The sequence below is a fragment of the Winogradskyella wandonensis genome, from assembly GCF_004346845.1.
Taxonomy (GTDB): Bacteria; Bacteroidota; Bacteroidia; order Flavobacteriales; family Flavobacteriaceae; genus Winogradskyella; species Winogradskyella wandonensis.
The window spans coordinates 941472-999142 of the sequence record NZ_SMGI01000001.1 but is presented as its reverse complement, the minus strand read 5'-3'; the positions used below and the strand labels follow the sequence as shown (position 1 = coordinate 999142).

The window sequence follows — 57671 nt, the reverse complement described above, 5'->3', positions numbered from 1 at the left end:
TGCGGTGTTGCAATGCCAGAAGGTATGCAAGAAAATGATAAATTTCCTGAGCCTATTATAACGCCTGCCACAAAAGCAGAAAAAGGCGACCATGACGAGGATATTTCGAGAGAAAACATTCTTAAGCGAGGCATTGTCCCTGAAGAAGATTACATAGTTCTCGAAGATTATACCCGTAAACTATTTCAACGAGGTACGGAAATTGCTGCTAAGCGTGGTTTAATTTTGGTGGATACCAAGTACGAATTCGGAAAAACTAAAGACGGAAAAATTGTGCTCATTGACGAAATACACACGCCAGACTCATCCCGTTATTTCTATGCCGATGGTTATGAAGAGCGCCAGAGCAGAGGAGAAGCACAAAAACAATTGTCCAAAGAATTTGTTCGTCAGTGGTTGATATCAAATCACTTTCAAGGGTTAGAAGGGCAAACTGTTCCACATATGACAGACGAATACATCGAATCTGTAAGCGAACGTTACATAGAACTTTACGAGAATATTACTGGTGAACCATTTGTAAAAGCAGATGTCTCCAACATTCAGCAACGTATCGAAAAAAACGTACTTAAGTATTTAGAGACATCTAAGTAAAAAACAAACAATATCTTATTAAAAACAATTGATGACACCCAAATAGAGCGGTAATCCAAGAGTGATATTAAACGGAAACGTAATGGCCAAAGCCATTGGTAAATATAAGCTTGGGTTTGCTTTTGGCGCTGCTAAACGCATAGCTGCTGGTACGGCAATATAGGACGCACTTGCCGCAAGTATAGAAAACAAGAGTCGATTTCCCACACTATCTGTAATCCAACCACTAACTATCGCAACGGTAACGCCGTTTATAATTGGAATAATTATTGCAAACAGAAATGCAAACCATCCTTTTTTCAAGAAAGACCCTAATTTTTTTCCACTTGTAATTCCCATATCTAACAGAAAGACCATTAAAAAGCCTTTAAAAATATCTGTGGTAAACGGTTTAATACCGTCGGCTTGTGCATCGCTTGTAAGCATTCCAATAATAAGACTTCCTAAAATTAAAAGCACGCTTCCGTTAGTAAAAGAATGTTTTACTAAACTAGGAATAGAAATATCTGCTTTATTCGTTTTATCGTAAATAGAAATAAGTAAAACACCTACAATAATTGATGGCGCTTCCATCAACGCCATAATGGCTACCATATGTCCACTAAACGGAATGTTTGCTATTTCTAAAAAAGAGACTGCTGTTACAAAGGTTACAGCACTAATAGAACCATAGGTTGCAGCAATTGCGCCAGAATTTACCACATTAAATTTTCGTCTTAAAATAAAATAGGTGTAAAACGGTACTATCACGGCTAGGAGTATTCCCAATAACAATGATAGAATAATTTCGGTATTTAGTGTGCTATGTGCTAACTCATGTCCACCTTTAAAACCAATGGATAATAAAAGATATAATGAGATAAATTTTGAAGAATTTTCCGGTAAAGCTAAGTCACTTTTTACTTGTACGGCAATAATACCTAAAAAGAAAAATAAAAGCGCAGGGTTAGTAAGATTATCAAAGAGTAAATGTAAATCCATTAAATAATCGTTTAGTAGTTCAAGTTCGAAAGACTTGGATTTTAAAATGTTAGTCTGAAAAAATCCCGCTGGTTAAGCGGGATTAAAGTGGTCTGCTATTTTTTTACAAATCGTATCTCTAGAACACCATCAATAAAGACATCATAGCCTTCTTTTCGAGCTTTGTCTATATAGGATTTCGCGATAAGCTTTTCGTTTTCTAATTCTGCAATACGCTTATTGGCATAACGTGTATCGGAGTTTTCATCACCTTCACACAGTCTTAGACGTTGTAGTTTGTGAAAATTTATTTTTTCGTTAATTAATTCGTTAATAACAAACGAAGCTTCGGAGCACGTAAATTGTCCTTCGACTAACTGTACTTCTTGTTTTGTACTTACTAATGGCTTTTCTGAGATTTTAGACATATTGTTTAGTTTTTAATAGATTAAGCTTGTTTTGTTGGTCCACTCATTTTTATCAAGAGGATACATGAAATAATAAATAATGAAATGGCTAAGTGGTCAAAAATAACACCTTGACTTGCAGAGAAAATTGTTATTGAAGCCATTATTATTAAAAAAAGAAATGCAGCGTATATTGCACTACGCTTCTCCTTGATTGCGATAGAATCTTGCTTTTTTGACTTAATATTAGATATAATACTTTCCGATTGCTTAGTGTGCTTTGGTATATAATTGCTATCCATAGTGTTTATTTTACGGTGCAAATTTTAAATAAATAATTCATATATTTTTATATATATTTGTTATGTATCATATAAGAAAAACTTATGAATTATACATTGCATCAACTTCAAATCTTCTTGAAAGTTGCAGAACTAAAGAGTATTACCAAGGCTTCGGAAGAATTATTTTTAAGTCAACCAGCGGTTTCAATGCAGCTAAAAAAATTTCAAGATCAATTCTCAATTCCATTAACAGAAGTTGTAGGTAGGCAACTTTATGTCACCGATTTTGGTAATGAAATAGCCGAAGCAGCCGAAAAAATATTAAACGAGGTTGAAGCTATAAATTATAAAACGTTATCTCGTCAAGGTCAACTAGCCGGAAAACTAAAAATAGCTATTGTATCTACTGCAAAATACGCTATGCCATATTTTTTAACAGGTTTTATGCAAAGGCATAAGGGTATAGATTTAGAGATGGATGTAACCAATAAAGCAGGTGTAATTAGAAGTTTAGAAAATAATGATGTCGATTTTGCAATGGTTTCAGTTTTGCCAGAACATCTGAGTCTTAACCAGGTAGAACTAATGAGTAATAAGTTATATTTAGTGGGCAGTTCTCATACAGAAATGGGCTCTACTCGTGTAACAAAAGCTATATTCGAAAAATATCCACTGCTTTATCGCGAGAAAGGTTCTGCTACACGCTCTGCAATGGAGTCTTTTCTTACCAAGTTAAATGTGCCTAACAAGAAAAAAATTGAATTAACATCTAACGAAGCTTTAAAGCAGTCATTAATTGCTGGTCTAGGAATTTCTATAATGCCATTAATTGGATTGAAAAATGAATTAAAAGATAAAGAACTACATATCATTCCTTTTAAAGGGCTACCCATTAAAACCAATTGGAATCTTATTTGGTTAAAATCCAAGAATTTATCGCCAGTTGCGTCGGCATATCTTAATTATGTGCAAACCGAAAAAGAGAAAATTATTAATGAAACTTTTAATTGGTACGAAGCTTATGATTAAAACCCTATTGTACGTTCCGTCTGACGTTTCGCATTATTAAGTACATCATTATATAAAAAATCTGTGACCTCACTGACACAACGACTCATAGGAATACCAGACCAACTGTGTGTTCCACCGTTAATGGAGAATAAATAATAAGGTTTACCAAGTCCCTTTAATCGGTCTGCAATTGCTCTCGAGCCATAGAGCATCATATAGCCTTTGTCACTAGGGCTACAATAATGGTGTGCGGCAATATGATACGGCACCAAATTATCATTTGTGCCATGGAATAGCTGTGTTGGTATAGCTTTATCCGAATCAATGCGTTCTAGCGTTGTAATGGCACCTGCTAGACCGATTACGCCAGCAAGTTTAAACTTTCTAGGTAATATTCTATTTTCATAGACATAGGCGAGGTGTAAAACGGCTTCAGCTCCAGCACTTGTTCCAGAAATTACCACTTTGTCTTCATCTATATTAAAGATATTATCATTCTTTAAAATGAATTTTATAGCCAGACTTATATCTTCGGCAGCAGTATTAAACGCTTTAATTTTTTCTTTGGTTTTAGTAGCGCAACCAAAGCCTAATTTCTTCATAATGAGTTGGTAGGAAATTGAAGCTACAGCATAACCTTTCTCTGCCATTTTTGTAGCAAATTGTACAGTGTTACTATCATCACGCACACCACCAGAAAAACCACCACCATGCACGTAAAGCAGAAGCGGTAACTTTTTAACGACGCCTATAGGTTTGTAAAAGTCTAGTTGAAGACTATCCTTTTTATTTAGTTTTAGATAAGTATGGGTAGAGGTTTCAACCGTGTAAAGCGAATCTAAAAATTCAGTTTGGGAATATGCACATAGAAAATTTAAAAAAACTATGAGAAGAGTAATTGTGTATTTCATTGTTTATATGTCGTTAACTACGCTTAAGTCCTTTCACCTTAAAAAATAAAGTTCGCAATTTTCCATAGATATAGGCATTTGTTTGTACATAATAGAACGAAATAAAGCAAACTATCGTTAAGAAAAGTGCTGCACCAATAACAGCTTGCCATGGCGTTAACGTTTTTCCTATCAATTGGCTAAGTCCAATACCCGTAAAACTACCATAAATTATTACAAAATGAATGACATAAATAGATAAGGTTTTTTGTCCAATTTTTAGTAATAAGGGCGGTTTTAAATAACGCTCTAAGCCATAAAAAATCGCGAAATAGATAAAGACGTTGCCTAATCTTGAGAATAAATAGTTATAGTTAGCAGAATCTAAAAACAATTGAATACCTGTCCACTTATTTAGGTAGAATAGGGCGTAGGACGACCATTCTATTAAAAAATAGCCCACAATAAAAAATACCGAAAGCGTTACAGGTTTAAAATTAGGTTTCTCTAAATGCCTATAAAATGACGTAGCGATATACGCCCCAAACGCCATATAGCCAAACCACGGAATAATAGTAAACACTGAACCGTTAGATTTAGTTAGATAGTTAGAGAATATTACAGGCACGTTCTGTAATTGTAATGTTCTGTACAGAGGTTCTGAAACAAAAATAAGACAACCCAATAAAAGTGTTACAAAAGAGAAGATAATGTTATTTTTTAGGCAAATAATGTATAGAACTATTACAATAATTAAAGATAACCCAATGATTTGTAGAACATCGGTCACCAAAAAATAGGTATTAAATTGCCCTGATAACCAGCTTAAAAAAGGAGCTCTTAGTAAATACCCAATACCAATAAGCATTAAGCCACGGTTAAGCCCTTTTCTAATACGTTGTTTTTCTGTTCCCTTTTTTTTTGCTTTAAGAAGTAAATAGGTAAATATTAATCCAGAAATTGTAAAGAAGGTTGGCGCAGTAATACCTCTAAAATAAGACCAAACTTTATAGGCTATTTTAGACATATCTTTATACTCTGGGGCTAGCAAAGTATCGATAAAATGCCCTTGAAGCATCATTAAAATAGCAAATGCACGTACGGCATCAATAAAGTAGAGACGTTGGTTAGTACTCAATGGTGTTTACGTTGATAACGTAAATATAATATTTAAGGAATTAATAGGAGTTTTTTTGTGACGCTTATCGGTCATGTATATGAAAAGTAGCGGATTTTATTCACCGACTTTTCGGAAATTAAGATACTCAATTAAACACAAAAACGGTTCAGGTTATTAACTAAACCGCTATTTTTATATACGTTGTTGGCAACAGTTATTTTTTATTCAATTCTGAATGGCTTATAAGTTTAGAAGCAAACGTTACAACATCTCTATATGTTCCTGATGTATTAGATAAGACAACCACAACTGTTTTTGATTTCGGAATTATAAATAACTGACTTGTACATCCTGACTGTCCTCCTTCATGACCAATAACAATATTTTCATTGGGTTTTGGTCCATAAAAAAACCAACCGAAGCCATAAAGACTTCCATCATAAGTTACAGGTTGACTTTCTAACATCAACTTAAAGGTGCTCTCACTAATTAAAGTATTGTTAACAATAGCTTCACCAAATTTAATAACATCATCTAAAGTACTATAAAAACCACCTGCAGGTATTCTATTGCTTAAGTTGTTTTGTTTAGTCTTTTTGGTTTTTCTTTTTTGGTTGTGATATAAACAGGATTTATTATCATATTGCTTGTTAATGTTTTCAATACCAGTATTTTTCATATTTGCAATATCAAAAATATTTTTTTGCATATAATCCTCATAACTCAAGCCAGAAACCTGTTCAATTATTCTTCCTAATAGTACATATCCATAAGATGTATAAAAATATTCACTTCCAGGTTTAAAGAGTAAAGGTCTATCTCTAAATACATCAATAGCTTCTTGTAAAGAATTGAATTGGGTTTTATTTTCTACCTCTTTATTACTTTGATATTGACTAATGCCAGATGTATGTGTTAATAATTGCTTAATGGTTATGTCTCCCTTTTCTTTTCTAGGAAAAGTAGGCAAATAGGTTTGAATTGGTGTATCTAGTTCAATGAGTCCTTTTTCAAAAAGTTGCATTATTGCAACAGCTGTCATAGGTTTAGCAATAGACGCAATTCTAGTTAAGGTAGTAGAAGAAAAAGGAATTTCGCTATCTTGACAACTAAAGCCAGATGATTGCGACCATTCTGTAACTCCGTCTATGGAATAGGCTGCTGCGATACCAATATTTTGCTTTTTTCCTGATAATTCTTTGAGTTGTTGTTCTGGGTTGAATTGTTCTTGAGCAACAATGTTTATTGTTGCAAATGACAAGAGTAATGTTAAGATGTGTATTTTATTCATTTTCGATTTTACTTTACATGTATTGTTGATTCTGATTTTGCTGGATTATCGATAGCAATCCAATGGATAACAAAACCGCTCCAAAAACTGGAATTACTTGATTACCAAATATAAGATGCCCTATGCCAATTAGAAGAGCACCTATATTCAATACGATTACCTGCCATTTGTACTTCTTGAAAAGGCCATAAGTCGAAATACATATTCCCATATAAAAAAGAGTGGGACCAACTATCAGAAATGGAAATTTAATAGTAGGATCGTTCATAACAACTCCCAATAAGCTATCCTTTATAGTAGGATTATCATTCAGCGACCACAACACAAAATCAATGGTACACATTCCGATGATTCCTGCTATACCCAACGACATGATGCCCAAACCATGTGGCTTACTTCCATTTGAGGGTAATGCAAACCAAAGGGAAAAATGTGCTAAAGCAGCTAAGAGCAAGGTCCAGTGGGCAAAGTCGATTGGCTTTTGTGCCATAATAAAGTCATAACCAAAAGACATTAAAAGCTGACTTGTAATTAGTAGGAATAAACCTATTGTTAATATTTTTTTCGGATTCATTTTCTTCCAAATTGTAAATTAATTTTTATGTTTTACATCTAACTACACTGTGTAATAAGCCTAATAAACTTCATACTCTCCCGCATTTAATTCTGGCAATCCTATTTCTTTTCTTGCCTTATTAGTTTCTCTAATATCTTCTATTATTGGCAATCCTTCACTCATTGTTTTTATGTTAAATGATTTATTTGTGCCATATAGCTGCGGTTGTTTTAAAACTTTCTGCCTAATGTTATCAACTAACTGAGCATACAAAATGGGCTCTAAGCGTTTGGACTTTACTTCTGGCATTAATAACTTTTCCATTTTCTTTAGATAGATTTTAGGCTTGATTTCTTTGGGCGGATGTAACAAAATCTCAAATCCTATATCGGTCTTTATTTTTAAACGCTGTTTTGATGGATAACCATATTCTTCAACTAGCTTAACAAATGCTTTATGATTTTTTAAATCTAATTCGTGTTGTAGTTTCCATAATGAGTCTTTTTGAGCTTCACTTATCGTAGATATGATAGTTTTTCTGTAAGCCATATATTCTTCAACTGGCTTTTCTCTCATTTCGTTGTCTTTTTTAAGTATCGCTGAATCTTTAGTGCCTAAAGCAATCATTCTTCTGAAGCTCTGGTCATATTCTACCATTTTAGTTAATGAATCAATTAGCATTAATCTGTTTTCTTCTGTTAATTCTTTAAATTCTGAAATTGTTTTAGATGCCTTTTTTTCTTTACAGTTATAACAAATTGCAAGAACTATGACTAAAACCATGTATTTGATATTTTTCATATTTACTCTAATGATTTTAAAACCTTTCTAGCATTATCATTATTTGGGTTTAATTCTAATGATTTTTTATAGGCTTTTTTTGCTTCTGTTTTGTCTCCTTTTTTTAATAATGCCTCTCCAAGACTATCAAAAGCATTTGCCGAATTTGGAAAACTTTGAGTGTTTAATTCAAATAAAAAAACGGATTCTTCAATTTTTTCTTCATTTAAAAAGATGTATCCTAAAGCATTTATGTTTGCTTCGAGATGTAAACCAAGTTTTACTTTGTCTATATTTTTAAAGTAATCTTTAGCGTCATTTTCTTTACCAGCGTCTAATAATGTTTTAATTACATAGGCGTGGTTTATAGCTTCAAGGCCATACTCTTTTTCGTATTGTCTTGTTACAGTGCCTTCTATAAACCATTCTTGAGCATAATCTGCTATTAAATCTTTGTAGTCACTAATTTTATTAGTCATTACTACAATACCAAAACCATTGTCAGGTCTAATAATTAGTTTAGAGTTTTGCCCATCTATAGCACCTGAATGTCCAATATTGCGATTTCCATTTTTTGAAAATCCTCCTAGTCCTGCATAGTAATACCATAACTCGTCTTTGTTTCTTATACTTATCCTCTTGTGAGGTGACATGATGTAGTTATATGATTCTGGCATTAAAAACGAAGTGTTATTATGTTTACCATCATTTACTAACATTAAAAGCCATTTAGACATATCCTTTGGTGTTGAACTTATTGCACCTGCTGGTGCTATAGCTGTTGTGATTACAGGTGGTTCTGGTGTTAAACCGTCTGCTTTATACCCAATAGATTTGTTTTTATGTGTGATAAACTCATCAAAATAAGTGTAGGTGTCATTCATTCCTAAAGGCGATAATATTTCTGAAGTGATTAGTGATTCCCACGCCTTACCAGTAGCTCTTTCTGCCGCAATACCAGCTACGGTAAACATCAAATTATTATACACATAACTTGAACGAAAATCGGCAACAAAATCAAGATTTTTAAGTGAGGCTAACAGACTATCTCTACTAATATTTTTGTATTTCCATAAAGCATCATTCCTTTCCAATCCTGTTGCGTGAGATAATGCATCTGCAATAGTTACATTATTTTCAATATAGTCTTCTTTAAGGTCTAATTCTGGAACATATTTTTTTAGCGGGTCATCCCATTTCATTTTACCATTGGCAACAAGTTTTGCAATTAATACACCAGTAAACGCTTTGGTGTTTGAGCCTATAGTAAATAGTGTGTTTTTTGTTACAGGTGTTTTAGGGGTTATATTACTGTAACCCAAGCCTTCATTATAGATTACCTTGTTGTCGTTTACAATGACTAACCCAACTCCAGGAATTCCTAAATTTGTGCGCAAGCTATCTGTTAAAGCAATAAAATAATCTAATTTTTCATTGCGTGTAGTTTCATTTTTGTTTTGTGAATTACCGATTAAAGGAATTAATAATAGTAACAGAATTATTCTTTTCATATTTAAAATTTTGATTGATGAATAGGTTTCAATTCAAATTAAAAAAATAGAAAATGAATAGAGGTCTTAAAAAGAGTAATGGTGATTTTTTGAGACTTATTTAATGCTTTTTTTTGTATTGTGCTGGTGAAATGCCTGTGTGTTTTTTAAATATTCGGTAAAAACTAGCTTTAGAATTAAAACCGCATTCTTCAGATATAGCTAATAGAGTTAGTTTATCATAGTCTTCTGATTTTAACTTTTCCTTTACTGCTTCTACGCGATAGAAATTTATGTAATCAGCAAATTTTGTGTTTAAATGAGTGTTTAAAAACATAGAAAGTTTTTTCTCTGATATTTGAAGGTTATCAGACAATTTCTTTAAGGTTAAGTTTTCATCTAAAAACATTTTTTCATTTTCTAGAATTTCTTTAATTTTTTGTTCAATTACTGAAGCTTCATCTTCTGAAAAAACATAATTAGTTTTTTTATCGTCCTCAATTAAAAAAGATGGAATTAAGAACCTAGCTTCATTAATACTGTAATACCCAAAATAAGTTAAGAAAATAATTATTGCGACAAACGTTAACTGCCCACTATAAAGCTCTAAATGAAAACCAAATAATTCTAGAGTACGCATCAATATATCTATAGATGGAAATACTAGAATGCCAATAAGTAATTTTAAAATCCAGTTATAACCTTCTAAAGAAATGTTTAGTTTTTTGTTAAGAGTCTTTTTTAACTTCAAAAATAATTTGATAGAAAAAATTATATATATCGAAAAATACATATCTCTTATAAAAAGAACCAGTAACTGATAGCTTTTAATAAATTTTAAATATTCTGCATCTGCTTCAAACATAAAAAAAAGTAAATCAAAAAGAGGTAAGAAAATACTTGGAAGGAAATGGTATATGTTTTTAAGAACAAGGTTTTTATTATCAAAAAAAATAGATTTAACGTATAAAAACATTAGTGGTCCTAAAACCCAAAACAGGATTCCATCGAATAATGCGCTTATATATAATAATTTTTCTAATCCATGTAGGTCAGAATATACACTTACACAAGTAAAAAAAATAAATGAGAATATTACAATTAAGATATTTTTATCTAGTTCTCTTTTTTTTTCTTTAAACAAAAGAAATATCAGAATAAGAGAAATGGCGACGCCAAATACTGCAAGAAATGTTATTAAATCTTTCATTGGTTAATAGTCCCAAGAATATATATACCTCAATTTAATAATATAAGATTAAGATTGTGTTAAATTTCGGATGGAAATCATTTTTATTGGTTGATGCTCTAATTGTTGCCAACTTTAAGATATGGTTCGTTAATAATGAAATATATCGTATGATAAGCGAAGTTATACTTTTAAAGCATTAAAGTCAATACGTAAGACTATGCGGTTTTGCAAAAATTGTTAACTCTGAGTAGGTTTTGTATTTTTAGCATCCATGGAAAAACTAAATACTATTCTTGCTGAGTTTTCTTCTCTAGCTTGGGGATTACCCTTACTTATTATATTAATTGGTGGTGGTTTATATCTTATTATCCGCTCTCAATTTTTACCGTTTCGTTATCTCGGTCATGCTATACAAGTGCTGCGTGGTAAATACGATGACCCCAACGACCCTGGTCAGATAACACACTTCCAAGCTTTATCCACGGCTTTATCTTCTACTATTGGTATGGGAAATATTTCTGGAGTGGCATTAGCGATTGCTGTTGGTGGCCCAGGAGCCGTTTTCTGGATGTGGGTGAGTGCCGTAATTGGCATGAGTACTAAATATTTTACATCAACTCTAGCCATCCTATATCGAGGCAAAGACAGTGAAGGCGAGCTACAAGGCGGCCCCATGTACTTTATAGTTGAAGGTTTAGGTAAAAACTGGAAATTCCTTGCCCTAATGTTTAGCTTTTTTGGAATGTTGGGTGCTTTACCTGTGGTAAATGTAAACCAGTTAAAGCAAGCCATTAACGATATTATTTTAATACCTAATGGTGTAGAGGTTTCGTTAACATCCAATCTTATTATTGCTGCTATTTTGGTTATTTTTACAAGTATTGTTATTCTTGGTGGTTTAAAGCGCATAAGTAATTGGGCATCTAAACTTGTACCGTCTATGGTACTCTTATATTTTGTTTTGGTGCTTATTATCCTGCTTGTCAATTATACAGAAGTTCCAAAATATCTAGCCATGATTGTTACGGATGCCTTTAGCGCAGACTATTACCCAAAGGATAAACCGTTTCTTGGTGGCGTATTAGGTGCATTAATACTACATGGTATTAAGCGCGGTGCGTTTTCTAACGAAGCTGGTTTAGGTACAGCAGCCATGGCGCATGGTGCTGCAAAAACAGATGAGCCAGTTCGTGAAGGTTTAGTAGCTATGTTAGGTCCAGCAATAGATACTTTAATTGTATGTACATTAACGGCTTTGGCAATTTTAGTTACTGGAGTTTGGGAAACTACAGCGAGTAATGGTGTGAGTTTAACGGCAGAAGCATTTCAAAATGCCATTCCTGGATTCGGGCAGTATTTATTAATGATTTGCGTATTTATCTTTAGTGTGTCGTCCTTGTTTTCGTATGCCTATTACGGAAATAAATGTTTATCCTTCCTTATTGGTGCAAAACGAAAGCACTATTACAATTACCTCTATATTGCGAGCATCGTTTTGGCATCAACAACAGATTTTAAAGCTATGATAAACTTTATCGATGGCGTATTTGCGTTGATGGCTATTCCAACAATGACAGCAACTATTATTTTAGCTCCAAAAGTGATAGCGGCGTCTAAAGTGTATTTTAAAAATCTAAAGCCTTAAAATCTATGTTGTTTAACTTTTTTCAGTTCTTTTTGAAACACAACCTATCAATTTGTGTATATTTTGCTAAATTAATATATTTATGCTAAATTGCTATATATGAAAGTCTCTCACTGTCCAACTTGTAATTCCGAAGACTATGTTAAAAGTGGTGTCATTAAAAATAGGCAGCGTTACAAATGTAAGTCTTGCAATTATTTTTTTACAGTAAATAAAATAGGGAAGAAGATAGACGATTACTACGTTAACAAGGCGCTTCAGCTTTATTTAGAAGGTCTAACTTACCGAGAAATTGAACGTATTTTAGGTATTTCTCATGTTAGTATAATGAACTGGGTTAAGAAGTATCAAATTAAACGTCCTCACAATTCAAAATACCATCCAACTTACAAAATTTTAAATGCTGAAGAGTTATCTTCATTCTTTTCAAATTCAGAAAATCTTAAGGGAGCAGGAACTCTTGTAACAGAGCTTGGAGATAAATTTATGCTTATAAAATGGGAACGTTTTAGAGAGTAATAGCTGTTTTATTCTTTTTTGTTTAACATAAGAGTTTATACTTTACAATTACTCTTTTTAATGTTTGTATATAAATTTAACAGATATATATACTTATTTTTTTTTCATAATTCATTTTTTAGAGTTTAGTAGTGCACACAAAATCATTGTTTAACTAACTAATCTTCAATTTGTATGAAAAAATTAAGCATAGTACTGATAGGTGTTCTCTGCACATTTCAGTTATGTTTTTCCCAAGGTGCTCCAGATTATACTGGTGGCATGAAGGTAAAACTTAATGAAGAAGGTACGAAGTACTTTCGCATTATATCATGGGCTCAGTTCTGGGCACAACACAATTCGGATAGACCATTAGACGTAAATGGCAACGAGCAAAGCGATTTAAACTTTAGTATAAGACGAGCACGTGTTTTAATGTACGCACAGCTTAACAAAAAGTTTATGATTTTAACGCATTTTGGACTTAATAGTCTTAATGGTGATAACCTATCGCCAACTGGTAAGGGCGAAAGCTCTCAATTATTCTTCCATGATGTTTGGGGTGAGTATAGCCTTTCTAAAAATCATGCTATTGGCGGTGGTTTGCACTATTGGAATGGCATATCTAGAGCAAATAATCAAAGTACCTTAAATATTATGATGCTAGATAATACGCGTCAAGCTTGGGCAACTATCGGTTTGTCGGATCAATTTGCACGTCATATGGGTGTATATGTAAAAGGAAAGTTTGATAAACTTCAATACCGTGTATCTATAAACGATGCGGTAACAAACAATTTACAGGCTTCTGCTTCTCCAGTTAATGGAGCTGCTATATACTCTGGTCGCCGTTTATTAGGTTCTAAAGATGCGGGAAGAACATATGCTGGTTATTTTGATTATAATTTTTTAGACCAAGAATCGAACTTCTTGCCTTATAAAGTCGGTACATACCTTGGAACCAAAAAAGTATTTAATGTTGGTGCTGGTTTCTTTTTACACCCAAAAGGCTCGGTTTCTTTAGATAATAATTCAAATATCGAAGGTGAAGACGTTTCTATTTTTGCTGTAGATGCATTTTATGATGCACCTATTGGAGAAAATGGCGCGGCTATTACTGCTTATGGTTTAGCACAATTTAATGATTATGGAAATAACTTTACGTTAGGTCAGACGTATGAAACTGGTACAATGCTTCATGCGCATTTAGGTTATGTTATTCCTTCTTCAAACAGTACAAAGTTTCAGCCTTATGCCCATTTTACAACACGAAGCATTGATGCTTTAGACGATAATGCCAATCAATTTGGCATTGGAGCAAACGCCTATTTTAGTGGGCATCATTCAAAACTAACCTTAGAATATCAAAATACGAAGTATGCTAACAATGATGCTGTTGGCACAATTACGCTTCAGGCTATGATATATCTATAACATCTAAAATTATGTCAGAAAAACAAAAACGTGCAACAGCATATTGGAAAGAGAATGTAAAATACCTTTCTATCCTTTTAGTCATTTGGTTTATAGTATCCTATGGCTGTGGTATCCTTTTTAAGGATGCATTAAATGAAATTAGACTTGGTGGCTTTAAGCTTGGCTTTTGGTTTGCACAACAAGGCTCAATCTATGTATTCGTTATTTTAATTTTCGTTTACGTAAGAATCATGAATAAACTAGATAAAAAATACGGTTTCGACGAATAGTCTGCCACTACTAAAAATAAAATATTATGAGTGTACAAGTATGGACATGGATATTAGTAGGTGTAACATTTGCACTATACTTCGGAATTGCAATATGGGCCAGAGCAGGCTCTACAAAAGAATTTTATGTTGCTGGTGGTGGTGTATCACCCTTAGCAAATGGTATGGCAACAGCAGCCGATTGGATGAGTGCTGCGTCATTTATTTCAATGGCAGGTATTATTTCCTTTACAGGTTATGATGGCTCTGTTTATCTCATGGGATGGACTGGTGGTTATGTGCTTTTAGCTTTATTGCTAGCGCCTTATTTAAGAAAGTTTGGAAAATTCACAGTACCAGATTTTATTGGAGATCGCTATTATTCTAACGTAGCTAGAACTGTTGCCGTGATATGTGCGTTAATAGTTTCTTTCACTTATGTTGCGGGTCAAATGCGAGGTGTTGGTGTTGTTTTCTCACAATTCCTTCAAGTCGATATTACTTTTGGAGTAATAATAGGTATGGCTGTGGTATTAATTTTCGCTTTTCTCGGCGGAATGAAAGGTATTACCTATACACAAGTAGCACAATATTGCGTATTAATTTTCGCCTTTATGGTTCCAGCATTTTTTATCTCTATTCAAATGACTGGAAATGTAATTCCGCAATTAGGAATGGGCGGCACAGTTGAAGATGGTACTTATCTACTTGATAAGTTAGACCAATTACATACACAATTAGGTTTTAAAGAATATACGGACGGAACAAAATCTACTTGGGACGTTTTTGCAATAACACTAGCGCTTATGGTTGGTACAGCAGGTTTACCACATGTTATTGTTCGTTTTTTCACAGTACCAAAGGTAAAAGATGCTCGTAAGTCAGCGGGTTATGCATTATTACTTATTGCTATTCTATATACAACTGCACCTGCAATTGCGGTTTTTGCAAGAACAAACCTTATCGAAACTGTTAGTGAAACTAAGTATGCAGACGTACCAGATTGGTTTAAAAATTGGGAAGATACAGGCTTAATTGCATGGAGCGATAAGAATGGTGATGGTAAAATACAGTATGTTGCTGGAGGCGCAATAGAAGGTAAAAAGCCAGTCTATACTGAAGAGCGTGGTGTTTACGGAGAGCGTTTAATCTCTAATGCTAACGCAAATGCTAACGAATTATATGTGGATAGAGACATTATGGTTTTAGCAAATCCTGAGATAGCTAAACTTCCAAATTGGGTGATTGCTTTAGTTGCGGCAGGTGGCTTAGCAGCGGCGTTATCTACTGCTGCGGGATTACTTTTGGTAATTTCTACATCTATATCTCACGATTTAATTAAAAAGCAGATAAAACCAAATATTTCGGACAAAGGCGAATTAATGTGGGCACGTATTGCTATTGTTGGAGCTGTAATTATTGCAGGGTACTTTGGCATTAATCCACCAGGATTTGTCGCCGCGGTAGTCGCATTAGCCTTTGGTTTGGCTGCAGCATCATTTTTTCCAGCAATCATTTTAGGAATTTTTGATAAGCGGATGAACAAAGAAGGCGCCATTGCTGGTATGATTGTAGGAATTACACTAATGCTTTTTTACATGATGAAATTTAAGCTCGATTTTTTTGGCGGTGGTACAAAAGAAGACTGGTGGTTCGGAACATCACCTGAAGGATTTGGAACTATAGCGATGCTAGTCAATGTAGTTATTTCCTTAGTAGTGTCAAGAGCAACCGCTGCACCACCACAACATGTTCAAGAAATTGTTGAAAATATCAGAATCCCTTCTGGTGCTGGTGAGGCGCAATCTCACTAGGTAATTTTTTAATTAGCTTTAAACAGTGTTGTGAAATATCAACACTGTTTTTTGTATTTTAGTTCATTATGAAAAAACGTCACGAGCAGAAACTTATCATTAATAGCATAGCAGTTTTTATTATTCTAAATATACCTCTGATATTTATTTTTAATAGTGATAAATCAGTTTTTGGAGTTCCTATTTTCTATTTTGCTGTATTCTGTGTTTGGGCAATTTCAATACTTATCTCTTATGTTGTCTTAAAGCGTCATTATGAGTAATTACGTGCTGTTTTTTATTATAATTATTTATCTCTCGCTACTTTTTGGAATTGCTTTTTATGCTGAAAAAAAGTCAAAGAACCGCTGGGTAAATAGTCCAATTATTTATGCCCTTGCAATGGCTGTTTACTGTACGGCCTGGACCTACTATGGCAGTATTGGTATTGCAGCCACTTCTGGCATAGATTTTCTACCCATTTATTTAGGACCTGTAATTGCAGCGCCACTTTGGATACTTTTATTGCGTAAGGTTATAAGAATATCAAAACAACATAAGATAAGTTCTATAGCAGATTTTATTTCTCTGCGCTATGGCAATCATAGGTTTTTAGGGGCTTTGGTCACTATTATTTGTTTATTGGGAATAATACCTTACATAGCTTTGCAACTTCAAGCGGTATCAGAAACGTTTCAGATATTGGCAGATGATACGAGTTATGTTTCCAAATCCATTTATGACGACTCTACACTTTACATTGCCCTTATATTAGCTGTGTTTGCAACATTTTTTGGGACGCAATCTAGCGACGCATCTGTAAAACACAAAGGGATTTTAGTTTCCGTTGCTTTCGAGTCTGTAATAAAGCTAATTTTTTTCTTGTGTATTGGCGTTTATGTAACTTATGTTTTGTTTGATGGTACTGAGGATATCTACACAAAAATGTCTCAATTTTCAAATTTTGAACGTTTAACTATTATTAATGGTTTTGAGAGTGGATTTAATTGGATGTATACAATTTTACTTTCATTTATGGCTATCTTTTTATTACCAAGACAATTTCAAGTTTCAGTTGTAGAAAATGTAAGAGAAAAGCATCTTAAAACCGCAATATGGTTGTTTCCTTTGTACTTATTGCTCTTTAATATTTTTGTGATTTTTATAGCTTGGGGCGGCAACTTAGCTATAGGAAATCCTGAGCAAGCTGAATATTACGCACTCTTGTTGCCTTTGCAAAATGACAATACGTTTTTGGCATCCTTGGTTTTTTTAGGCGGTTTTTCAGCAGTCATTTCAATGGTTGTAGTATCAACTTTGGCGTTGTCTACTATGTTGAGTAATAACTTAATTATTCCTTATGGGTTTTTAGATAGGTTTTTAAAAAATCACCCAGACAGAAATGCAAAATATATTAAGAATATTAGGCGTATATCCATATTCTCGATTATAATATTAGCTTATGCATTTTATGTAAATTTCTCTTATGAGCTATCATTATATTCTATAGGTCTTATGGCTTTTGTAATAATAGCGCAGTTAGCACCAGCTTTTTTTATTGGATTATTTTGGAATCGCGGATCTTCTAAAGCTACGATTATTGGTATTATAGCTGGTTTTTCAGTGGTTTTTTACACACTAATACTACCGTTTTCTATTCAAGCACTCACAGGTTCGGATGACTTTGTAGAATATGGGTTTTACGGTATTTCTTCCTTAAAACCTCATGCCTTATTCGGAATAGATTTTCTTAGTCCACCAGCACACGCATTCTTTTGGAGTATGCTTGTTAACTGTTTATGTTATGCGCTTTTCTCTTTATTGTACAAAGGCAACTATCGTGAGCGTAATTATGCCGAAATGTTTATTGATAGCAAAAATTATAAGGATTTACAAGATGGCGCATTGGTTTGGAAAGGTGAAGCCTACGTCGCAGAAATTAAAAATGTATTGAATAAATTTTTAGGAGAAGAAAGAACAAATCGTGCTTTAAATCTATTCTTTAAGAAATATAATATATCACCAGAAGTGCAAATGGCGGATGCACGACTTATAAATTTTTCGGAGAAGTTATTAACGGGTAGTATAGGCAGCGCCTCAGCAAAAATTTTAATTAGTAGTGTTGTTAAAGAAGAAGAGGTAAGCCTTGTAGAAGTTTTAAAAATTCTTGAAGAGTCTAAAGAAACCATTGCCCGTAATAAATTACTACGCGAAAAATCTGAAGAATTAACTAAACTCACAGATAAGCTAAGTGAAGCTAATGAAGAACTAATTCAAAAAGATTTGCAAAAAGACGAATTTTTAGATACGGTGGCTCACGAACTTAAAACGCCAATAACAGGTATAAGAGCCTCTACCGAGCTACTCATAGAAGACGCAGAAATGCCAAAAGAAATTCAAGCTCAATTCCTTAGTAATATGCTCCAGGATAGCGATAGACTCTCACGATTAATTCAGAATATTCTCGATTTCGAAAAACTATCTAATGGTCGCTCAAGTCTTAATTTTAAGAAAAATAATATCAGAGAGACGATACAAAAAGCCATTGGTGGACTTAGGCAAATAGCTTCAAAAAAGAACATTAAAATTATTAGTTCTAACACAAGTGATGTCTTTGCTGTGTACGATGAGGACAAAATCTGGCAGGTATTAACCAATTTAATATCTAATGCTATAAAGTATTGCAAAGATGGTGATGGCATTATTATTGTCGATTATAAATACGAAAAAGGATTATTAGAGGTTACTGTAAACGATAATGGAACCGGTATTCCTAATGCAGATATGCCATTTATTTTCGACAAATTTTTTCAGTCCAAGAACCAAAATATTATAAAGCCGCATGGCAGCGGATTAGGTCTGGCAATATCTAAACAAATAATAGACAAGCATAAAGGCTCTATTTGGGCTAAAAATAACAAGAAAAACGGGGTAACCTTTGGTTTTTATTTACCATTTAAGTAAATTGTAAAAGCTTTTAAATGAAGAAGAAGATTGTAATTGTCGATGACGAGCCTAATATCGTAATGACGCTAGAATATACCTTTAAAAAGAACAATTTCGAGGTATATATAGCACGAGATGGTAGTGAGGCTTTAGAAATTTTAGAAAGCATCATTCCAGATGTTATTATGCTAGATGTAATGATGCCTAAAGTAGATGGTTATCAAACTCTAAAAGCTATAAAAGAAAATAAAGCGTTAGCAAACACAAAAGTGGTGTTTCTTACAGCAAAAAATAAAGCTTCGGATGTTGAAAAAGGCTTAAAACTTGGAGCAGATAAATATTTAACCAAGCCGTTTTCGATAAAACAAATAGTTTCAGAAATTAATGAGCTCATCGCTTAGTATTTCAAACTTTAATCTACAATGGTTTTGTGTGCAAACAAACAATGTATAATTAAAGTTAAATTAAAATGAAACGACTTCAATTCAATGCTTTAGCATCAGATATATTCATCACTATCTATGTTCTAGTCACCCTATTTTTACGTTTTAAATTAGAGAGTCAAACAGCAACAGGAGCCATAGAATCTGTCGTTATGGGCTTGTGTTTTGTGGTGCTCTTATGGGCTATGATAAAACTAAAATTTTTAAATCCTAATTGGTTTGGACTTTTTAAAACCAAATCTAAAAGTTAAATTAATTAAAAGTAAAACATCATGAGTAATTACCATATAAAACACTTCGAAGAGTATTTTCAAGTCTATCGCAAATCTGTACGCAATCCCGAAGTTTTTTGGGAAGAAATTGCAGAAGAGCATTTTCTTTGGCGAAAAAAATGGGATAATGTATTAAGCTGGGATTTTAAAAAACCAGAAATTAAATGGTTTGAAGGTGCACAACTAAATATTACCGAAAACTGTATTGACAGACATCTGCATACTAGAGGTGAAAAGACCGCTATTTTATTCGAACCCAATAATCCCGAAGAGCCGGCAGAGCATATTACCTACCGCCAATTACACGAGCGTGTATGTAAATTTGCAAATGTTCTTAAATCCAAAGGCATAAAAAAGGGCGACCGTATTTGTATTTATTTGCCTATGATTCCAGAATTAGCTATTTCTGTCTTGGCTTGCGCAAGGATAGGAGCCGTACATTCGGTAGTTTTTGCAGGGTTTTCCGCAACAGCTTTATCCACTAGAATTAATGATTGTGATGCAAAAATGGTAGTAACTTCTGATGGGTCGTATCGTGGGTCTAAAACAATAGATTTAAAAGGTATTGTAGACGAAGCTTTAGAGGACTGTCCAGGAGTAGAATCTGTATTAGTAGCAAAACGTATTAATTCAGAAATTAATATGAAAGCCGCTCGTGACGAGTGGTTACAACCTCTTTTAGATGATGCCTACAGTGATTGCGCCATCGAAGTCATGGACGCTGAAGACCCGCTTTTTATCTTGTATACATCAGGTTCTACTGGCATGCCTAAAGGTATGTTACACACTACTGCTGGTTATATGGTTTATACGGCATATACATTTAAAAATGTGTTTCAGTATCGCGAAAATGATGTGTATTGGTGTACCGCAGATATTGGGTGGATTACAGGTCATAGTTATATTGTTTATGGGCCATTGGCTAATGGTGCAACAACAGTAATGTTCGAAGGTGTACCGAGTTACCCAGACTTTGGCCGTTTTTGGGATATTGTAGATAAACATAAAATCACTCAATTTTACACAGCGCCAACGGCCATTAGAGCATTGGCAAAACATGGCACCGAATTGGTAGAGAAATACGATTTATCGTCACTAAAAGTTCTAGGTTCGGTAGGAGAGCCAATTAACGAGGAAGCTTGGCATTGGTACAACGAAAATGTAGGCAAAAAGAAAAGCCCAATCGTAGATACGTGGTGGCAAACCGAAACAGGCGGAATCATGATAACGCCAATACCGTTTTCTACACCAACCAAACCAACCTATGCCACATTGCCATTTATAGGTATTCAGCCGGCATTAATGGATGAGAATGGTAAAGAAATTAAAGGAAATCAAGTTGATGGTCGTTTGTGTATTAAATTTCCTTGGCCATCTATGGCACGAACCATTTGGGGGAATCACCAACGCTATAAAGAAACTTATTTTTCGGCGTTTGAGAATATGTATTTTACTGGAGATGGTGCGTTAAGAGATGAAGTGGGTTATTACCGTATTACAGGAAGAGTTGATGACGTAATAATAGTTTCTGGTCATAATTTAGGCACTGCGCCAATAGAGGATGCTATTAACGAGCACCAAGCAGTAGCAGAATCGGCGATTGTAGGCTTTCCGCACGATGTAAAAGGCAACGCACTTTATGGCTATGTAACCTTGAAAGATACAGGAGAAGGTCGTGACCATGATAATGTACGTAACGAGATAAACCAACTTATTACAGATAGAATAGGACCTATCGCTAAGCTCGATAAGATTCAGTTTACTAGTGGTTTACCAAAAACTAGAAGCGGAAAAATTATGCGTCGAATTTTAAGAAAAATTGCTTCTAACGACACAGAAAATTTAGGTGACATTAGTACCTTGTTAAATCCAGAAGTAGTTCAAGAAATTAAAGATAACGTCATGTAGAATTGCAACTATCGTGGAATAGCCGCGAACTTAAAACCTCAGACGCCAGTAAATTACGCATATTGGTGTTTGAGGTTTTTTGTTATAATTTCTCACAAAAATAGATTCTTCTTTCCTAATTTCGCTTCAAAATTTAAACTTATGCTAAAAGCCGTACTTTTTGACATGGACGGTGTCATTGTAGATACAGAACCATTACATAGAAAGGCCTATTTTAAAATGTTTTCTGATGTAAATATTAATGTTGATGAGGCTTTATATACCTCTTTTACCGGACAGTCAACCGTTAACATTTGTAAACGTTTGGTTAATCACTTTAATCTTCCATTCGGTTCTGATTATTTAGTAAAATTGAAGCGTCAGCACTTTAAGTATTTATTCGAAAATGATGAAGATTTAATGCTTATCGATGGCGTTTTAGATGTTATAAAAGATTATCATAATAACGGTTTAAAGCTGGTGGTAGCATCTTCTGCTTCAATGCCTAACATTAACCGTATTTTCGATAGGTTTAATTTAAATCAATATTTTATTGGAAAATTTAGTGGAAATGATTTAAAGCAATCTAAACCACATCCTGAAATTTTTATAAAAGCTGCTGCGCATACTGGCTACTCTAGGTCGGAATGTATGGTCATAGAAGATTCTACAAACGGTATTAAAGCCGCACATGACGCAGGTATTTTTTGTGTAGGCTTTAAAAGTCCTCATTCAACTCATCAAGACTACTCCAAGGCAGACATTATAATTTCAAAATTTGAAGAGATAGCATATTCAAAAATCGTTAAGAAAAGTAGGTTTACAGCAAACCAATGCGATTAATTGGTTGTAATAAATCTTTTAGTTTCACTTTGTCTTTTGCGCTAAGTTTAGAGATTAATTTTAAAAATAAAATCGACGTAATGTAAGCATCTCCTGATGCTGTGTGTCTGTCGTGCAGCGGAATATTAAAACGTTGCGATAATTCGTCTAAGCTAAAATGTGCCTTAGAAGTATCTAATTTTGCTTTTTGAAATAAATGTCCAGTATCTAATACTTTATTTTTAAGTCTTGGTAAGTCTAATCTTTTTAATGCTGCATTTATCATAGCAACATCGAAAGCGGCATGATGTGCAATTAAAACGGCATCCTTTACATAATCTAAAAATGCAATTATCGCTTGGGATTCTTCGTATTTTGCGTTTTTCCCTTCTTTTAAGAGACCATGAATTTTAACAGTATTAGTATTAAAGTGGTCTTGTTTTACATAAATTTCAAGTTGGTCTGCAACATTAATTTTTAAGTCGTTAATTGCAATACAACCAATGGATAAAATACGGTCGGTTTTGGAACTAAGCCCAGTAGTTTCGGTATCAAAAACTACAAAACGAATATGATTTAAGTCTTGCTCTTGTTTATGTTTAAAACAAGAGGCGTATGCTTGCCAGAATTGAGGATAAGATTTACGCTTAAACCATTTCATACTAGAGTAATTGAGAGAGTTTAAAGCGTGTTGTAATTAGGTCTTGAATGTTTTTAACGGCTTTAAAACTGCGTTTTAGGCGAAGTCGATTTCTTTTGTCTAAAGATTCTAAATCTATAAAACGCCCAGAATCTTTATTTTCTAAACCTTGTTTTGTTCTAAAATGTAGTAAGTCTTTAAAGGCATCAACACAAAATAGATAAGTATCTTTATTTTGTGGTTCCAATTCCGCTAGTTTTTCGTAACGTTCTATCGTATTATTTACGGACTTAATATTATACGAAAGTATCAGTAATCTAGCAGCATCCACCAATGGCATCATTGCTCTAGCCTTTATGTCAAAAAAATCTTTGTGTGCGCCATCGGCTTCTACTAAAAATTGTCTAAAAAAACTTAGTGGTGGAGGATTTTGAAGGGCATTTCTACCAAGATAAGTCAGAAAGATATCATTAGAATCTATACTCTGAAAAATACGTTCTGATAACTGTTTTACTAATGTTTTGTCTCCATATACATAGTCATAATCAAAAAATATGGTGCAAAGCATTAAATTGTTTTGATCTGGTGTTGTAATCCATTTATGAAACTGATTGCCCCATTCTGTTAAAGATAAACACCATTTTGGATTATTGGCCATCATTTCTGCGGGACATAATTCAAAACCTACGGTTTCTAAATTGGTATTAATTCGCTTGGCTAGCTCAAGAAAATAAAATTTGGTAGCCTCAAGAGCTGTATCATCTACGTCCTCAAAAACAAGAGCATTATCTTGGTCTGTAAGCAACAACTGCTCTTGTCGACCTTGACTGCCTATTGATAACCAGGCAAATTTAGATGGTGGTTTGGTAGGCATCTTTAAAATTGCTATATCTATTATTCGTTGAGTTATAGCATCATTTATTGAAGAAATAATTCTTGCAACAAAATCAATAGGAATATTTTGGTCTAAATATCTTCTTATTAAATCTTGAGCACGATTTCTAATGACCTTTAATTGTTCTGATGACTTACTCCTTCTCACTTCTTTTATTAGTGCAGAGGCATTGTGTTCTCTTAAAACTATAATATCGTGTTCGGATAAAATACCTATAAGTTTAGTATTTGCCGTTCCATCTTCTGTAATACACAAGTGGGTAATTTTATGACGTAGCATGGCAATTTGTGCTGCTGCCACGGTAATGGTTTTTGGATAGGTAATTACCGGAGATGACATAATTGAAGACACTAAATCGTTAATGTTATACTTTCCAGTCGCAATTTTTGTCCGTAAATCCTTATCTGTTATAATACCAATTGGTCTTTCTTGTTCTACAACAACTATAGAGCCTACGTGATTATCGGTCATAATTAAAGATGCTTCTTTAACTGTTGTTGTTATAGAACATGTAATAGGATGTTTTGAATAATCTGCGGACTGTAAATCTGAGTATAAAGCATTACTAGTTAGAATTGCCGAATCCTCTGAATTATTAATCACTTTTGTATTAGCAACAAATGATTGCATTAAAAATTGACTAGCCTCGGCATTTGTAGTGATGTACGTATTTAGTAATTCGGAAGAAATACTGTATAAAATAGATTCTTCAATGGCTTTGGCTTTTAGGGTGTACGTTCCTTTTCGGATTAAGGCCCTAAGCCCAAATATATCTCCGTCGTCACAATGATCAATTAACTTATTGTTTTGGTCAAAAAGTCCGATAGCACCATCCTTAACAACGTAAAAATGCTGTTCTATGCCTTGATTAATATCAAATACAATTGAATCGTTTTCGATATAATGGACATCAACAGCATTAGAAATTGCTAGGAGTTGACTTTTGGTAAGTAAATTAAAAGGCGGAAAATCTTTTAGAAAATCATGTATGCGTAAGGCTATGGTATTCATTTTAGCAAATTAGCTAAAAAACCAAAAACGGCAAATGATAAGTGTCATATAAAAATGGGCTAGTCGTTGTTCTTGCTATCCTCTTTTTCTTCTTTTTTTCGCTTCTTTCTTTTTTTCTTTTTTCGTTCTTCTTTGTCTAATTCTTTTAAATTTTTTCCTTCAATCAAATCGTCAATTTTTTTCATGTCTGACTTAGACATTAAGCTTCTTAAATCGGCAAAGTGTTCATCCTGCATTTTTTTTAGGGCATCATCTTTTCCAATTTGTCTCTCAAAAGTTTTTTGGTTAAATAATATAAGTTTTTCAAAATATTCGGTCAAAGTTATTTTGACAATTTCCTGCTGAAACTCATCTGCATCAAGTTTGAGTAAAAATTTTGATATGAATTCTTGTTGCTTTTCTTTCATATCATTTTTAAATTTTTCTTTCTGAGTATCTGTTGGTTCTGTACTAGTTCGCGGTTGACGATTAAATCTATTTTGACGCTGACCGCCAAATTGAGCTTCGGCAATATTACTAGCCAAAATAAGTGATAATAATAGGATTAATTTTCTCATAATATCGTTTTTATAGCTTCTGCTGGTCGCCCAACAATAGCCTTATCTTTATTAATTACAATTGGACGTTCAATCAATTTTGGATATTTAACCATAGCTGTAATGATGTCTTCATCAGATAGATTTTTTCCTTTGTAATCGCTCTTCCAAATAGCCTCATTTTTTCTTACTAAATCCAAAGGTGAAATCCCCAATTTACTGATAATGGATTTTAATTCCAAAACAGTAAGTGGATGGTCTAGGTATTTAATAACTTCAAATTCACTATTAGCGGCCTCCAAAAGTTGTAGACCTTCTCTAGATTTCCGACATCTCGGATTGTGTAAAATTTGTATCATATTTATTTTCCTTGAAAACGAGAATCTTATTTTGTTAAACTCTTTTAATCAATTACTGTACCGAATCTTTTTGACCCATCATCATCAAATATTCCTTTAAAAACGCTTCGATATCGCCATCCATAACGGCATCGACGTTCCCTGTTTCGTGCCCAGTCCTAACATCTTTAACCAATTTATAAGGATGCATCACATAGTTACGTATCTGGCTTCCCCATTCAATTTTCATCTTTCCAGCTTCAATATCTTCACGTTGTGCCATTCGTTTTTGTAATTCTATTTCATAAAGTTGAGACTTCAACATTTGTAAAGCACGTGCTCGGTTATCGTGTTGCGAACGCGTTTCGGAGCACTGAATTTGAATTCCCGAAGGCTTATGCAATAGCTGCACTTTTGTTTCGACTTTATTGACATTTTGTCCACCAGCACCGCTTGAACGTGCTGTTGTGATTTCGATATCCGCGGGATTTATTTCAATCTCAATAGAATCATCCACCAAAGGATACACATAAACCGAAGCAAAACTCGTATGGCGTTTGGCATTACTATCAAAAGGTGAAATACGTACCAAACGATGTACACCATTTTCACCTTTAAGCCAACCAAAAGCAAACGGACCTTCAATTTCTAGGGTCACAGTCTTAATTCCAGCGACATCACCATCTTGAAGGTTAAGCTCTTTTATTTTAAAACCACTTTTTTCGGCATACATCATGTACATACGCATGAGCATACTTGCCCAATCGCAACTTTCGGTGCCGCCTGCACCAGCAGTAATTTGTAAAACTGCACTTAACGAATCGCCTTCTTCCGAGAGCATATTTTTAAACTCCAACTTTTCAATGGCGTTTACGGCTTTTTCATAACGCTCTTCAACGTTTTCCATTGGTGCCTCATCTTCTTTGAAAAACTCGTAAATAACTTCTAAATCTTCGAAGAGTGTTTTGGCATTTTCAAAATCATTGACCCAACTTTTTTTCTCGCGAAGCGATTTCATTACGGCTTCTGCCTTTTTAGAGTCGTTCCAAAAATTTGGGTCGAAGGTTTGCTCTTCTTCGTTGGTAATTTCTATGCGTTTGGCATCTAAGTCAAAGATACTGTCTCAGTGTGTCGAGACGGGAATTAAGTGCTTTTATTTGGTCTGAAGTAATCATCAATCATCAATTTCTGCAAATATAATAGGATGCTTTAAAGTCTTGCTGATTTTGAAGGAAATTTTTAGAAATTCCGTAGTTTTATGTCGCTTAAAAAAATCAACTATGAAACACCTTATAAAACTCACTTTTCTTTTTTTGTTTTCCACATCTATTCAAGCTCAAGTTACCAATAAAAAAGATCTGAAAGCTTATGAAGGGTATTTTGATTTTTATTATGAAGAAGCTACTGATAAAATTTATCTAAAAGTTGAAAAGCTGAACGACCAATTTCTTTATGTGAATTCTCTCGCTTCTGGTGTAGGTAGTAACGACATAGGCTTAGATCGAGGACAATTGGGTAACGAACGTGTGGTTTATTTTCAAAAAGCAGGAAATAAATTATTGCTAATTCAGCCAAATTTAAAATTTCGTGCAAATACCGATAACGAGTTAGAAAAGAAAAGCATAGAACAAGCTTTTGCGAAGTCCGTTTTATTCGGATTCAAAATATTAGAACAAAAAGACGGCGCATTTTATGTTGATTTTACGCCATTTTTAATGGAAGATGCACATAATGTTTCAGAACGTTTAAAAGGTAGAGGCGAAGGCACTTACAAAATAGATGCATCAAAAAGCGCATTAGCTTTAGAACGCACAAAAGCATTTCCTAAGAATGTAGAATTTGAAGCCATGCTAACCTTTAAAGGAAATCCTACAGGTCGAAATCTTAGAAGTGTAACGCCAACACCAACATTAGTTACAGTGACGCAACATCATTCATTTATAGAATTACCAGATGATAATTATAAACCAAGAATTTTTGATACGCGTAGCGGTGCGATTTCTATGAGTTATATGGATTATGCAACACCAATTCAAGACGATATTAGAAAACGCTTTATTATTCGTCATCGTTTGGAAAAGAAAAATTCAAATGATAAAGTGAGTGAAGCTAAAGAACCCATTATTTATTACCTCGACCCAGGAACGCCAGAACCAGTGCGTTCTGCATTGTTAGAAGGTGCGCGTTGGTGGAATGAAGCTTACGAAGCTATTGGTTTTAAAGATGCATTTCAGGTTAAAATGCTACCCAAAGACGCAGACCCAATGGATTGTAGATACAACGTGATTCAATGGGTGCACAGAAGTACACGTGGTTGGAGTTATGGCGGCAGTGTGGTTGACCCAAGAACTGGAGAAATCATTAAAGGTCATGTGAGTTTAGGAAGTTTGCGGATTCGTCAAGATTTTATGATTGCGCAAGCCTTGATGAACAAGCCTTTTGCTGAGCGTGATGATAATTACCAACCAATGTTAGACATGGCATTGGCACGTATCCGTCAATTAAGTGCTCACGAAGTTGGTCATACCATTGGTTTTGCACATAACTTTGCAGCCAGTGCCAATAATCGCGCTTCGGTTATGGATTATCCGCATCCACAAATTGAACTTAAAAACGGAAACATAGATTTCAGTAACGCTTACGCGACAGGCATTGACGATTGGGATAAAGTCACCGTAGCTTATAGCTATTCTGAATTTGATAAGAACGCAAATGAAAAAGCTGAATTGCATAAAATTTTGAAAAGAGCAACTGAAGAAGGTCATCGTTTTATCACAGATTCTGACGCTCGTGCAGCAGGTGGCGCACATGCTACGGCACATTTGTGGGACAATGGCAAAAGTGCTGCTGAAGAATTAAATGCTGTTTTAGAATTACGCAAACAAGCCATAGCAAATTTTTCTGAAGATAATATCAAGAGTTACGAGCCGTATTCGGTTTTAGAAGATGTGTTTGTGCCGCTTTATTTTTATCATCGTTACCAAACCGAAGCCGCGACTAAGGTTATAGGTGGATTTGATTATAATTATGCGGTTAAAGATGGTGAAGAGTTTACGGTGAAACCTGTTGACGTTAAACTTCAAAAAGAAACTTTGGACGCTGTTTTAAAAACGCTTTCGGCTGAAAACCTTGCCATTCCGAAGAATAAATTGAGTTTATTTCCGCCACGAGCATTTGGTTATGGTCGCACAAGAGAATCTTTTAAAGGAAAAACGGGTGTTGCTTTTGACCCGTTTAGTGCTGCTAATACCGCAAGCGATATGACTTTAAAATATCTATTGCATCCTGAGCGTGCTAATCGTTTGGTGTTGCAGAAGAGTTTGGACGATACACAAATTGATTTGAATACAGTATTGGATATACTTACAAAAGAAAAGGCTTTTATCGTTCATAAAGACAATTACCTGAATGAAATCCAAAACATGATTAATAAGAATATTTTAAAATACTTGATGAATTTAGCTACAAATGACAATTCTTATTTCCAAGTGAAATCATTAGCAAAAAAATATATAAACTCAATCAGCGAAGTTTTCAAAAAATTTCCAGAAGAATTTAAATACTCTGAAGAATATTTGTCTTTAATTGAAGAATTTAAAGAACACCCAGAAAAATTCAAATTAGATGCAGCACCAAAAATTCCTGATGGTTCACCAATTGGAAGTGGTTTTTGTGAGTATAATCAGTATTAAATTAAATCGACACGAATTCCACGAATGTTTATAAATATGATTTTTAGTATTCCATTCGTGTAAATTAGTGCTATTCGTGTCAAAATAAAACTTAGTTTAACAAAATAAATTCCGGTTTTTACGGGAAATAAATATGATAATAGACCTAAGAAGCGACACCGTAACCAAACCAACCAAAGGCATGTTAGATGCCATGCTATCCGCAGAAGTTGGTGACGATGTATATAAAGAAGACCCAAGTATTAATGTTTTAGAGCAACGCTTAGCCGATATGTTTGGCATGGACGAAGCCTTATTTTTCCCAACAGGAAGTATGGCCAACCAAGCCGCCTTAAAATTACATACCAATCCAGGTGAGCAAGTGATTTGCGATAAATACGCCCATATTTATAATTATGAAGGTGGCGGCGCATCATTTAATAGCGGAATCTCATGTAAATTGGTAGATGGTCATCGTGGAATGTTCACAGCAACACAAGCGGAAGCATCTATAAATCCACCAGATTTTTATCACAGTCCGCTAACTTCATTAATAGCTGTTGAAAACACCACTAACAAAGGCGGAGGTGCATGTTGGAACTTTGAAGAACTTAAAAAATTGAGACGCGTAGCAACAAAACACGATTTAGGCTATCATCTTGATGGTGCACGTTTGTGGAACGCTTTAATCGCAACAGGACAGTCGCCAAAACAATATGGCGAATTGTTCGATACCATTTCAGTCTGTCTAAGTAAAGGTTTGGGTTGCCCAATGGGTTCGGTTTTAATTGGTAATTCTGAATTGATGAAAGGTGCCATCCGTGTTCGTAAGATTTTAGGTGGCGGAATGCGACAAGTCGGTTTTGCAGCAGCAGCAGGGTTATATGCTTTAGATAATCATTTTGAAAGACTTGCCGACGACCATAAAAAAGCCAAAGAAATAGGTGAGGTGTTGCGTCAACATTCAGACATAGAAAAAGTAGAGCCAATTGAAACCAACATCATAATTTTTGAATTAAAATCGCATATCGATGAAGCTGAATTTCTAAACAAGCTGACTGAGCAAAACATCAAGATTATTGGAATGGGAAGCAATAAGCTGAGAATGGTAACGCATTTGGATTATACAGATGCGATGCATGAGCGGGTTCTAACTATTTTGAAAAGCTTGTAGTTTAAATTAAAAAGACCTCACAGGTTTTAAAAACCTCTGAGGTCTAAAATTATATGTTAGATGCTGAATCAAGTTCAGCATGACAAACTATTATAAGGTACTGTTACGACACAACAGTGAACAGATTTTCCCCTATTGGGAAATGTCCGCAGGACAATGGGGCTACAATCCAGGAATATTCGGCATACCTTCTTTAGCAACTGCCGCCAATTCTGCTTCATTTACGGCAGTAGCACGTTCAATCGCTTTATTCAGAGTTAAGATTAAGTAATCTTCGAGCATTTCCTTATCCGTTAATAATTCTTCGTCTATTTCTAGAGATTTTATCGTTCTGTTTGCCGTAATCGTTACCTTCAGTTTGTTGTCATTGCTGGCTTCATCTAACAAAACGCTATGCAAACGTTCTTTGGTTTCTTCAACTTTCTTTTGGGCTTCTTTCAATTTATTCATCATGCCCATCATATCTCCAAACATATATAGTCTATTTTAAATTTTATGAGATGCAAAATTAGTAAATTGCGCCTCTTTTTATTTTAAAATCGTCTTAAAAGAATGGCTGAAACATTTAACGTAAAACCTCCAATTGCAAAAAAGATTCCTTTCAAACTGACAAAACATAACGATGTTAGGGTCGATAATTATTTCTGGATGGCTAATAGAAAAGACGAGGATGTGGTTAATCATTTAAACGCAGAGAACGCTTATTGCGATGCGATAATGGCACATACAAAAGACTTTCAGAAAGATTTGTTTGAAGAAATGAAATCCAGAATTAAAGAGGATGATGAGTCTGTGCCTTACAAATACAATGGCTATTGGTATATCACCAAGTTCGAAAAAGGAAAAGATTACCCAATCTACACGCGCAAGAAAGAGACATTAGAGGCAGAAGAAGAGCTGCTTTTTGATTGTAATAAAATGGCCGAAGGGCATAGTTATTTTAAGCTTGTGGGTATATCTATAAGTCCAGATAATACCACAGTTTCTTATGGCTTGGATGTAACAGGAAGACGTAACTACACGATTTATGTAAAAGATTTAGATAGCGGCGAAATTAAAGAAGACCGAATTGAATATACCACAGGTTCTTCAAGCTGGGCGAATGATAATAAAACCTTGTTCTACACTAAAAAGGATAAAAAAACGCTAAGGTCATTTCAAATCTATAAACATAGACTTGGAGAAACTAAAGACCAACTTGTTTTTGAAGAAGGCGATGATACGTTTGGGGTTGCTGTTTATAAGTCTAAATCCAGAAAATACATCATCATTGCTTGCTACAGTACGCTTACTAATGAATACCATATACTAAATGCAGACAACCCTGATGGTAAGTTTAAAAAGTTTAGTTCTAGAGTTCGTGGACTAGAATATAGCATAGCACATTACGACTCCCATTTTTATATTTTAACGAATAAAGACAAAGAGTCAAACTTTAAACTCATGAAAACCCATGAGTCCAAAACAGAGATGGAATATTGGGAAGAACTCATACCACATCGACAAGAGACGCTTTTAGAAAATGTCGATATTTTTAAAGATTACTTAGTTTTAAGCGAACGTACTAATGGCCTAAATCAACTCCGTATTATGCGATGGGATGGAAGTGATGACTACTATCTGCCTTTTAATTCAGAAACCTACACATGCTACACAGATACCAATGTAGATTTCGATACGGATATCTTGCGTTATGCCTATAATTCTATGACGACACCAACCTCTGTTATTGATTTTAATATGAAAACAAAGACTCAGGTTGTAATGAAAGAGCAAGAAGTTTTAGGTGGAACATTTAACAAAGAGAATTATGTCGAGGAACGTTTATGGGCAACTGCAGAAGACGGAACAAAAATCCCCATGTCTGTAGTTTATAAAAAAGGATTAAAAAAAGACGGAAATAACCCGTTGTTGCAATATGCGTATGGGTCTTACGGCTCAACGGTAGACCCTTATTTTTCTACGATTCGATTAAGTCTTTTAGACAGAGGTTTTATTTATGTGATTGCGCACGTTAGAGGTGGCGAATATTTAGGACGAAATTGGTACGAAGATGGAAAACTTTTAAAAAAGAAAAACACGTTTAGAGACTTTATTGCCTGTTCCATTCATTTAATAAAGGAACGCTACACATCATCAAAACACCTATATGCAATGGGCGGAAGTGCAGGCGGTTTGTTAATTGGTGCAGTAATTAATGAAGCTCCAGAATTATATAATGGGGTTGTTGCCGCTGTTCCTTTTGTCGATGTTGTAACAACTATGTTAGACGATTCGATTCCGTTAACAACAGGCGAGTATGACGAATGGGGAAACCCAAATGATAAATTATTTTACGAGTACATGAAATCTTACTCGCCATACGACAATATTAAACCAACGGCCTACCCAAATATACTAGTCACTTCTGGTTTGCACGACTCTCAAGTACAATATTGGGAACCAACTAAGTGGGTTGCCAAGCTAAGAGAATTAAAAACCGATGCAAATAAACTGTTGTTACGAACAAATATGGATGCTGGTCATGGTGGTGCTTCAGGACGATTTGAGTCCTTAAAAGAAGATGCTGAGGAGTTTGCTTTTCTATTAGACCTTGAAGGAATTAGGGCTTAATCCAAAAAAATATTGTAATTTTGCGCGGTTTTAGGTAGCATTTTATATATTGTTACTTGTAAATATCGATTATGACAAAAAGTAAACACGTTTACGATAATGTGCTTCAACTCATAGGAAGTACGCCGCTAATTAAATTAAACAAGGTTACAGAAGGTTTCGAAGGCAATTTTTATGCTAAGGTAGAAGCTTTTAATCCAGGTCACTCATCAAAAGACAGAATAGCACTTCATATTATAGAAGAAGCTGAACGCCAAGGTATTCTTAAGCCAGGTGATACTATCATAGAGACAACATCCGGCAATACAGGATTTAGTATTGCAATGGTTAGTATCATTAAAGGTTACGAATGTATTTTAGCAGTAAGCTCAAAATCTTCTCCAGATAAGATTGACATGTTAAAGTCAATGGGAGCAAAGGTTTACGTTTGCCCTGCTCATGTAAAAGCAGATGACCCACGTTCTTATTACGAAGTAGCAAAACGTCTGCATTCTGAAATAAAAGGTTCGGTTTATATCAACCAATATTTTAATGTGTTAAATACAGAGACACATTATAAAACTACAGGGCCAGAAATTTGGGAACAAACTGAAGGAAAGATTACACATTTAGTTGCGTGTAGTGGAACAGGAGGTACGATTTCTGGTATTGCAAGATTTCTAAAAGAACAAAATAAAGATATTAAAATTATAGGTGTTGATGCTTATGGTTCGGTATTAAAAAAATACCATGAAACACGTGAGTTCGACGCTAATGAGATTTACCCATATCGAATAGAAGGTTTAGGTAAAAACTTAATTCCTACAGCTACAGATTTTGATGCTATAGATAAATTCGTAAAAGTTACGGATGAAGAAAGTGCACATTCAGCGCGAGAAGTTTCTAGTAAAGAAGGATTATTTGTAGGTTATACAAGTGGCGCTGCCTTACAAGCCATTAAGCAGTTGAATGACGACGGTGAGTTTAAGCTCAATGACAACATAGTAGTCGTTTTTCCGGATCACGGTTCTAGATATATGAGTAAAGTTTACAACGATAAGTGGATGGAAGACCAAGGCTTTTTTGATTCTAAAACTGAAATGCAAGCAGCTATTGAGTACATCAAGTAGCCAGCTAAATATGCCACTAAAGATATACCCTTCGGAATTTCTGAAGGGTTTTTTATGTTTAAAACTTGGTGAATATAAAGACCAAATAAATTATGCAATCATAATATTTTGCCTTAATTTTGCTGAGTTAAGCTAAACTAATTTTAACAAAAAATTAATAAATCAAATTCAAAGTAATTTGGTTTACATGATTTCGAAAGCGATAATATGAAGGATTTATTCGAAAAGATTTACAGAGACAAAGGGCCGCTAGGAAAATGGGCATCACAAGCTGAAGGTTACTTTGTTTTTCCTAAGCTTGAAGGACAAATTTCTAACCGAATGATGTTTCAAGGTAAGGAAGTTATTACATGGAGTATTAACGATTATTTAGGGCTTGCTAATCATCCAGAAGTTCGTAAAGTAGATGCTGAGGCCGCAGCAGAATATGGTTCTGCTTACCCAATGGGAGCGCGTATGATGTCAGGTCATACAGATTTACACGAGCAACTTCAGAACGAATTGGCAGCATTTGTAAATAAAGAAGCTGCTTATCTTTTAAATTTTGGTTACCAAGGTATCATGTCAACTATTGATGCTTTAGTTGGTAAGGACGATATTATTGTATATGATGTAGATGCACATGCCTGCATTATAGATGGTGTGCGTCTTCATATGGGTAAGCGTTTTACTTACAAACATAATGATGTAGAAAGTTTAGAGAAAAACTTAGAGCGTGCAACAAAAATGGCAGAGCAAACAGGAGGCGGAATTCTTGTGATTTCTGAAGGTGTTTTTGGTATGCGTGGAGAACAGGGTCGTCTTAAAGAAATCGTTGAGCTTAAGAAAAAATTTAATTTTAGATTCTTGGTTGACGATGCTCATGGTTTTGGAACGTTAGGTGCAACCGGTGCTGGAGCAGGAGAAGAACAAGGCGTACAAGATGATATAGATGTGTACTTTGCAACATTTGCTAAATCAATGGCAAGTACAGGTGCATTTATTGCTGGTGATAAAGAAATCATCGATTATTTAAAATATAACTTACGTTCTCAAATGTTTGCGAAGTCATTGCAAATGACATTGACAAAAGGCGCTTTAAAGCGTTTAGATATGTTAAGAACGATGCCAGAACTAAAACAAAACCTTTGGAAGATTGTAAATGCTTTACAATCGGGTTTAAAAGAACGTGGTTTTGATATAGGAACAACGCAGAGTTGCGTAACTCCAGTCTATTTAAAAGGAAGTATTCCAGAAGCCATGGCTTTGGTTAGAGACTTAAGAGAAAATCACGGAATCTTCTGTTCTATAGTAGTTTATCCTGTAATACCTAAAGGGTTAATTTTATTAAGAATGATTCCTACAGCGACACATACATTACAAGATGTTGAAGAAACTCTTGATGCTTTTGATGCGATTAGAGAGCGCTTAGATAATGGTACTTATAAACGCATGTCAGCTGCTTTAATGGCTGCAATGGGCGAATAGAATACCTCTAAAGAACATAAAAAAGGCTACAGGTCACTGAGGATTCTCGAAGTGTGGTAGCCTTTTTTTATAGGTATTTCTTAAATGTTTTTCTGCGTTTATACACGACAGGGTCAAAGTGCTTCCAAATTTTATGAATAGCCTCATTATCTTCTAGTTCTGGCGTGCGGTAACACATTTCTATACCTTTGGCAGTAAAGGTTTCGTACATTTCGTTAAAAATAACGGCATGTACGCCTTTGTTTTGGTAATTAGGATGTATGCCAATTAGGTAAAAAATTACGTCTTTGCTATTTTTCTTTGCTTTTAAAATATGTCTAAATCCAAAAGGAAAAAGTTTGCCCTTTGCTTTTTGAAGAGCTTCAGCAAATCTAGGCATTACAATAGCAAAGCCTATAAGATTGTCATCATCGTCAACAACGAACTTGATGTATTCTGGATTAACAAAGCTTATAAACTTCTTTTTGAAGTATTCTTTTTGAACATCAGTAATTTCAACAAAAGACGATAATGACGCATAGCTTTTATTAAACAAATCAAACATGCGGTCTGCGTAAGGCATAACTTCATTTGTTTTTGTAAAACTCAAAGCTCTTAGCTTATATCGTCTTTTAATAAGTTCTTGCGCCTTTTTAAAAAACTCGGGTTTTACGTTGGCAAAAGGAAATTTACTTTCGGAATATTCTTTCTCTACGGTAAAACCATGTGCCTGATAATGCTTTACATAATACGGATGATTGTACCACGTTATCATGGGTGCAATGCTATCGAAACCTTCAGTCATTACACCAACTTTATCTAAATTTGAAAAACCTACAGGTCCTTCGGTGTATTTCAGTTGATGCTCTTTACCAATCTTTTCAACGACATTCAGTAACGCTTTGCTAACCTGTAAATCATCAATAAAATCGAACCATCCAAAACGCATTTTCTGGATATCTTGGTTTTTAATTTCTAGCCAGTTAATTATTGCTGCTATACGACCGACAATTTCACCATTTTTGTAAGCCAGGAAAAATCGAGCATCTGCATCTTTAAAAACAGGATTCTCATTTTTATTAAAAGTTTTTAACTCTTCACTAATAATAGGAGGAACCCAGTATTTAGAGTCTTTGTAAAGTTTAAAAGGAAATTTTACAAAATGCTTCATTTCCTTTTTAGAAACCGCTTCTTTAATTTCAATCATGCAGTTGGTTATATATTGTCAGAATCGAAATCCGTATTTTTCTTTTTACGCTTCTTTTTACGGTTAGATGTATCTGTTTTATCTTCAACATTACCGCCATTATCAATTTTCTTGTCTTTATGCCAGTCTAAACGATAAGAAGCTCCAAAAGCAATATTAAAGACTGAAGGGGTATCTTTTGCATTAAAAGCAATATTTGCATCTAATTGAAAGTTTTTGGTCCATAAATAAGCGCCACCAAATCTAAAAATATTATCGGCATAGAAATCGCTTTGAATCCCTTGCGCTTCACCAAATAACACCCATTGGTCAGAGAACGAATGTGTTAATGTTAGTATGTATTGAAAGTCTGAATAATCGGTACCTATTCTATCTTTTAAAAAGTTCATAACAAAAACCCAACCTCCAGCAAAATTATTCTGGGTTGCTATCATAATTTTTGGACTAAAACCGCCATCAACAGATTGTGTAAATGGCGTGTAAGGTACAAATGGATTGTTTTTACTATCGATATTAGCACCAAGGTAAACCGCAACAGCAGGAATTAAAGATTTCCATTTAAATCTTCTATTAGCATGATAACTGTATAGGTTTGGTTTTTCTTCTTCAGCATTTTTGTATGGGTCGTAAACTAGATATTTAGCGCCTATTGTGAAGCTTCTAAAATTTGACCGAGAATCTTCAAAAGGAATTGCCGATGTGTTACTGGTAAATGTATCATTTTGAAAGGTGCCTTCTACATTTACTTCTAATTCTTCTAATAATAGTCCAAACCTGGCAGCAAAGTCGACACCAAAACCAGATATTTCATAATTTAAAGGCGTATGCTCTTCTTTTACAGTATAGCCTCCTAATTCAAACTGTAAAACATTAGTTCCGACAGAAAAAGCAGCCTTAGATACACCTGGTCTATTAGAGTTAATAACATCCGTGTATTGAGCTAAAATGGGCAAAGTTGCTAACATGGTTAGCATTGTAAAAAACGGCTTTAATCTTTGCATGGTCTTATAGTTAGATTTCAAATATAGAGATTTTATACTTTTTTTATAGATTATTAACGGATTATAAATGATGTTAATTGTATTTTTGAATTATAATACTGTTATATGATTTTTACCTTATCTGTCGTAGGATTAGCCAGAACTATTTTATGGATAATAGCCATATATTTTATAATTAAAATACTTTCTAGATTATTAGCACCTTTTTTAATACGATTTGCTGCGCGAAAAATGGAAGAGAAGTTTGGGCAACAGTTTAACCAACAGTATAAGCAAGATAACCCTAAGCGAAAAGAAGGCGAAACCGTAATAGATAAAATGCCAAACGATAATAGCCAATCAAATAAAAAGGTTGGAGAATATATCGATTACGAAGAAATTGATTAATTTTCGGCTTAATTCTATTATCTATTTTCCATGTTTATTTACGTGAAGCGATTTCTACCGCATTTATTAATTTTAATAGGTTTTGTTGTTTTATCATTAGCATATTTTAGTCCTGTTTTACAGGGTAAAAAAATATTTCAGAGTGATATTATGCACTATATAGGCATGTCTAAGCAACAGGTCGATTTTGCAGAAGAACAAGGCGAAGAAACCTACTGGACAAATAGTGCCTTTGGTGGTATGCCGACCTATCAATTAGGTGCAAAATATCCACATAATTATATAAAGAAGTTAGATTTAGCGATTCGGTTTTTACCGCGACCAGCAGATTATTTGTTTTTATACTTCATTGGGTTTTACATCCTTCTATTAAGTTTAAAAGTAGATTTTAAACTCGCCGCTCTGGGTGCATTAGCATTTGGGTTTTCGACATACCTAATTATAATTCTGGGTGTTGGGCACAATGCCAAAGCCCACGCGATTGCCTACATGCCTTTGGTTTTATCAGGTATAATTTTAACATTTAGGGAAAAGTATATTTGGGGTTTTCTGTTAACAACAGTGGCGTTGGGTCTAGAAATTGTAGCTAATCATTACCAAATGACCTATTATTTGTTGTTATTGGTTATAGTATTAGGTCTAGCATATTTTGTAGATGCCTACAAAAAGAAACAATTACCTCATTTTTTTAAATCTGTTGGGTTATTAGCAATAGCAGCTATTTTGGCTGTTGGTTTAAATGCGACCAATATTTTAGCGACTCAAGAGTATGTAAAGGAGAGCACACGTGGTAAGAGTGATTTAACAATTACGGCTAACGGAGAGCCAAGAGAAGTTAAAGAAGGTTTAGACCCAACTTATATTACGGAGTATAGTTATGGTTTGGCAGAAACTTTTAATCTATACATCCCCAAATTTATGGGTGGCGGAAGCACAGAAGATGTTGGGAAAGAATCTGCAACTTATAAAGCGTATATTAACTTAGGAGCATCACCAATTGATGCTATTGAAGCCTCCCGCAATGCACCAATGTATTGGGGCGACCAAACTATTGTAGAAGCACCAGCCTATGTAGGCGCTGTAGTTATTTTTCTCTTTGTCCTAGGATTATTTCTTGTAAAAGGCCGATTAAAATGGTGGTTAGTAGGCGGTACCATACTCTCTCTTTTACTGTCTTACGGAAAAAACTTCAGCCTACTTACCGATTTCTTTATTGATTATGTGCCACTTTATAATAAGTTCCGTGCGGTAAGTTCTATTCAGGTTATTTTAGAATTATGTATTCCTGTTTTAGGTGTATTCGCGCTGGTAAGGCTTTTTAATGATTTTCAGAAAAGAGAAGAGAAGGTAAAGGCATTAAAATATTCAGTTTTAATTTGTGGAGGATTAGCTCTGATATTGCTGTTGTTTCATTCATTTTTATTCAATTTTGAAGGTACAAGAGACGACCAATATGCTCAAGCCTATGGACAAGCTTTTGTAGATGCTTTAGTGTCCGATAGAAAAGCGTTGTTGGTAGCGGATACGCTGCGAACGTTGATTTTGGTATTATTATCTGCAGGTGCTATTTTCTACTTTTTGAAAGAAAAACTATCCGAAAAAGTATTAATTATAGTTTTTGGGGTTCTTATTCTTTTTGATTTAGTTTCGGTAGACAGAGAATATGTAAATACAGATAATTTTGTGTCAGCACGTCAAGTAGATAAACCTTATCAAGTTACAAAGGCAGACCAACAAATTCTACAAGACCAAGGTCATTTTAGGGTTTTAGATGTTACAAGACAAGGACAGCAACAGCCAGCACGCGCAGCCTATTTCCACAATTCGTTAAGTGGTTATCATGCCGCAAAACTACATAGGTTTGATGCATTAATGGATTTTCATATTTATAACAATAACACCGAGGTTCTAAATATGCTTAACACAAAATATGTATTGGTCGAAGACCAAGCAGGTAGGATAGAAGCATCTACACAATACACAAAACCTAATGGGAATGCTTGGTTTGTTACTAAAATAAATAGTGTTGAAAATGGCGATGCAGAGATAGGTGCTTTAGACAGTTTAGACACAAAGAATGAAGCTGTTATTTTAAAATCTATTTCCGAAGCGTTTCAACTAAAAAAGAGCTATCAAAAAGATAGCTTAGCTGCGATAAAATTAATTCGTCATAAACCGAATGAATTAATCTATGAGTCCAAAAACACAAATAAAGGATTTGCAGTACTTTCAGAAATGTATTATTACAAGGGTTGGAATGCCTACATTGATGGCGAATTAGTACCTCATGTCCGTGTAAATTATGCATTACGCGGATTAGAAATTCCATCAGGCACGCACACCATTACCTTTAAATTTGAGCCACAAGTAGTAGAAACTGGAAGTAAAATTGCTTTAGGAAGCTCTGTTTTGTTAGGCATACTTTTGCTTTTAGGTGGGTTATTGCAGTTTAGAAAACAGAAGTCGACATCTTAGCTAGGTATGGGCGACAAAAAAGTACTTATTATTACCTATTATTGGCCACCAGCCGGAGGTCCAGGTGTACAACGTTGGTTAAAGTTTGTAGAATATTTGCCAGACTTTGGTATTAAGCCTATAGTTTACCATCCCAAAAATCCAAATTACCCTATAACAGATAATAGCTTGTTGGACGAGTTGCCTACTGATTTAACGACTATTAAAACACCAATAAAAGAGCCTTATGGGCTAGCTAAACTAATATCAAGAAAGCACACGAAAACTATTAGCTCCGGACTAATTCCTGATAAAAAAAAGCAGACGTTTTTAGAAAAAATAATGCTTTTTGTGCGTGGTAATTTCTTTATTCCAGATGCTAGGAAAAATTGGGTAAGACCATCAGTGGATTTTTTATCGGATTACATAGCAACTCACAATATCGAAACCATTATCACCACAGGACCACCGCACAGTCTGCATCTCATAGGGCTAAAATTAAAAGAAAAATTAAGTGTTAATTGGTTAGCCGATTTTCGCGACCCTTGGACAACAATAGGATACCATAAATCTTTGAAACTACTAAAATCTTCGAAACTTAAACATGAGAAATTAGAGCTCGACGTACTAAATAATGCCGATAGAATACTAGTTACCAGCAACCATACCAAGAATGAATTTCAAAGTAAAACTAAGACACCTATATCTGTAATTACAAATGGTTACGACACCAATTCTATTATGATTAATGAAAAAGACAAGGCGTTTACAATATCTCATATTGGCTCTTTACTTTCAAACAGAAATCCAAAAATATTATGGGAGGTATTTTCAGAACTGATTACTGAAAATGAAGTATTTAAACAAAATTTCCGGTTAAATTTGGTCGGTGTGGTCAGTGATGTCATCATCAATTCTATAAAGTTTTACGGATTAGAAGATTATACAAAATTAGTCGGGTATGTCAGCCATAATGAAGCTATTCGATATCAAAAAAAATCGCAGTTATTACTATTAATTGAGATAGATTCTGAAGACACAAAAGCTATTATTCCGGGTAAATTATTTGAATATATGATTTCTGAAACGCCTATTTTAGCCATTGGACCAAGGGACTCGGATGTTGAGCAAATCATCACTTCTACAAACTCGGGCAGTTATTTTAGATACACAGATAAATCAGAACTAAAAAAGCAAGTTTTGTATTACTTTGAAGCTTATTTAGAAGGAAATCTAAAGTCAAATCCTATAGGTTTACAAAAATACAGCCGTAAGGCATTAACAAAAACGCTTTCAGAACTTTTAATGTAAATTTAAAGTCTAAAAAACTTAAAATTAATTCATGGGAATAGTTATTAATCAATCGTTAAAAAATACCTTTACGACTTATGTCGGTTTTGGTGTAGGAGCGATTAATACGCTTTTTTTGTATACTAATTTTTTGTCCGATGCGTACTATGGTTTAGTTGCTTTTATATTGTCTTCAGCCAATATCATGTTGCCCTTTATGGCTTTTGGCGTGCAAAATGCGTTAATAAAATTCTATTCAACATTTAAAACTAAGAACAGTCTCAATAGTTTTCTTACGCTAATGCTTCTTTTGCCATTGATAGTAATAGTTCCAACAGCAATAGCAGGTTTAGTAGGATATGACGTAATAGCTTCTTTATTATCGAAAAAAAATCTTTTAGTTTATGATTATGTATGGCACATCTTTTTTACTGCGATTGCCATGGCCTATTTCGAAGTTTTTTTCTCGTGGTCCAAAGTGAGACTTAAGACCGTGTTTGGAAATATCATGAGAGAGGTTTTTCATCGTGTTTGTATCATGATTTTATTATTTGGTGTTTACTTAGATTTTATATCTGTAAACACATTTATTTCTTCTGTTGTAGGCGTCTATGTTCTAAGGATGCTAATAATGAAGATTTATGCCTTTAGTTTACATTTACCAGTAATTAGTTTTAAAAGATTAGAAAGTCAATCTTCTATTTTAAAGTATAGTTTTTTAATAATTATAGCAGGTTCTATTGCTATGATTATTTTAGATTTAGACAAGTTTATGATAGGTCAATATCTTGCGATTGAAAATGTGGCCTATTATAGTGTTGCCATTTTTATTGCGACAGTAATTTCTGTACCACAGCGCTCTATGCATCAAATAATGATGCCACTTACAGCAAAGTTTCTAAATTCTGGAGAACGCGACGAACTTTTAAGTTTATATAAAAAAAGTTCTATTAATCTATTGGTAATTAGCGGTCTTATTTTTTTGCTTATTGTAGCAAACATCAATATGCTCTATGAAATTTTACCAGAACAATTTTCAGGTGGATTATTTGTCGTAATTACTATTAGCATGGCAAAATTATATGATAATATCCTAGGAAATAATAATGCGATACTATTTAATAGTGATTATTACAGAATGGTGTTGGTATTTGGGGTTTTATTGGCGCTTCTAGCCATTGTTTTTAACATGATTCTAATACCAAAGTACGGCATAGAAGGTTCTGCAATAGCTACATTTATGGCTGTGGTAATCTATAATTCCTTAAAAATAGGTTTTGTAAAACTTAAGTTCAATATGCAACCTTTTACATGGAAAACAGTTAAAACCGTTGCTATTTTAGTAGCTATGTCATTTAGTTTCTATTATTTTGAATTTGGGTTTCACCCATTGATAAACATAATTTTAAAATCATTTATAGTAGTACTAGTCTATGTGTTTATTGTCTATAGATTGCAAATATCAGACGACATAAATTTTCAAGTAAAAAAGTATTTACGTTTCAAATAAAAAATCCCGCAAGCTTTTAATTTAACTTGCAGGATTTTCAACTTAACCAATCAAAAAAATTATTATCCTCTTCGTCTAGATTTTGAACCAGAACGTGACGCTTTAGAATTTCTACTAGAACTAGGTTTTGTAGTTACTGAGCGCGATTTTCTTGTGTTTTGAGACACCGTTCTTTCCTGTCGCTTAGGAGCTGTTCTAACTGACTTATTACTCCTTGACGAGTTTGACCTAGTGACAGATGAAGCATTAGACCTCTGTGTTCTATTCGATGCAACATTTGCTCTTTTAGAATTTCTAGACATGCCAACACTTGTGTTTCTGTTAGACCTACTATTTACAGTAGAACGATTTGACCTATTAGAGCGCTGTTTTGTCGTTGCCCTCTGAGTTCTACTAGATGAACCTCTTATATTTTCATTTCTTGCAGAACGATTCTCTACAGTACCACTATTATTACTTCTATTAGTACGAGTTCTATTTGCATTAGTATTTCTGGTAGTTCTGTTGCCATCTATAGTAGCATTACCTCTTCTGCTAGAATTTGTATTAGAAGCTAGTCTAGTACTTCTGCTTCTTGTTATCGCCTCGTTACGCTCCTGTACACGTCTTCCGATACTTCGTTCTCTAGAATTTCTAGGAGATTGTGCATAACGTCTATAATAATTATCATTAGAGCGTCTTCCAAAGGCGTTACCTCGACGACCATTTACATTAACATATCTTACATTATTTCTATAAGGTCTGTACCAAACATTTCTTATTGGTGTATAGAATTGTCTATAAGGTCTTGTGTTAACGATACATAGATTAACAGCAGGTACTGCATAGAATCTATGCCATGGTCTATAAATATAGCCTCTATTGTAGACGTTAATAAAGCCTGTGTAGTGAGAGAATACATTACCGCGGTAAAAGATATTAAGTCCTCCGATACGTCTTACACGTCCAAAACCATTATAATCTATAAATACGTTGCCAATTTGATTGACCCTTCCAAAAAAGTCATAGAATATAGGTGTATTTTCTATTTGAATAACAGCACCAAAGCTATCGTACTGCACATAAGGATTATAATTATATCCTGTATTAAAACTAAATGCAAAGTTTCTATTCTGAATTCCAAAATTTACGTTTGGACCAAAAGCCTGTGCATAAAAGTCAAACTGCCCATCTGGGAAGACAGAAAATTCGATGCCGTCTTCAACAAATATGAAAGAATTGCCATAACCTCTCACAAATGTATTTAAAGAAGACTCTGCTTCTGTAGTTGCGTTGGTTGTTGCGTAAGATGTGTTTGCTATAAGTAAAACACTTGCCAATAAAAATAGTATCCTTTTCATAATGTTTGGGTTTTAAAGTTAAACTCATCTAGATAATACCAAACAGCGTGCCAAACTCCAAAAAGCCTTATTTATAAAGTGTTTTGAAAGGAAAAGCCCAAAAGCTATTAACTTTTGGGCTTTGCTAAGTATAGAGATTATGTTTAATCGTCTCTTAATTGTTTTTGTAATTTTTTATGCTTCTTTACAGTACCGTTTTTACGATAATAGTAAAAATCATCGTTGTCATCAAAATCATAATTATCATCCCAATCATGGTTTACAGGAAAGTGATTATCAAAGTGATTGGCTTGACATCCTGAGATACCACAAAAGCCACATCCTTGATTACTAAAATTTACAAATCCTGTAGTTCGGATTAATCGACCTCTTCTATTGTAGTGTAATTTTAAATTACCTACTTGAGACAACTGTCCAAATTTATATCTCATATATACAGTTCCTGCACGCTTTATGCGTCCTTGTCTGTCGTAGTTAATAAACACGTTTCCAATTCTTCTAACACGACCTAAATAATCGTGAGTAACTCTAACACCTCGAGCTCCAAAATGTCTAGATTGGGTTCCTGGAGCACCGGATGCTCTGTTAATTCGACCTCTTCTATTTCTGTAGAAATTGTTTCCTAATGCTGAATTTCCTAGGAAATCGGTGTTAAAATCAAAGCTTCCATCAGCAAAGATTAAAAACTCTACACCACGCTCTACAAACAAAATAGGTTGTGCATAACGATAGCGCGATGTAAGGTCTAAATCTTTTTCTAATGTTGCATATCCTTTCTCTTTAGAAGATGCCACTGCTACAGTTGTTAATCCAATTAACACAGCTGTAAGAAGTAATTTTACTGTTTTCATAATAAAAAATTTAGATGTTGCCTACTCATTTTTAGCTTTTCGGCTTACGCTATTTGTTAAGATAAAACCAATTAATGTGCCATAAATGTAAAATATTGGTGTATAGACTATTGCGAGTTAAAATGATGTCCTTCAATTAGATTAATTTGTGGACTGAAGTAACTTTTTTCAGTTTTATTCTTCGTATCTGTAAGTATTAATAGTCTTGACTATAGAATTTTGTAAATTTAGCATAGCTAACTATCAATCATGAGTAACAATCCAATCAATTGTCAAAATTGTGAAAAATCTATTGTAGGTGAATTTAGATTTTGCCCAAACTGCGGTCAAAAAACGAATGATGAACTTACTTTAGGGGTTTTATTTTACAATACCATAAGTAATTACTTATCTTTCGATGCCAAGTTTCTCCGCAGTTTTGCGCCTTTAATGTTTAAACCCGGTTATTTAGCAAAGGCTTTTGTACAAGGTAAGCGCTCGCGTTACTTGCATCCTGGAAATATGTATTTATTTGTTTCGGTGATTTTCTTTTTTCTGTTTTCGTTTGTAATTAATGATTGGAGCAAAGACGCGGACGAACTTAATAAGCGAATTGCAGAAGCCGATGTTGTAGAGAATAGCGAGTCACAACGTAAACGAGATTCAATCAATAATATTAAAGTATTAAACGCTTTAAAGCGAAACCAAAATTTAATTGGAATGTCTGATGAAGAGTTAGCACGTACTGACTCAATAATGCGTTCGCAGAAATTGGGAGGTATTAAAACGTCTTGGGGTTTTAATAAATCTAAGGTAGATTCTCTTGTTAATGTTGGCGCACCAGAAGACGTAATTTACAAAGAAATGGGTATGTCGGAGGATGCAGGCTACTTTGAGCGACAAATTTATAAGGGTAGTTTAAATATTGCTAAAGGAAGTGGTTTTGGTAAAATTATAAAACGAATGTTTGATGCTGTTCCCGTAGCAATGTTTATACTCTTACCACTTTTTGCATTATTATTAAAGCTATTTTATTTTAGGCGCGGACGCTACTCTTACCACTTGGTGTTTAGCTTTTATTTTTTTTCATTTTTATTTACTGTATTCGCAATGTTATTGGGCATTGGAAGAATATTCCCAGCCTTTCCGGCCTGGATTAGTTGGCTTATTGTTTTCTCGACGTTTTTATATTTTTATTTAGCCTTGTTTCATTTTTATCAACGGCATTGGTTTACTACATTGCTTAAAAGTGGCGTTATTACGTTTATCTTTTTACTCACAATTATACCAACAGCCTTTGGGATTTTATTTGTTTTTGGGTTGGCCAATGCTTAGAGCGATTTATAATATTCAAACGCCTCAAGAATAAGTTCGTTTGGTACTTCGCAATCTCGTTTTGCCTTACCGATAGATTCTAATAAAACAAATTTAACCTTGCCATGACTGTTTTTTTTGTCGTGTTTCATTAAATCGATAATATTCTCGTAATCCTTATCTTCAAAATTAGTCTTAGAAAATGTTTTTAGTATTCCCGCGGAGATATCATCGAGCTCGGGGGATTTTAATTTACAAATTTTAGTAGATAAGTAACTTTCTAGTATCATACCAATAGCAATAGCTTCGCCATGAAGTAATTGTGTTTTCTCTTCGTTATCTAAAAAATAGCTTTCTATAGCATGTCCGAGTGTATGACCAAAATTTAAAATTTTTCGTAATCCTTTTTCTGTAGGATCTTCGGTAACAATCTTGTTTTTAATTATTACAGAATCGTAAATCAGTTTATCGAGGTCGCTAATGTCTAAATCTTCAAGATGCGTTAGCGTGTACCAGTAGGTCGCATCAAAAATTAGCCCATGCTTTAACATTTCGGCAAAACCCGATACCATCTGATTTTGGGGCAGTGTACCTAAAAAAGACGTATCAATAAGTACCATTTCGCCCTCACTAATTACACCTACCTGATTTTTTAAAACACCCAAATCAACACCAGTTTTTCCGCCTACAGAAGCATCTACCATTGCTAAAAGTGATGTGGGTACATTGATATACGAAATTCCACGCATATACGTACTTGCCACAAAACCACCTAAATCTGTTACCACACCGCCACCGAGATTTATTAAAAGGCTTTTTCGGTCTGCACCATATTGCGACATAGCTTCCCAAACGCCAACACAAATATCAATAGATTTATGGTCTTCGCCTTCTGGCATTTCCATAACTTCTGTTTGAATAACGCCTGATTCTAAGTTTGACATAAACTGCGGCAAGCAAAAATCGTGGGTGTTCGTATCTACTAAAACAAATATTTTAGACGGATTTTCTCGCTTTATATAGGCGTTTAATTCCGAATAGACCTTAGAATTAAAATGAACAACTGCAGTTTTGGTAGCAATAGATTGCATAAATAGATAGGTTTAATTTTGAAGTGAAAATAGGGTGTTTTTTCAAAAAATTAGGAATGTTATATTTATTTTTGTGAAAAATGTTATGAAATGACCAACAACGCCCTTTTTAACAATACCGAAGTTGCTTTTTCTCTAAAATCAGATTCGGAATTAGAACGTGCTTATTTCTTATTCAAAATGATTTCTAAGGAGCCTTTAGTGCGCATAGGTACTGCGGTTACAAAGTTTGCATTAAACGCTAGTTTGCCGGTAGAAGGTTTAATTAGGTCTACCGTTTTTGATCATTTCTGTGGTGGTGTTAACGAGGAAGATTGCCTTCCTGTAATTGATAAAATGTACACAAAAGGCGTTAGTTCTGTATTAGATTATTCTGTTGAGGGTAAAGCTTCCGAAGCTCAGTTCGATGATGCCTTAGAAAAGATTTTAAAAATAATTAGGTTTTGTGAAGAGCGAGAGGCTATGCCAATCGTTGTTTTTAAGCCAACAGGATTTGGTCGTTTTTATCTGTATGAGAAAAAATCTGAAGGATTACGTTTATCCATAGAAGAGGAAGAAGAGTGGAACCGAATTGTAACACGTTTTCATAAAGTCTGTAAAATGGCGAAGGAAAAAGATGTAGAAGTCTTAATCGATGGTGAGGAGAGTTGGATGCAAAGCGCTGCGGATGATTTGGTTGAAGACATGATGCGCCATTACAATACAGAGAAAGCAATTGTGTATAACACCTTACAGTTGTATCGTTGGGATAGGCTAGATTATCTAAAAGCCTTACATCAACGTGCAAAAAAAGAGGGCTTTAAAATAGGAATGAAGATTGTTCGCGGTGCTTATATGGAAAAAGAACGAGAGCGCGCCGAGACCTTGGGCTATAAGTCGCCCATTTGCGAAACTAAGGCCATTACAGACCAGAATTTTAATGACGGATTACAATATATTTTAGAAAATAATACGGACATATCCATATTCATCGGAACTCATAACGAGAAAAGCTGCTATTTAGCTATGGATTTAATGAACCAATTGCATATTTCTAAGTCCGATAATAATGTTTGGTTTGGTCAACTTTATGGTATGAGCGACCATATCAGTTTTAATTTAGCGGAGCAAGGTTATAATGTAGCGAAATATTTACCCTTTGGTCCTGTAAAAGATGTTATGCCTTATTTAATTAGGCGTGCAGAGGAAAATACGTCTGTTGCAGGACAAACTAACAGAGAACTAGAGCTTATAAAAACTGAAAGAAAACGCCGAAAAGTTTAGCTTTTAATTTTAAAATCTAAAATTGTAGCAGCTTCAACACAATTTTTAACTTTTAAGGTGACGTCACGATTTTTATAGGTATTGTTTATTTTGTAGGTTTTACACGGTTTTGATTTAGTGTCGCTTTCTGAAAAGTCCACACTCCCATATTTTATGAGTTCTCTTACTGTAGACGTGTCAATAGCATTTTGGGTTATAGCTGTTAGGGCGTCTTCACTATAATTAAACGTCTTTAGTGTAATATTTTTTACGGTTCGTGCATTAGGTCCATAATCGCAAGACGCCTCTTTTCCGTTTAAAAAGAAAAGTAGGATTACAATTCCAATAGATAATCCACCTAAATAATAACCAAGTCGGTGTATAAATTTCATAATAATTAATACTGTAAGACTGTTGCACTGAGCGCCAGACTTGATGCTAGTCAGGCAGTCGAAGTGTATAAGTTTAACAATACATCTAAAAAATTAATAAATTGGCATCATTAAAGTCTAGACCAAACCAATCGGCAACTGACTTATTAGTTAAGATTCCGTGGTAAAAATACAACCCATTTCGTAAACCTTTATCAAATCGTAAGGTATTTTCTATACCACCATTCTCACCAATTTGGAGTAAATAAGGCGTAAATATATTACTTATTGAAACCGAGGCTGTTCTAGAGTATCTAGCTGGTATATTTGGTACACAATAATGGATAACGCCATTATATTCAAATGTAGGTTTATCGTGAGATGTTACCTCGCTAGTTTCAAAACATCCACCCATATCTATGCTTACATCAATGACAACGGCTCCAGATTTCATATGGTCAACCATAGATTTTGTAACAACGATAGGTGAGCGGTTACTTCCTCTAACAGCACCAATAGCCACATCACAACGCTTTAATGCTTTTAATACGTTTTTGGGTTGCATGGTAGATGTGTAAACGGTTTGTTTAAGATTAGATTGTAAACAGCGTAGTTTTGTTATAGAATTATCAAATACCTTAATATTTGCGCCCAAACCAATTGCAGAGCGTGCAGCAAATTCTCCAACGGTTCCTGCACCCAGAATAACAATTTCTGTTGGAGGTACACCATTAATGTTACCAAACATTAATCCATTACCACCATTGGCATTAGACAATAATTCAGATGCAATAAGAACTGAAGCTGTCCCAGCTATTTCGCTTAAAGAACGTACCGCAGGATATGCACCGTCCTCGTCTTTTATAAATTCAAAACCAAAAGCAGTTATTCTTTTTTCGGCAAGTGCTTTAAAATAATTCTTTGATTGGGTTTTTAACTGTAATGCAGAGATAAGTATTGTTTGGGGATTAATAAGCTTAATTTCGTCAATAGATGGCGGTTCTACTTTTAGCAAAATGGGGCAGGAGAATACCTTAGCAGTATCTTTTGTAACTTCTGCACCAGCTTCACTGTAATCTTTGTCTTTAAAGTTAGCGCCTTTACCAGCTTCGGACTCAACCATCACACGATGACCGTTCGCAGTTAGTGCGGATACAGCATCTGGAGTTAAGCATACGCGTTTTTCTTGAAATGAGGTTTCTTTTGGTATACCTATAAAAAGTTCACCTTTCTTCTTGTAAATCTCTAAGGTTTCTTCTTGCGGAAGTAATTGGGCCTTGGTAAAAGGCGATAGCGATTTGCTCATGTATTGAGTTAATTTGTTTTGTAACTCAAATTACAAATAAATTATATAATGCTGATTATCTAATACTAAAAATACTGCTTTATTTTTCCCCAAAGTGTTTTTGGTTTAATCATAAATTCTGCCTCTAGCTCTTCCATAGACTTATCGGCGTAATTAATCTTGTTAAATATTTTTGCTCTAATTAAATAAATTGAAGGAACTATAATAGCCATGATAGGTACTAAATATAAAAGCTGGAATTGATCAAGGTAATTTAACTCATCATTAAAGAAGGAGAAAATTTGAAATGTATACATAGTGATAGGTACTAGAATAGCGTGATACCACCAATGACGACAAGTGAAAAACCATATGACTAAAAACAAAAGTGGTAACAATTTACCTGTTAATATCCACATTGCAAGATTAGCATCTCCCCATGATCTACTATTGTATGAAAATAAAAAAGTGTCCCAATGTTGAGAACTTGGAACACTTTCATGTAAATAAAATAAATAAGGTGATAATGCTATTATCGTAGCAAGAATACTACCAACAATATAACCTCTTTTATCTGTTGAATTTTTAACCCATTGTTGGTTTTTTAAATTTCTTTCTTTCAATTTCTGACTTTGCTTGTCCATCTAAATCAATGATATTTGTTGCTTCAGCTGTGAACAACATACCACCGAAAATAGCAATAGCTAAGATTAGTTTTTTACTTTTCATAATTCAAGGGATTTAATTAATTAATTACTATCCAAAAGTAAGGCTGCGAAGCTCCTTTTTTAAAATCAATTAATGTTAAAGTCCAATGAATTTTAGTATTTTAATTACGGAAAAACCGTAATACTAAAACTAATTTGGTGGTAATTTGTACGTTATGTTAGCTGTTGTATTGCATGTTTTCGGTTAAATTATTAGTCTTTAGGGTTAATTTGAGGGCTCTTTCTGTTGGATTAAGTATGTTTATGTCTATAACACAAGCATCTTTAGGAAGTAGTTCTTCTACACGTTCTGCCCATTCGATAAATATCCAATGGTTAGTTTCAAAATAATCTTCAATTCCTATACTATACGCTTCTTCAATCGATTCTAGCCTGTAGAAATCGAAATGAAAAATTTTATCATTGTCTAAGCTGTATTCATTTACTATAGAGAAAGTAGGGCTGCTAACATCGTCCGTACTTCCCAATTGTTTTGCAATGGTTTTTATAAGCGTTGTTTTTCCTGCGCCCATATTTCCATTAAAGCGTACAACTTTAGATGTAAGTGATGAGAGTACAACCTTAGCAGCGTTTTCTATTTCTTCTAAATGATATGTAATGCTTTGATTTTTCAAGTTTTATACTTAAAAATTTCCATGGACAATATTACATATAATTCATCAAAAAACCTAGAGAAAAGTGTATTTCGTCGGATTTTTATGCTTTACATAGACTTACTTAGGGTCTAAAACTACGAAAGGAATTATCATTTCTTCTAAGGAAACACCGCCATGCTGGTAGGTATTTCGGTAATAGCTTACGTAATGGTTAAAGTTGTTAGGATAGGCTAAAAACAAATCGTTTTTTGCAAATATAAACGAGCTGCTCATGGTAATAGATGGTAGATGTATCGATTTTGGGTCTTTTATAGCCAAAACATCTTTATCGTTATAAGTTAAGCTACGACCTGTTTTGTATCTTAAATTTAGGCTGGTATCTCTATCGCCAATTACTTTTGTCGGAGCAGAAACATTTATAGTCCCATGGTCTGTTGTTAATATAAGCTTGAATCCTAGTTGTTGTGCTTGTTGAATCATCTCTAATAACGGTGAATTTTTAAACCAGCTTTGTGTTAAAGACCTATAGGCTTTGTCATTAGATGCTAGTTCCTTTACAACCTCCATTTCGGTTTTAGAATGGGATAACATATCTACAAAATTGTAAACAACAACGCTTAAATCGTTGTTTTTTAAACTCTTAAAATTTTCAACTAACTTTTTTCCCGATTTTAAACTCGTGATTTTATGATACTCATAGCTAATATGGCTTAGTCCTAATCGCTTTAACTGCTCTCTTAGAAAATCTTCTTCATGTAGATTTTTACCGCCTTCATCAGTATCGTTTTTCCAATACTGCGGGAACAATTTTTCCATATCAGCAGGCATCAATCCAGAAAATATGGCATTTCTAGCATATTGTGTAGCAGTAGGCAAAATACTGTAAAATGATATTTCTGAGGATTTCTTATAATAATTATTTACAATAGGCTCGAAAGCGCGCCATTGGTCATATCTTAAATTATCTATAACTACCATAAGCGTAGGTTGCTTATCACTCAATTCTGGCACAACTTTTTCTCTGAATAAATTATGAGACATTAAAGGCGCATCGGTATTGGGCTGAAACCAATTTGTATAGTTTTTCTCTATAAATTTCCCAAACTGTGTATTGGCTTCATTTTTCTGAGATTCTAATATATCTGTCATGCCAATATCTTCAATATTTTCTAACTCAAGCTCCCAATAAATTAGCTTTTGGTATAATTCAGCCCATTCTTCGTAAGTATTAACCATAGATAAATCCATGGCTATTTTTCTAAATTCTTGTTGATAGTTCGATGTTGTTTTTTCTGAAATTAATCGCGAATGGTCTAAATTTTTCTTTAAGCTTAGTAATATCTGATTAGGATTTACAGGCTTAATAAGATAATCGGCGATTTTACTGCCAATGGCTTCCTCCATAATATATTCTTCTTCACTTTTGGTAATCATTACCACAGGAAGATTTGGGCGACGTTCCTTAAGCTCGGTCAATGTTTCTAAACCAGTAAGACCTGGCATATTCTCGTCTAAAAAAACAATATCAAAGTTGGTGTCATTAATAACCTCTAAGGCTTCTGTACCGCTTTGACATGTAGAAACATTGTAATTTTTGCTTTCTAAGAATAAAATATGAGGCTTAAGTAAGTCAATTTCGTCATCTACCCAAAGAATATTTATAGTGTTCATGTATATTTGTTTTCTGGTTAATAAATTATAGTCATTTGTCAAATAATAAGCTAAAAATATTTAACGACCCAATTTACGGTTTTATTACAATCCCAAATACGCTTGTTTTTGATTTAATTGAGCATAAATACTTCCAAAGACTACGCCGAATTAGTCAAATGGGTATGTCTTATTTAGTGTATCCTGGTGCACATCACACGCGTTTTCATCATGCTATTGGTAGCATGTATTTAATGCAAAAAGCTGTCAATGTACTTCGTTTTAAGGGTGTTAGAATTTCAGAGGATGAAGAAACAGCACTTTATATTGCCATTTTATTGCATGATATTGGTCATGGGCCGTTCTCTCATGCTATGGAGCATAGCATTGTTAATGGTATTTCTCACGAAGAAATTTCGCTTCGTTTTATGGAAAAGCTCAATGACGATTTTAACGGAAGTTTAACCTTAGCCATTCAAATTTTTAAAGGAGACTATCATCGACAGTTTATGTGTCAGCTTATTTCTAGTCAGTTAGATATGGATAGAGCTGATTATTTAAAACGAGATAGTTTTTATACCGGAGTCGCCGAAGGTAACATTAATAGCGAACGATTAATAACTATGCTTAACGTGGTCGATGACAATATTGTTATCGAAGAAAAGGGCATTTACAGCGTCGAGAAGTTTTTAATTTCTAGGCGATTTATGTATTGGCAAGTTTATCTTCATAAAACTGGTTTAGTTGCAGAACAACTATTAACAAGAGTTCTTAGAAGAGCTAAAGAGTTGGTAGAAAACGGAGAAAAACTAGAAGCAAGCAAGCCGTTAACCTATTTCTTAGAAAACAACGTTGACCTCCAAAGTTTTAATGATTCACATCTTGATATTTTTTCGCAATTAGACGATTATGATATTGTTTCTGCTATGAAGGCGTGGCAACATCATGACGACTTCGTTTTAAAGAATCTATGCGATATTATTATAAATAGAGATTTATTAAAGGTGAAATTGAAGAATAATGCCATAAAATCTTCAGTTTTAAAGCTACATAAAGAGGCATTAATGAAAGAATACAACATCTCTGAAGAAGAGGCTAGTTATTTTGTATTTAGTGGCCAAGTTTCTAATAGAGCTTACAATCCTAAGCAACAGCAAATTAAAATTTTACTTAAAACAGGTAAGGTAAAAGATATTGTTAAAGCATCAGACCATCTTAACCTAAAGGCTCTTAGTAAACCAATGACAAAATATTATATATGCTATCCTAAAAACAAATTGTAAGACATTTTTTCTATTTTTGCGAGAACAACCAAAGATTAAACAAATCACTTGAAATTTACAGCAGAACAAATTGCAGGCATTTTAGACGGAACCATAGTTGGTAATCCTAATGCTGAAGTGTCTCAATTAGCTAAAATAGAAGAAGGTACAGAAGGTACACTAACGTTTTTAGCAAATCCAAAATATAAGCCCTACATCTATTCGACTAAGGCATCTATAACCATTGTTAATGCGGACTTTGTTCCAGACGAGGAGCTTTCAACTACGCTTATAAAGGTAGAAGATGCTTACAAGGCATTTACCAAGCTTTTAGAATATTACAATCAAATAAAATTAAACAAGACTGGCGTAGAGCAGCCATCTTTTGTTTCAGATTCGGCAACAATAGGAGAGAACCATTACATTGGTGCGTTCTCTTATATAGGTAATAATGTAGTAATTGGCGATAATGTTAAAATATTTCCAAACTCATACATTGGCGATAATGTTACTTTAGGCGATAATAGCATTGTTTTTTCTGGTGGTAAAATATACTCAGAATGCATTATTGGAAAAAACTGTGTAATTAATTCTGGAGCAATTATTGGTGCCGATGGTTTTGGTTTCGCTCCAGATGAAAATGGCGAATACTCCAAAGTACCACAAATAGGAAACGTAATTCTCGAAGACAACGTTGATATTGGAGCAGGAACTACAATAGATAGAGCTACTTTAGGTTCTACAATTATAAGAAAGGGAGTTAAGTTAGATAACCAAATACAAATTGCACACAATGTAGAGATTGGTAAAAACACGGTGATTGCTGCACAAACAGGTATTGCTGGTTCTACTAAGATTGGCGAAAATTGTCAGATTGGAGGCCAAGTCGGAATTGTTGGCCATATTTCAATAGGAAACAACGTAAAAATACAAGCGCAATCAGGGATTGGTCGAAACATTAAAGATAACGAAGTGCTTCAAGGTTCTCCAGCACTAGGATACGGAGACTATAATAAGTCTTATGTTCACTTTAAAAATCTGCCAAAGATTGTAAAAAATATTAATGCTATAGAAAAAAAATTAGATGGCAATAATTAAAACAGACATCAAACAGAAAACTATAGAGAATGAGGTCAGTCTAGAAGGTGTAGGTCTTCATACTGGAGCCAATGTGACGTTAGTCTTTAAATCAGGAGCTCCTAATTCTGGTTTTGTTTTTCAACGTGTAGATTTAGAGGGAAATCCTAAAATCGAAGCAGATGCTAATTATGTAACCAGTACACAACGCGGTACGTGTTTAGAGAAGAATGGTGTTACAATTCAAACATGCGAACACGTTTTAGCCGCTTTAGTTGGCTTGGATATCGACAATGCAGTAATAGAATTAAATGCCTCAGAGCCACCAATTATGGATGGTTCGTCCAAGTTTTTTGTCGAAGCTTTAGAAAAGGCTGGGATTATCGAGCAAGACGCTTTACGTGAAGAATTTGTTGTAAAAGAAGTCGTATCTTATACAGACGAAGAATCAGGCAGTGAAGTTATTTTAATGCCTGCAGATAGCTATCAAGTGACCACCATGGTCGATTTTGGTACTAAGGTTTTAGGCACCCAAAATGCGACCTTAAATAAAATTTCAGAATTTAAAACTGAAATAGCAGATTCTAGAACATTTAGTTTCTTGCATGAATTAGAAATGTTATTAGAACATGGCTTAATAAAAGGCGGCGATTTAAATAACGCTATAGTTTATGTAGATAAGGAGTTGTCTCCTGAAACTATGGATAAATTAAGAGTGGCGTTTAATAAAGATAAGATTGCCGTTAAGCCAAATGGAATTTTAGACAATCTAACACTTCATCACCCTAACGAAGCAGCAAGACATAAATTATTGGACGTTATCGGAGATTTAGCTTTAATAGGCACAAGAATTAGAGGTAAAGTTATCGCCAATAAGCCAGGACACTTTGTAAACACACAATTTGCAAAGAAAATGTCTAAAATTATAAAAAATGAAAGACGCAATAACGTACCTCAAGTAGATTTGAATGCAACGCCGCTCATGGATGTTAATCAAATCATGGATATGCTTCCGCATAGACAACCTTTCTTGCTTA

General features: G+C 34.2%; 54 protein-coding genes (2 of these 54 cut by a window edge). 27 read left to right on the top strand and 27 right to left on the bottom strand.

Annotated features, from left to right (window positions below):
* Positions 1-594: the 3' portion of a phosphoribosylaminoimidazolesuccinocarboxamide synthase gene (locus tag DFQ05_RS04600; protein ID WP_132704022.1), read on the top strand. 363 nt of this gene lie to the left of the window's left edge; the window shows 594 of its 957 coding nt (coding positions 364-957); the start codon falls outside the window, past its left edge; the stop codon is at positions 592-594.
* A gap of 18 nt (positions 595-612) precedes the next feature.
* Here DFQ05_RS04600 and DFQ05_RS04595 read toward each other — a convergent pair whose 3' ends face one another.
* The 3 genes from DFQ05_RS04595 to DFQ05_RS04585 all read right to left on the bottom strand — a co-directional run bounded on the left by DFQ05_RS04595 (position 613) and on the right by DFQ05_RS04585 (position 2263).
* Positions 613-1575, bottom strand: a complete 963-nt coding sequence (locus DFQ05_RS04595) for a sodium-dependent bicarbonate transport family permease (protein ID WP_132704020.1) — start codon at positions 1573-1575, stop codon at positions 613-615.
* Between the two features lie 95 nt (positions 1576-1670).
* The gene (locus DFQ05_RS04590) at positions 1671-1982 is read right to left on the bottom strand and encodes a hypothetical protein (RefSeq protein ID WP_132704018.1); all 312 of its coding nucleotides are present in this window, start codon (positions 1980-1982) and stop codon (positions 1671-1673) included.
* 20 nt (positions 1983-2002) lie between these two features.
* On the bottom strand, positions 2003-2263 hold the full coding sequence (locus tag DFQ05_RS04585; RefSeq protein WP_132704016.1) for a hypothetical protein: 261 nt from the start codon (positions 2261-2263) through the stop codon (positions 2003-2005).
* 84 nt (positions 2264-2347) lie between these two features.
* On the opposite strand from DFQ05_RS04585, the gene DFQ05_RS04580 reads away from it, so the two are divergent.
* Positions 2348-3274 carry a LysR family transcriptional regulator gene (locus tag DFQ05_RS04580; RefSeq protein WP_132704014.1) on the top strand — a complete coding sequence of 309 codons (927 nt, stop codon included), beginning with the start codon at positions 2348-2350 and terminating at the stop codon, positions 3272-3274.
* On the opposite strand, the gene DFQ05_RS04575 is transcribed toward DFQ05_RS04580, so the two are convergent.
* From DFQ05_RS04575 to DFQ05_RS04545, 7 genes are all read right to left on the bottom strand, one after another.
* The gene (locus DFQ05_RS04575) at positions 3271-4167 is read right to left on the bottom strand and encodes an alpha/beta hydrolase (RefSeq protein ID WP_132704012.1); all 897 of its coding nucleotides are present in this window, start codon (positions 4165-4167) and stop codon (positions 3271-3273) included. The two genes, DFQ05_RS04580 and DFQ05_RS04575, sit on opposite strands and share 4 nt — an antisense overlap.
* Before the next feature lie 13 nt (positions 4168-4180).
* Positions 4181-5284, bottom strand: a complete 1104-nt coding sequence (locus tag DFQ05_RS04570) for a heparan-alpha-glucosaminide N-acetyltransferase domain-containing protein (protein WP_132704010.1) — start codon at positions 5282-5284, stop codon at positions 4181-4183.
* Positions 5285-5480: 196 nt separating this feature from the next.
* Positions 5481-6557, bottom strand: coding sequence for a serine hydrolase domain-containing protein (locus tag DFQ05_RS04565; protein ID WP_132704008.1), 1077 nt, complete (start codon positions 6555-6557; stop codon positions 5481-5483).
* Between the two features lie 13 nt (positions 6558-6570).
* Positions 6571-7131, bottom strand: a complete 561-nt coding sequence (locus DFQ05_RS04560) for a hypothetical protein (protein WP_132704006.1) — start codon at positions 7129-7131, stop codon at positions 6571-6573.
* Between the two features lie 60 nt (positions 7132-7191).
* The gene (locus DFQ05_RS04555; protein ID WP_132704004.1) at positions 7192-7914 is read right to left on the bottom strand and encodes a hypothetical protein; all 723 of its coding nucleotides are present in this window, start codon (positions 7912-7914) and stop codon (positions 7192-7194) included.
* A 2-nt stretch (positions 7915-7916) separates the two neighbouring features.
* Positions 7917-9404 carry a serine hydrolase gene (locus DFQ05_RS04550; RefSeq protein WP_132704002.1) on the bottom strand — a complete coding sequence of 496 codons (1488 nt, stop codon included), beginning with the start codon at positions 9402-9404 and terminating at the stop codon, positions 7917-7919.
* A 100-nt stretch (positions 9405-9504) separates the two neighbouring features.
* Positions 9505-10593, bottom strand: a complete 1089-nt coding sequence (locus DFQ05_RS04545) for a helix-turn-helix domain-containing protein (RefSeq protein WP_132704000.1) — start codon at positions 10591-10593, stop codon at positions 9505-9507.
* A gap of 253 nt (positions 10594-10846) precedes the next feature.
* On the opposite strand from DFQ05_RS04545, the gene DFQ05_RS04540 reads away from it, so the two are divergent.
* From DFQ05_RS04540 to DFQ05_RS04490, 11 genes are all read left to right on the top strand, one after another.
* Positions 10847-12220, top strand: coding sequence for an alanine/glycine:cation symporter family protein (locus tag DFQ05_RS04540; protein ID WP_132703998.1), 1374 nt, complete (start codon positions 10847-10849; stop codon positions 12218-12220).
* 99 nt (positions 12221-12319) lie between these two features.
* Positions 12320-12739, top strand: coding sequence for a transposase-like zinc-binding domain-containing protein (locus tag DFQ05_RS04535; RefSeq protein WP_132703996.1), 420 nt, complete (start codon positions 12320-12322; stop codon positions 12737-12739).
* 174 nt (positions 12740-12913) lie between these two features.
* On the top strand, positions 12914-14152 hold the full coding sequence (locus DFQ05_RS04530; RefSeq protein ID WP_132703994.1) for a hypothetical protein: 1239 nt from the start codon (positions 12914-12916) through the stop codon (positions 14150-14152).
* 11 nt (positions 14153-14163) lie between these two features.
* Entirely contained in the window at positions 14164-14424 is a 261-nt protein-coding gene (locus DFQ05_RS04525) for a DUF4212 domain-containing protein (protein WP_132703992.1), read from the top strand.
* 26 nt (positions 14425-14450) lie between these two features.
* Positions 14451-16217, top strand: a complete 1767-nt coding sequence (locus DFQ05_RS04520) for a sodium:solute symporter family protein (RefSeq protein ID WP_132703990.1) — start codon at positions 14451-14453, stop codon at positions 16215-16217.
* Between the two features lie 68 nt (positions 16218-16285).
* Positions 16286-16480, top strand: a complete 195-nt coding sequence (locus tag DFQ05_RS04515) for a hypothetical protein (protein WP_132703988.1) — start codon at positions 16286-16288, stop codon at positions 16478-16480.
* Complete coding sequence (locus DFQ05_RS04510; protein WP_132703986.1) at positions 16473-19160, top strand: sensor histidine kinase; 2688 nt, start codon at positions 16473-16475, stop codon at positions 19158-19160. Before DFQ05_RS04515 ends, DFQ05_RS04510 begins: the two co-directional genes overlap by 8 nt.
* A 17-nt stretch (positions 19161-19177) precedes the next feature.
* Positions 19178-19543 carry a response regulator transcription factor gene (locus DFQ05_RS04505; RefSeq protein ID WP_132703984.1) on the top strand — a complete coding sequence of 122 codons (366 nt, stop codon included), beginning with the start codon at positions 19178-19180 and terminating at the stop codon, positions 19541-19543.
* A gap of 68 nt (positions 19544-19611) precedes the next feature.
* A complete protein-coding gene (locus tag DFQ05_RS04500) occupies positions 19612-19836 on the top strand; it encodes a hypothetical protein (protein WP_132703982.1) in 225 nt (74 codons plus the stop codon).
* Between the two features lie 21 nt (positions 19837-19857).
* Positions 19858-21765 (top strand): acetate--CoA ligase, encoded by a 1908-nt coding sequence (gene acs, locus DFQ05_RS04495; RefSeq protein WP_132703980.1) that lies wholly within the window; start codon positions 19858-19860, stop codon positions 21763-21765.
* A 141-nt stretch (positions 21766-21906) separates the two neighbouring features.
* A complete protein-coding gene (locus tag DFQ05_RS04490) occupies positions 21907-22587 on the top strand; it encodes an HAD family hydrolase (RefSeq protein ID WP_132703978.1) in 681 nt (226 codons plus the stop codon).
* Here DFQ05_RS04490 and DFQ05_RS04485 read toward each other — a convergent pair.
* From DFQ05_RS04485 to prfB, 5 genes are all read right to left on the bottom strand, one after another.
* Positions 22565-23227, bottom strand: a complete 663-nt coding sequence (locus tag DFQ05_RS04485; RefSeq protein WP_132703976.1) for a 3'-5' exonuclease — start codon at positions 23225-23227, stop codon at positions 22565-22567. The genes DFQ05_RS04490 and DFQ05_RS04485 overlap by 23 nt on opposite strands.
* A 1-nt stretch (position 23228) precedes the next feature.
* The gene (locus DFQ05_RS04480; RefSeq protein ID WP_132703974.1) at positions 23229-25112 is read right to left on the bottom strand and encodes a DUF294 nucleotidyltransferase-like domain-containing protein; all 1884 of its coding nucleotides are present in this window, start codon (positions 25110-25112) and stop codon (positions 23229-23231) included.
* Positions 25113-25171: 59 nt separating this feature from the next.
* Complete coding sequence (locus DFQ05_RS04475; RefSeq protein WP_132703972.1) at positions 25172-25669, bottom strand: hypothetical protein; 498 nt, start codon at positions 25667-25669, stop codon at positions 25172-25174.
* Positions 25666-26007 carry an arsenate reductase (glutaredoxin) gene (arsC, locus tag DFQ05_RS04470; protein ID WP_132703970.1) on the bottom strand — a complete coding sequence of 114 codons (342 nt, stop codon included), beginning with the start codon at positions 26005-26007 and terminating at the stop codon, positions 25666-25668. Before arsC ends, DFQ05_RS04475 begins: the two co-directional genes overlap by 4 nt.
* A gap of 52 nt (positions 26008-26059) precedes the next feature.
* Positions 26060-27161, bottom strand: a protein-coding gene (prfB, locus tag DFQ05_RS04465) for a peptide chain release factor 2 (RefSeq protein ID WP_132703968.1) whose coding sequence is annotated in 2 segments (ribosomal slippage) — positions 26060-27097 and positions 27099-27161 — 1101 coding nt in all. Because the reading frame shifts where the segments join, the coding sequence is not laid out codon by codon here.
* A 105-nt stretch (positions 27162-27266) separates the two neighbouring features.
* Here prfB and DFQ05_RS04460 point away from each other — a divergent pair.
* Positions 27267-29678, top strand: coding sequence for a zinc-dependent metalloprotease (locus DFQ05_RS04460; RefSeq protein ID WP_132703966.1), 2412 nt, complete (start codon positions 27267-27269; stop codon positions 29676-29678).
* A 133-nt stretch (positions 29679-29811) separates the two neighbouring features.
* The gene (locus DFQ05_RS04455) at positions 29812-30831 is read left to right on the top strand and encodes a threonine aldolase family protein (RefSeq protein WP_132703964.1); all 1020 of its coding nucleotides are present in this window, start codon (positions 29812-29814) and stop codon (positions 30829-30831) included.
* A gap of 162 nt (positions 30832-30993) precedes the next feature.
* Here the strand turns inward: DFQ05_RS04455 and DFQ05_RS04450 are convergent, their stop codons facing one another.
* Entirely contained in the window at positions 30994-31305 is a 312-nt protein-coding gene (locus DFQ05_RS04450; RefSeq protein ID WP_132703962.1) for a YbaB/EbfC family nucleoid-associated protein, read from the bottom strand.
* 78 nt (positions 31306-31383) lie between these two features.
* Between DFQ05_RS04450 and DFQ05_RS04445 the strand changes: the two genes are divergently transcribed.
* From DFQ05_RS04445 to capB, 3 genes are all read left to right on the top strand, one after another.
* Positions 31384-33444 carry a S9 family peptidase gene (locus tag DFQ05_RS04445; RefSeq protein ID WP_132703960.1) on the top strand — a complete coding sequence of 687 codons (2061 nt, stop codon included), beginning with the start codon at positions 31384-31386 and terminating at the stop codon, positions 33442-33444.
* A gap of 71 nt (positions 33445-33515) precedes the next feature.
* A complete protein-coding gene (capA, locus tag DFQ05_RS04440) occupies positions 33516-34553 on the top strand; it encodes a cysteate synthase (RefSeq protein ID WP_132703958.1) in 1038 nt (345 codons plus the stop codon).
* Between the two features lie 207 nt (positions 34554-34760).
* A complete protein-coding gene (gene capB / locus DFQ05_RS04435) occupies positions 34761-36020 on the top strand; it encodes a cysteate-C-fatty acyltransferase (protein ID WP_132703956.1) in 1260 nt (419 codons plus the stop codon).
* A 67-nt stretch (positions 36021-36087) separates the two neighbouring features.
* Here the strand turns inward: capB and DFQ05_RS04430 are convergent, their stop codons facing one another.
* Positions 36088-37206 carry a GTP cyclohydrolase gene (locus DFQ05_RS04430; protein ID WP_132703954.1) on the bottom strand — a complete coding sequence of 373 codons (1119 nt, stop codon included), beginning with the start codon at positions 37204-37206 and terminating at the stop codon, positions 36088-36090.
* An 8-nt stretch (positions 37207-37214) separates the two neighbouring features.
* Positions 37215-38207, bottom strand: a complete 993-nt coding sequence (locus DFQ05_RS04425; protein WP_132703952.1) for a transporter — start codon at positions 38205-38207, stop codon at positions 37215-37217.
* A 105-nt stretch (positions 38208-38312) separates the two neighbouring features.
* Here DFQ05_RS04425 and DFQ05_RS04420 point away from each other — a divergent pair, with 105 nt between their 5' ends.
* Genes DFQ05_RS04420 through DFQ05_RS04405 form a run of 4 tightly spaced genes read left to right on the top strand, consistent with a single transcriptional unit; the run spans position 38313 to position 43848 of the window.
* Entirely contained in the window at positions 38313-38594 is a 282-nt protein-coding gene (locus DFQ05_RS04420; protein ID WP_132703950.1) for a DUF4834 family protein, read from the top strand.
* Positions 38595-38624: 30 nt separating this feature from the next.
* On the top strand, positions 38625-41069 hold the full coding sequence (locus DFQ05_RS04415; RefSeq protein ID WP_132703948.1) for a YfhO family protein: 2445 nt from the start codon (positions 38625-38627) through the stop codon (positions 41067-41069).
* Positions 41070-41075: 6 nt separating this feature from the next.
* Positions 41076-42359 carry a glycosyltransferase family protein gene (locus tag DFQ05_RS04410; protein WP_132703946.1) on the top strand — a complete coding sequence of 428 codons (1284 nt, stop codon included), beginning with the start codon at positions 41076-41078 and terminating at the stop codon, positions 42357-42359.
* Positions 42360-42390: 31 nt separating this feature from the next.
* A complete protein-coding gene (locus DFQ05_RS04405) occupies positions 42391-43848 on the top strand; it encodes an oligosaccharide flippase family protein (protein ID WP_132703944.1) in 1458 nt (485 codons plus the stop codon).
* Positions 43849-43910: 62 nt separating this feature from the next.
* Here DFQ05_RS04405 and DFQ05_RS04400 read toward each other — a convergent pair whose 3' ends face one another.
* Positions 43911-45188: a hypothetical protein gene (locus DFQ05_RS04400; RefSeq protein WP_132703942.1), complete on the bottom strand. Its 1278-nt coding sequence runs from the start codon at positions 45186-45188 to the stop codon at positions 43911-43913.
* A gap of 143 nt (positions 45189-45331) precedes the next feature.
* Positions 45332-46039, bottom strand: coding sequence for a hypothetical protein (locus DFQ05_RS04395; RefSeq protein ID WP_132703940.1), 708 nt, complete (start codon positions 46037-46039; stop codon positions 45332-45334).
* A gap of 249 nt (positions 46040-46288) precedes the next feature.
* Between DFQ05_RS04395 and DFQ05_RS04390 the strand changes: the two genes are divergently transcribed.
* On the top strand, positions 46289-47353 hold the full coding sequence (locus DFQ05_RS04390) for a DUF3667 domain-containing protein (protein WP_132703938.1): 1065 nt from the start codon (positions 46289-46291) through the stop codon (positions 47351-47353).
* Here DFQ05_RS04390 and aroB read toward each other — a convergent pair.
* A complete protein-coding gene (gene aroB / locus DFQ05_RS04385) occupies positions 47350-48423 on the bottom strand; it encodes a 3-dehydroquinate synthase (RefSeq protein WP_132703936.1) in 1074 nt (357 codons plus the stop codon). The genes DFQ05_RS04390 and aroB overlap by 4 nt on opposite strands.
* Before the next feature lie 90 nt (positions 48424-48513).
* Between aroB and DFQ05_RS04380 the strand changes: the two genes are divergently transcribed.
* The gene (locus DFQ05_RS04380) at positions 48514-49686 is read left to right on the top strand and encodes a proline dehydrogenase family protein (protein WP_132703934.1); all 1173 of its coding nucleotides are present in this window, start codon (positions 48514-48516) and stop codon (positions 49684-49686) included.
* Here DFQ05_RS04380 and DFQ05_RS04375 read toward each other — a convergent pair.
* The 6 genes from DFQ05_RS04375 to porX form a co-directional block, all read right to left on the bottom strand.
* Positions 49683-50057, bottom strand: coding sequence for a DUF4258 domain-containing protein (locus DFQ05_RS04375; RefSeq protein WP_132703932.1), 375 nt, complete (start codon positions 50055-50057; stop codon positions 49683-49685). The two genes, DFQ05_RS04380 and DFQ05_RS04375, sit on opposite strands and share 4 nt — an antisense overlap.
* 85 nt (positions 50058-50142) lie before the next feature.
* Positions 50143-51342, bottom strand: a complete 1200-nt coding sequence (locus DFQ05_RS04370; protein ID WP_132703930.1) for an alanine dehydrogenase — start codon at positions 51340-51342, stop codon at positions 50143-50145.
* Positions 51343-51407: 65 nt separating this feature from the next.
* Positions 51408-51944, bottom strand: a complete 537-nt coding sequence (locus DFQ05_RS04365; RefSeq protein WP_241974206.1) for a hypothetical protein — start codon at positions 51942-51944, stop codon at positions 51408-51410.
* Positions 51907-52050: a hypothetical protein gene (locus DFQ05_RS13660; RefSeq protein ID WP_199221957.1), complete on the bottom strand. Its 144-nt coding sequence runs from the start codon at positions 52048-52050 to the stop codon at positions 51907-51909. The genes DFQ05_RS04365 and DFQ05_RS13660 overlap by 38 nt, the downstream gene beginning before the upstream one ends.
* 157 nt (positions 52051-52207) lie before the next feature.
* Entirely contained in the window at positions 52208-52663 is a 456-nt protein-coding gene (gene tsaE / locus DFQ05_RS04360) for a tRNA (adenosine(37)-N6)-threonylcarbamoyltransferase complex ATPase subunit type 1 TsaE (protein WP_132703928.1), read from the bottom strand.
* Between the two features lie 99 nt (positions 52664-52762).
* Positions 52763-54316: a T9SS response regulator signal transducer PorX gene (gene porX, locus DFQ05_RS04355; RefSeq protein WP_132703926.1), complete on the bottom strand. Its 1554-nt coding sequence runs from the start codon at positions 54314-54316 to the stop codon at positions 52763-52765.
* A gap of 35 nt (positions 54317-54351) precedes the next feature.
* Between porX and DFQ05_RS04350 the strand changes: the two genes are divergently transcribed.
* The 3 genes in view from DFQ05_RS04350 to DFQ05_RS04340 are tightly spaced (at most 48 nt apart) and all read left to right on the top strand, a layout consistent with a single transcriptional unit that may run on beyond the window.
* Positions 54352-55578 (top strand): HD domain-containing protein, encoded by a 1227-nt coding sequence (locus tag DFQ05_RS04350; RefSeq protein WP_132703924.1) that lies wholly within the window; start codon positions 54352-54354, stop codon positions 55576-55578.
* A gap of 48 nt (positions 55579-55626) precedes the next feature.
* Entirely contained in the window at positions 55627-56655 is a 1029-nt protein-coding gene (lpxD, locus tag DFQ05_RS04345; RefSeq protein WP_132703922.1) for a UDP-3-O-(3-hydroxymyristoyl)glucosamine N-acyltransferase, read from the top strand.
* Positions 56642-57671: the 5' portion of a bifunctional UDP-3-O-[3-hydroxymyristoyl] N-acetylglucosamine deacetylase/3-hydroxyacyl-ACP dehydratase gene (locus tag DFQ05_RS04340; RefSeq protein ID WP_132703920.1), read on the top strand. The gene runs 377 nt beyond the window's last position; 1030 of the gene's 1407 nt are visible here — the first part of the coding sequence; it begins with the start codon at positions 56642-56644; its stop codon lies off the right edge, out of view. Before lpxD ends, DFQ05_RS04340 begins: the two co-directional genes overlap by 14 nt.

What these genes read in the sequence shown, in the direction of transcription:
- DFQ05_RS04545 (WP_132704000.1), bottom strand. Translation starts at nt 10,593, where the DNA reads ATGAAAGATTTAATAACATTTCTTGCAGTATTTGGCGTCGCCATTTCT.
- DFQ05_RS04595 (WP_132704020.1), bottom strand. Translation starts at nt 1,575, where the DNA reads ATGGATTTACATTTACTCTTTGATAATCTTACTAACCCTGCGCTTTTA.
- DFQ05_RS04530 (WP_132703994.1), top strand. Translation starts at nt 12,914, where the DNA reads ATGAAAAAATTAAGCATAGTACTGATAGGTGTTCTCTGCACATTTCAG.
- DFQ05_RS04455 (WP_132703964.1), top strand. Translation starts at nt 29,812, where the DNA reads ATGATAATAGACCTAAGAAGCGACACCGTAACCAAACCAACCAAAGGC.
- DFQ05_RS13660 (WP_199221957.1), bottom strand. Translation starts at nt 52,050, where the DNA reads ATGAAAAGTAAAAAACTAATCTTAGCTATTGCTATTTTCGGTGGTATG.
- DFQ05_RS04490 (WP_132703978.1), top strand. Translation starts at nt 21,907, where the DNA reads ATGCTAAAAGCCGTACTTTTTGACATGGACGGTGTCATTGTAGATACA.
- DFQ05_RS04500 (WP_132703982.1), top strand. Translation starts at nt 19,612, where the DNA reads ATGAAACGACTTCAATTCAATGCTTTAGCATCAGATATATTCATCACT.
- DFQ05_RS04425 (WP_132703952.1), bottom strand. Translation starts at nt 38,207, where the DNA reads ATGCAAAGATTAAAGCCGTTTTTTACAATGCTAACCATGTTAGCAACT.
- aroB (WP_132703936.1), bottom strand. Translation starts at nt 48,423, where the DNA reads ATGCAATCTATTGCTACCAAAACTGCAGTTGTTCATTTTAATTCTAAG.
- DFQ05_RS04565 (WP_132704008.1), bottom strand. Translation starts at nt 6,557, where the DNA reads ATGAATAAAATACACATCTTAACATTACTCTTGTCATTTGCAACAATA.
- DFQ05_RS04420 (WP_132703950.1), top strand. Translation starts at nt 38,313, where the DNA reads ATGATTTTTACCTTATCTGTCGTAGGATTAGCCAGAACTATTTTATGG.
- DFQ05_RS04520 (WP_132703990.1), top strand. Translation starts at nt 14,451, where the DNA reads ATGAGTGTACAAGTATGGACATGGATATTAGTAGGTGTAACATTTGCA.
- DFQ05_RS04525 (WP_132703992.1), top strand. Translation starts at nt 14,164, where the DNA reads ATGTCAGAAAAACAAAAACGTGCAACAGCATATTGGAAAGAGAATGTA.
- DFQ05_RS04460 (WP_132703966.1), top strand. Translation starts at nt 27,267, where the DNA reads ATGAAACACCTTATAAAACTCACTTTTCTTTTTTTGTTTTCCACATCT.
- porX (WP_132703926.1), bottom strand. Translation starts at nt 54,316, where the DNA reads ATGAACACTATAAATATTCTTTGGGTAGATGACGAAATTGACTTACTT.
- DFQ05_RS04505 (WP_132703984.1), top strand. Translation starts at nt 19,178, where the DNA reads ATGAAGAAGAAGATTGTAATTGTCGATGACGAGCCTAATATCGTAATG.
- DFQ05_RS04405 (WP_132703944.1), top strand. Translation starts at nt 42,391, where the DNA reads ATGGGAATAGTTATTAATCAATCGTTAAAAAATACCTTTACGACTTAT.
- DFQ05_RS04390 (WP_132703938.1), top strand. Translation starts at nt 46,289, where the DNA reads ATGAGTAACAATCCAATCAATTGTCAAAATTGTGAAAAATCTATTGTA.
- DFQ05_RS04445 (WP_132703960.1), top strand. Translation starts at nt 31,384, where the DNA reads ATGGCTGAAACATTTAACGTAAAACCTCCAATTGCAAAAAAGATTCCT.
- DFQ05_RS04580 (WP_132704014.1), top strand. Translation starts at nt 2,348, where the DNA reads ATGAATTATACATTGCATCAACTTCAAATCTTCTTGAAAGTTGCAGAA.
- DFQ05_RS04375 (WP_132703932.1), bottom strand. Translation starts at nt 50,057, where the DNA reads ATGAAATTTATACACCGACTTGGTTATTATTTAGGTGGATTATCTATT.
- DFQ05_RS04550 (WP_132704002.1), bottom strand. Translation starts at nt 9,404, where the DNA reads ATGAAAAGAATAATTCTGTTACTATTATTAATTCCTTTAATCGGTAAT.
- capA (WP_132703958.1), top strand. Translation starts at nt 33,516, where the DNA reads ATGACAAAAAGTAAACACGTTTACGATAATGTGCTTCAACTCATAGGA.
- DFQ05_RS04410 (WP_132703946.1), top strand. Translation starts at nt 41,076, where the DNA reads ATGGGCGACAAAAAAGTACTTATTATTACCTATTATTGGCCACCAGCC.
- DFQ05_RS04515 (WP_132703988.1), top strand. Translation starts at nt 16,286, where the DNA reads ATGAAAAAACGTCACGAGCAGAAACTTATCATTAATAGCATAGCAGTT.
- DFQ05_RS04585 (WP_132704016.1), bottom strand. Translation starts at nt 2,263, where the DNA reads ATGGATAGCAATTATATACCAAAGCACACTAAGCAATCGGAAAGTATT.
- DFQ05_RS04535 (WP_132703996.1), top strand. Translation starts at nt 12,320, where the DNA reads ATGAAAGTCTCTCACTGTCCAACTTGTAATTCCGAAGACTATGTTAAA.
- DFQ05_RS04555 (WP_132704004.1), bottom strand. Translation starts at nt 7,914, where the DNA reads ATGAAAAATATCAAATACATGGTTTTAGTCATAGTTCTTGCAATTTGT.
- DFQ05_RS04380 (WP_132703934.1), top strand. Translation starts at nt 48,514, where the DNA reads ATGACCAACAACGCCCTTTTTAACAATACCGAAGTTGCTTTTTCTCTA.
- DFQ05_RS04485 (WP_132703976.1), bottom strand. Translation starts at nt 23,227, where the DNA reads ATGAAATGGTTTAAGCGTAAATCTTATCCTCAATTCTGGCAAGCATAC.
- DFQ05_RS04510 (WP_132703986.1), top strand. Translation starts at nt 16,473, where the DNA reads ATGAGTAATTACGTGCTGTTTTTTATTATAATTATTTATCTCTCGCTA.
- DFQ05_RS04370 (WP_132703930.1), bottom strand. Translation starts at nt 51,342, where the DNA reads ATGAGCAAATCGCTATCGCCTTTTACCAAGGCCCAATTACTTCCGCAA.
- DFQ05_RS04430 (WP_132703954.1), bottom strand. Translation starts at nt 37,206, where the DNA reads ATGATTGAAATTAAAGAAGCGGTTTCTAAAAAGGAAATGAAGCATTTT.
- DFQ05_RS04415 (WP_132703948.1), top strand. Translation starts at nt 38,625, where the DNA reads ATGTTTATTTACGTGAAGCGATTTCTACCGCATTTATTAATTTTAATA.
- DFQ05_RS04590 (WP_132704018.1), bottom strand. Translation starts at nt 1,982, where the DNA reads ATGTCTAAAATCTCAGAAAAGCCATTAGTAAGTACAAAACAAGAAGTA.
- DFQ05_RS04575 (WP_132704012.1), bottom strand. Translation starts at nt 4,167, where the DNA reads ATGAAATACACAATTACTCTTCTCATAGTTTTTTTAAATTTTCTATGT.
- acs (WP_132703980.1), top strand. Translation starts at nt 19,858, where the DNA reads ATGAGTAATTACCATATAAAACACTTCGAAGAGTATTTTCAAGTCTAT.
- DFQ05_RS04475 (WP_132703972.1), bottom strand. Translation starts at nt 25,669, where the DNA reads ATGAGAAAATTAATCCTATTATTATCACTTATTTTGGCTAGTAATATT.
- capB (WP_132703956.1), top strand. Translation starts at nt 34,761, where the DNA reads ATGAAGGATTTATTCGAAAAGATTTACAGAGACAAAGGGCCGCTAGGA.
- arsC (WP_132703970.1), bottom strand. Translation starts at nt 26,007, where the DNA reads ATGATACAAATTTTACACAATCCGAGATGTCGGAAATCTAGAGAAGGT.
- DFQ05_RS04395 (WP_132703940.1), bottom strand. Translation starts at nt 46,039, where the DNA reads ATGAAAACAGTAAAATTACTTCTTACAGCTGTGTTAATTGGATTAACA.
- DFQ05_RS04540 (WP_132703998.1), top strand. Translation starts at nt 10,847, where the DNA reads ATGGAAAAACTAAATACTATTCTTGCTGAGTTTTCTTCTCTAGCTTGG.
- DFQ05_RS04480 (WP_132703974.1), bottom strand. Translation starts at nt 25,112, where the DNA reads ATGAATACCATAGCCTTACGCATACATGATTTTCTAAAAGATTTTCCG.
- DFQ05_RS04560 (WP_132704006.1), bottom strand. Translation starts at nt 7,131, where the DNA reads ATGAATCCGAAAAAAATATTAACAATAGGTTTATTCCTACTAATTACA.
- DFQ05_RS04400 (WP_132703942.1), bottom strand. Translation starts at nt 45,188, where the DNA reads ATGAAAAGGATACTATTTTTATTGGCAAGTGTTTTACTTATAGCAAAC.
- DFQ05_RS04450 (WP_132703962.1), bottom strand. Translation starts at nt 31,305, where the DNA reads ATGTTTGGAGATATGATGGGCATGATGAATAAATTGAAAGAAGCCCAA.